Annotated in this window: 46 protein-coding genes and 1 pseudogene (1 of these 47 running past the window's edge); 26 read left to right on the forward strand and 21 right to left on the reverse strand. The window is 59.6% G+C overall.

Annotation, left to right across the window (positions count from 1 at the left end; translation table 11 throughout):
* The first annotated feature begins 98 nt into the window (after window positions 1-98).
* On the forward strand, window positions 99-1,301 hold the full coding sequence (locus AB5Y97_RS03690; RefSeq protein WP_368157222.1) for an ISL3-like element ISAeme19 family transposase: 1,203 nt from the start codon (window positions 99-101) through the stop codon (window positions 1,299-1,301).
* A 76-nt stretch (window positions 1,302-1,377) separates the two neighbouring features.
* On the opposite strand, the gene AB5Y97_RS03695 is transcribed toward AB5Y97_RS03690, so the two are convergent.
* On the reverse strand, window positions 1,378-2,115 hold the full coding sequence (locus AB5Y97_RS03695; RefSeq protein WP_005352619.1) for a TerC family protein: 738 nt from the start codon (window positions 2,113-2,115) through the stop codon (window positions 1,378-1,380).
* A gap of 120 nt (window positions 2,116-2,235) precedes the next feature.
* Here AB5Y97_RS03695 and AB5Y97_RS03700 point away from each other — a divergent pair, with 120 nt between their 5' ends.
* From AB5Y97_RS03700 to AB5Y97_RS03710, 3 genes are all read left to right on the forward strand, one after another.
* Window positions 2,236-3,351 carry an ATP-NAD kinase family protein gene (locus AB5Y97_RS03700; protein WP_201947938.1) on the forward strand — a complete coding sequence of 372 codons (1,116 nt, stop codon included), beginning with the start codon at window positions 2,236-2,238 and terminating at the stop codon, window positions 3,349-3,351.
* Window positions 3,352-3,450: 99 nt separating this feature from the next.
* Window positions 3,451-3,729 carry a YfcL family protein gene (locus AB5Y97_RS03705; RefSeq protein WP_005333639.1) on the forward strand — a complete coding sequence of 93 codons (279 nt, stop codon included), beginning with the start codon at window positions 3,451-3,453 and terminating at the stop codon, window positions 3,727-3,729.
* A 98-nt stretch (window positions 3,730-3,827) separates the two neighbouring features.
* Window positions 3,828-5,492, forward strand: coding sequence for an AMP-binding protein (locus tag AB5Y97_RS03710; protein WP_042052884.1), 1,665 nt, complete (start codon window positions 3,828-3,830; stop codon window positions 5,490-5,492).
* 112 nt (window positions 5,493-5,604) lie between these two features.
* Here the strand turns inward: AB5Y97_RS03710 and AB5Y97_RS03715 are convergent, their stop codons facing one another.
* The 3 genes from AB5Y97_RS03715 to AB5Y97_RS03725 all read right to left on the reverse strand — a co-directional run bounded on the left by AB5Y97_RS03715 (window position 5,605) and on the right by AB5Y97_RS03725 (window position 9,024).
* Window positions 5,605-6,768: a PLP-dependent aspartate aminotransferase family protein gene (locus AB5Y97_RS03715; RefSeq protein WP_201947939.1), complete on the reverse strand. Its 1,164-nt coding sequence runs from the start codon at window positions 6,766-6,768 to the stop codon at window positions 5,605-5,607.
* Window positions 6,769-6,901: 133 nt separating this feature from the next.
* Window positions 6,902-7,939, reverse strand: coding sequence for an isopenicillin N synthase family oxygenase (locus AB5Y97_RS03720; protein WP_201947941.1), 1,038 nt, complete (start codon window positions 7,937-7,939; stop codon window positions 6,902-6,904).
* Between the two features lie 446 nt (window positions 7,940-8,385).
* Window positions 8,386-9,024, reverse strand: a complete 639-nt coding sequence (locus AB5Y97_RS03725; protein WP_021231373.1) for an NAD(P)-dependent oxidoreductase — start codon at window positions 9,022-9,024, stop codon at window positions 8,386-8,388.
* 101 nt (window positions 9,025-9,125) lie between these two features.
* On the opposite strand from AB5Y97_RS03725, the gene AB5Y97_RS03730 reads away from it, so the two are divergent.
* Window positions 9,126-10,016 carry a LysR family transcriptional regulator gene (locus tag AB5Y97_RS03730; protein WP_201947942.1) on the forward strand — a complete coding sequence of 297 codons (891 nt, stop codon included), beginning with the start codon at window positions 9,126-9,128 and terminating at the stop codon, window positions 10,014-10,016.
* A 124-nt stretch (window positions 10,017-10,140) separates the two neighbouring features.
* On the opposite strand, the gene AB5Y97_RS03735 is transcribed toward AB5Y97_RS03730, so the two are convergent.
* The 4 genes from AB5Y97_RS03735 to AB5Y97_RS03750 all read right to left on the reverse strand — a co-directional run bounded on the left by AB5Y97_RS03735 (window position 10,141) and on the right by AB5Y97_RS03750 (window position 14,096).
* Window positions 10,141-11,043, reverse strand: a complete 903-nt coding sequence (locus AB5Y97_RS03735; protein ID WP_013723653.1) for a LysR family transcriptional regulator — start codon at window positions 11,041-11,043, stop codon at window positions 10,141-10,143.
* A gap of 100 nt (window positions 11,044-11,143) precedes the next feature.
* Window positions 11,144-12,403, reverse strand: coding sequence for a CynX/NimT family MFS transporter (locus AB5Y97_RS03740; protein WP_201947944.1), 1,260 nt, complete (start codon window positions 12,401-12,403; stop codon window positions 11,144-11,146).
* The gene (locus tag AB5Y97_RS03745; RefSeq protein WP_368157255.1) at window positions 12,400-13,299 is read right to left on the reverse strand and encodes a pirin family protein; all 900 of its coding nucleotides are present in this window, start codon (window positions 13,297-13,299) and stop codon (window positions 12,400-12,402) included. The genes AB5Y97_RS03740 and AB5Y97_RS03745 overlap by 4 nt, the downstream gene beginning before the upstream one ends.
* Window positions 13,300-13,358: 59 nt before the next feature.
* Window positions 13,359-14,096: an isochorismatase family protein gene (locus AB5Y97_RS03750; protein WP_201947947.1), complete on the reverse strand. Its 738-nt coding sequence runs from the start codon at window positions 14,094-14,096 to the stop codon at window positions 13,359-13,361.
* 192 nt (window positions 14,097-14,288) lie between these two features.
* On the opposite strand from AB5Y97_RS03750, the gene AB5Y97_RS03755 reads away from it, so the two are divergent.
* Window positions 14,289-15,224 (forward strand): LysR substrate-binding domain-containing protein, encoded by a 936-nt coding sequence (locus AB5Y97_RS03755; protein WP_201947949.1) that lies wholly within the window; start codon window positions 14,289-14,291, stop codon window positions 15,222-15,224.
* 6 nt (window positions 15,225-15,230) lie between these two features.
* Here AB5Y97_RS03755 and AB5Y97_RS03760 read toward each other — a convergent pair whose 3' ends face one another.
* Window positions 15,231-16,139, reverse strand: coding sequence for a LysR substrate-binding domain-containing protein (locus AB5Y97_RS03760; protein ID WP_201947951.1), 909 nt, complete (start codon window positions 16,137-16,139; stop codon window positions 15,231-15,233).
* Between the two features lie 276 nt (window positions 16,140-16,415).
* On the opposite strand from AB5Y97_RS03760, the gene metE reads away from it, so the two are divergent.
* Both metE and AB5Y97_RS03770 read left to right on the forward strand, forming a co-directional pair.
* A complete protein-coding gene (gene metE, locus AB5Y97_RS03765; RefSeq protein ID WP_115521840.1) occupies window positions 16,416-18,680 on the forward strand; it encodes a 5-methyltetrahydropteroyltriglutamate--homocysteine S-methyltransferase in 2,265 nt (754 codons plus the stop codon).
* A 174-nt stretch (window positions 18,681-18,854) separates the two neighbouring features.
* On the forward strand, window positions 18,855-19,604 hold the full coding sequence (locus AB5Y97_RS03770; RefSeq protein ID WP_201947952.1) for an ABC transporter substrate-binding protein: 750 nt from the start codon (window positions 18,855-18,857) through the stop codon (window positions 19,602-19,604).
* Between the two features lie 36 nt (window positions 19,605-19,640).
* Here the strand turns inward: AB5Y97_RS03770 and AB5Y97_RS03775 are convergent, their stop codons facing one another.
* Complete coding sequence (locus AB5Y97_RS03775; protein WP_021231364.1) at window positions 19,641-20,504, reverse strand: LysR family transcriptional regulator; 864 nt, start codon at window positions 20,502-20,504, stop codon at window positions 19,641-19,643.
* 167 nt (window positions 20,505-20,671) lie between these two features.
* Here AB5Y97_RS03775 and AB5Y97_RS03780 point away from each other — a divergent pair, with 167 nt between their 5' ends.
* The 5 genes from AB5Y97_RS03780 to AB5Y97_RS03800 all read left to right on the forward strand — a co-directional run bounded on the left by AB5Y97_RS03780 (window position 20,672) and on the right by AB5Y97_RS03800 (window position 28,209).
* Window positions 20,672-22,105, forward strand: coding sequence for a glycoside hydrolase family 1 protein (locus tag AB5Y97_RS03780; protein ID WP_100653913.1), 1,434 nt, complete (start codon window positions 20,672-20,674; stop codon window positions 22,103-22,105).
* 193 nt (window positions 22,106-22,298) lie between these two features.
* Window positions 22,299-24,059 carry a 30S ribosomal protein S12 methylthiotransferase accessory factor YcaO gene (ycaO, locus tag AB5Y97_RS03785; protein ID WP_368157256.1) on the forward strand — a complete coding sequence of 587 codons (1,761 nt, stop codon included), beginning with the start codon at window positions 22,299-22,301 and terminating at the stop codon, window positions 24,057-24,059.
* Between the two features lie 381 nt (window positions 24,060-24,440).
* Entirely contained in the window at window positions 24,441-25,289 is an 849-nt protein-coding gene (gene focA / locus AB5Y97_RS03790) for a formate transporter FocA (protein ID WP_201948316.1), read from the forward strand.
* A 46-nt stretch (window positions 25,290-25,335) separates the two neighbouring features.
* On the forward strand, window positions 25,336-27,618 hold the full coding sequence (pflB, locus tag AB5Y97_RS03795) for a formate C-acetyltransferase (protein ID WP_005333618.1): 2,283 nt from the start codon (window positions 25,336-25,338) through the stop codon (window positions 27,616-27,618).
* Between the two features lie 156 nt (window positions 27,619-27,774).
* Window positions 27,775-28,209: a YcgN family cysteine cluster protein gene (locus AB5Y97_RS03800; RefSeq protein WP_075112995.1), complete on the forward strand. Its 435-nt coding sequence runs from the start codon at window positions 27,775-27,777 to the stop codon at window positions 28,207-28,209.
* Window positions 28,210-28,456: 247 nt separating this feature from the next.
* Here AB5Y97_RS03800 and AB5Y97_RS03805 read toward each other — a convergent pair whose 3' ends face one another.
* Window positions 28,457-30,073: a peptide ABC transporter substrate-binding protein gene (locus AB5Y97_RS03805; protein WP_201948318.1), complete on the reverse strand. Its 1,617-nt coding sequence runs from the start codon at window positions 30,071-30,073 to the stop codon at window positions 28,457-28,459.
* 382 nt (window positions 30,074-30,455) lie between these two features.
* On the opposite strand from AB5Y97_RS03805, the gene fbp reads away from it, so the two are divergent.
* Window positions 30,456-31,490 carry a class 1 fructose-bisphosphatase gene (gene fbp / locus AB5Y97_RS03810; RefSeq protein ID WP_005336993.1) on the forward strand — a complete coding sequence of 345 codons (1,035 nt, stop codon included), beginning with the start codon at window positions 30,456-30,458 and terminating at the stop codon, window positions 31,488-31,490.
* 246 nt (window positions 31,491-31,736) lie between these two features.
* Here the strand turns inward: fbp and mfd are convergent, their stop codons facing one another.
* Window positions 31,737-35,216 carry a transcription-repair coupling factor gene (gene mfd, locus AB5Y97_RS03815; RefSeq protein ID WP_368157261.1) on the reverse strand — a complete coding sequence of 1,160 codons (3,480 nt, stop codon included), beginning with the start codon at window positions 35,214-35,216 and terminating at the stop codon, window positions 31,737-31,739.
* 56 nt (window positions 35,217-35,272) lie between these two features.
* The gene (locus tag AB5Y97_RS03820) at window positions 35,273-35,848 is read right to left on the reverse strand and encodes a hypothetical protein (RefSeq protein WP_005351323.1); all 576 of its coding nucleotides are present in this window, start codon (window positions 35,846-35,848) and stop codon (window positions 35,273-35,275) included.
* A gap of 76 nt (window positions 35,849-35,924) precedes the next feature.
* On the opposite strand from AB5Y97_RS03820, the gene AB5Y97_RS03825 reads away from it, so the two are divergent.
* The 3 genes from AB5Y97_RS03825 (at window position 35,925) to lolE (ending at window position 39,197) form a co-directional block, all read left to right on the forward strand.
* Window positions 35,925-37,160: a lipoprotein-releasing ABC transporter permease subunit gene (locus tag AB5Y97_RS03825; RefSeq protein WP_005345085.1), complete on the forward strand. Its 1,236-nt coding sequence runs from the start codon at window positions 35,925-35,927 to the stop codon at window positions 37,158-37,160.
* 97 nt (window positions 37,161-37,257) lie between these two features.
* On the forward strand, window positions 37,258-37,956 hold the full coding sequence (gene lolD, locus AB5Y97_RS03830) for a lipoprotein-releasing ABC transporter ATP-binding protein LolD (protein WP_005336988.1): 699 nt from the start codon (window positions 37,258-37,260) through the stop codon (window positions 37,954-37,956).
* Window positions 37,956-39,197, forward strand: coding sequence for a lipoprotein-releasing ABC transporter permease subunit LolE (gene lolE, locus AB5Y97_RS03835; RefSeq protein ID WP_274160946.1), 1,242 nt, complete (start codon window positions 37,956-37,958; stop codon window positions 39,195-39,197). Before lolD ends, lolE begins: the two co-directional genes overlap by 1 nt.
* A gap of 87 nt (window positions 39,198-39,284) precedes the next feature.
* Here the strand turns inward: lolE and yfbR are convergent, their stop codons facing one another.
* A complete protein-coding gene (gene yfbR, locus AB5Y97_RS03840) occupies window positions 39,285-39,875 on the reverse strand; it encodes a 5'-deoxynucleotidase (protein WP_103251200.1) in 591 nt (196 codons plus the stop codon).
* A 92-nt stretch (window positions 39,876-39,967) separates the two neighbouring features.
* Window positions 39,968-40,402 (reverse strand): YccF domain-containing protein, encoded by a 435-nt coding sequence (locus tag AB5Y97_RS03845; protein WP_201948325.1) that lies wholly within the window; start codon window positions 40,400-40,402, stop codon window positions 39,968-39,970.
* A 441-nt stretch (window positions 40,403-40,843) separates the two neighbouring features.
* On the opposite strand from AB5Y97_RS03845, the gene tig reads away from it, so the two are divergent.
* The 6 genes from tig to ppiD all read left to right on the forward strand — a co-directional run bounded on the left by tig (window position 40,844) and on the right by ppiD (window position 49,282).
* Window positions 40,844-42,154, forward strand: a complete 1,311-nt coding sequence (gene tig, locus AB5Y97_RS03850) for a trigger factor (protein ID WP_005345092.1) — start codon at window positions 40,844-40,846, stop codon at window positions 42,152-42,154.
* Window positions 42,155-42,240: 86 nt separating this feature from the next.
* Window positions 42,241-42,864, forward strand: a complete 624-nt coding sequence (gene clpP / locus AB5Y97_RS03855; protein WP_005336979.1) for an ATP-dependent Clp endopeptidase proteolytic subunit ClpP — start codon at window positions 42,241-42,243, stop codon at window positions 42,862-42,864.
* Between the two features lie 70 nt (window positions 42,865-42,934).
* Window positions 42,935-44,209 carry an ATP-dependent protease ATP-binding subunit ClpX gene (gene clpX, locus AB5Y97_RS03860; RefSeq protein WP_368157257.1) on the forward strand — a complete coding sequence of 425 codons (1,275 nt, stop codon included), beginning with the start codon at window positions 42,935-42,937 and terminating at the stop codon, window positions 44,207-44,209.
* Between the two features lie 141 nt (window positions 44,210-44,350).
* Window positions 44,351-46,705, forward strand: coding sequence for an endopeptidase La (gene lon, locus AB5Y97_RS03865; RefSeq protein ID WP_201948327.1), 2,355 nt, complete (start codon window positions 44,351-44,353; stop codon window positions 46,703-46,705).
* Window positions 46,706-46,945: 240 nt separating this feature from the next.
* Window positions 46,946-47,218: a nucleoid-associated protein HU-beta gene (gene hupB / locus AB5Y97_RS03870; protein WP_005315375.1), complete on the forward strand. Its 273-nt coding sequence runs from the start codon at window positions 46,946-46,948 to the stop codon at window positions 47,216-47,218.
* A 150-nt stretch (window positions 47,219-47,368) separates the two neighbouring features.
* A complete protein-coding gene (gene ppiD / locus AB5Y97_RS03875; protein WP_368157258.1) occupies window positions 47,369-49,282 on the forward strand; it encodes a peptidylprolyl isomerase in 1,914 nt (637 codons plus the stop codon).
* Between the two features lie 251 nt (window positions 49,283-49,533).
* Here the strand turns inward: ppiD and AB5Y97_RS03880 are convergent, their stop codons facing one another.
* From AB5Y97_RS03880 to AB5Y97_RS03900, 5 genes are all read right to left on the reverse strand, one after another.
* Entirely contained in the window at window positions 49,534-51,126 is a 1,593-nt protein-coding gene (locus AB5Y97_RS03880; RefSeq protein WP_139474278.1) for an ABC-F family ATPase, read from the reverse strand.
* Window positions 51,127-51,292: 166 nt separating this feature from the next.
* Window positions 51,293-52,945, reverse strand: a complete 1,653-nt coding sequence (locus AB5Y97_RS03885) for a cation acetate symporter (RefSeq protein WP_026035062.1) — start codon at window positions 52,943-52,945, stop codon at window positions 51,293-51,295.
* Window positions 52,946-52,956: 11 nt separating this feature from the next.
* Window positions 52,957-53,268, reverse strand: a complete 312-nt coding sequence (locus tag AB5Y97_RS03890) for a DUF485 domain-containing protein (protein WP_005336970.1) — start codon at window positions 53,266-53,268, stop codon at window positions 52,957-52,959.
* Between the two features lie 105 nt (window positions 53,269-53,373).
* Window positions 53,374-54,000: a 3'-5' exonuclease gene (locus AB5Y97_RS03895; protein WP_201948329.1), complete on the reverse strand. Its 627-nt coding sequence runs from the start codon at window positions 53,998-54,000 to the stop codon at window positions 53,374-53,376.
* A 2-nt stretch (window positions 54,001-54,002) separates the two neighbouring features.
* On the reverse strand, window positions 54,003-55,790 hold the full coding sequence (locus AB5Y97_RS03900) for a putative nucleotidyltransferase substrate binding domain-containing protein (protein ID WP_368157259.1): 1,788 nt from the start codon (window positions 55,788-55,790) through the stop codon (window positions 54,003-54,005).
* Between the two features lie 168 nt (window positions 55,791-55,958).
* Between AB5Y97_RS03900 and AB5Y97_RS03905 the strand changes: the two genes are divergently transcribed.
* From AB5Y97_RS03905 to AB5Y97_RS03915, 3 genes and pseudogenes are all read left to right on the forward strand, one after another.
* On the forward strand, window positions 55,959-56,765 hold the full coding sequence (locus AB5Y97_RS03905; RefSeq protein ID WP_201948332.1) for a crotonase/enoyl-CoA hydratase family protein: 807 nt from the start codon (window positions 55,959-55,961) through the stop codon (window positions 56,763-56,765).
* 18 nt (window positions 56,766-56,783) lie between these two features.
* Window positions 56,784-57,311, forward strand: a pseudogene (locus AB5Y97_RS03910) (phage portal protein); the annotation flags it as partial.
* A 58-nt stretch (window positions 57,312-57,369) separates the two neighbouring features.
* Window positions 57,370-57,618, forward strand: a complete 249-nt coding sequence (locus AB5Y97_RS03915) for an ogr/Delta-like zinc finger family protein (RefSeq protein ID WP_368157260.1) — start codon at window positions 57,370-57,372, stop codon at window positions 57,616-57,618.
* Window positions 57,619-57,638: 20 nt separating this feature from the next.
* On the opposite strand, the gene AB5Y97_RS03920 is transcribed toward AB5Y97_RS03915, so the two are convergent.
* Window positions 57,639-57,671, reverse strand: partial view of a retron system putative HNH endonuclease gene (locus AB5Y97_RS03920; protein WP_201948362.1) — the final stretch only. It continues 774 nt past the right edge of the window; only the last 33 of its 807 coding nucleotides appear in the window; its start codon lies beyond the right edge, outside the window — the gene reads right to left on this strand; the stop codon is at window positions 57,639-57,641.

A 57,671-nucleotide genomic window follows, 5' to 3' on the forward strand; every position in this document is an offset into this window, starting at 1 on the left:
GGTTCTTCGCGGGATCTTGGGGAAGTGGAAGTTGACAGACAGGGTGCTGGTAAACTGGCTGTCTCCAAACACACCACCACCATCACCCTGCTGTCGCCGTGCATCATATTGATATTGCCTCCTTCTGGCCAGGTTATACCGTCATCGCCCAAGCGCTTTCTGCCAACCATCACACCCTGTTTACCCTTGAGCCTCGCGCCGACCTGTTGCCCCGTTGTCGCCGATGCCTGCAACCCACGCCATTGATCCACGACCAACGTATCCGCCGGGTGCGTGAGCGAGACCTATTTGACCGACAAGTCTGGTTACAACTGCCTGTTCGCCGCGTCGACTGTCTGCGCTGTGGTCGCGTCAGTGAACATATCGACTGGCTCCCCTCTGGCTCCCGCCTCACCCGGCGCATGCAGTGCTGGATTGAAGCGCTCGTTCAGTACCTCCCCATCCGCCATGTCAGCCAGCTCACCGGGGTCGGTTGGCACACCATCAAGGAGATCGACAAGCGCCGTTTGCAGACCAGTGTGGGCACCATCGAACTTGGGGAGGTGCGGCGGCTGGTGATGGATGAGTTTGCCCTGCACAAGGGACACCGCTATGCCACCGTGATCATGGATGCCGAGCGAATCCGCGTCCTGTGGGTGGGGCACGGCAACAGCCGGGCCGCTATCCGTCCCTTCTTCGAGCAGCTCGGCGAGCGATGCCAGCAGATTGAAGCGGTGGCGATGGACATGAACACGGCGTTCGACCTGGAGGTGAAGCAACACTGCCCGCAGGCGGAGGTGGTCTACGACCTGTTCCACGTGGTGGCTCGCTATGGCCGAGAGGTGGTGGACCGGGTGCGAGTGGAGCAGGCGAATGCACTGAAAAGCGATAAACCGGCGCGAAAAGTGGTCAAAAGTGCGCGTTGGTTGCTGCTACGTAATCGGGCGAAGTTGAGTGAAAAACAGGATGTGAAGTTGCAGGAGCTGTTGGCGGCGAATCAACCGCTGGCGATGGTGTACGTGCTGAAAGAGGGGTTGAAGGGCATCTGGTATGCGCCGAGCGTGTGGGAAGGATGGCGACGATGGCGGAGCTGGATGCGGCAGGTGAAGGAAAGCGGGCTAGCGCCGCTGCAACGATTTGGTCGAAATTTATCGAAATATATGCGGGGGATCCTGGCGAGTGCAAACTACCCGATGCACACGAGTGTGCTGGAAGGGGTGAACAACAAGATCAAAGTGATAAAGCGCATGGCATATGGATTTAGGGACTCAGAATACTTTTTTCTGAAAATCAAGGCGGCCTTCCCCGGAAAGCCGCGATGAACCTAAAAAAAGAGCGCCCGACCGGCGCTCTTTTTGATCGCGACAGCTGGGGTCGCGAGGGCATGTGCGGGCGGGGTTACTGCGCGCTATTTTGCCCGTTATTGTCGTGATGGCTGCGCAGGCGGATGTTGATCATCTCCACCACCAGCGAGAAGGCCATGGCGAAGTAGATGTAGCCCTTCGGAATATGCAGGTCCATCCCCTCGGCCATCAGGGCGAAACCGACCAGGGTGAGGAAGGAGAGGGCCAGCATCTTGATGGTGGGGTGGGCATCGACGAAATCACCGATGGATTTGGCGGCAAACATCATGATGAAGACGGCAATCATGATCGCCAGCACCATCACCGGCACGTGATCGGCCATACCGACCGCGGTGATCACCGAGTCGAGGCTGAACACGATATCGAGGATGGCGATCTGGATCAGGGTGCTGATAAAGCCAGAGGCCGCTTTGCTGACGCTCTCCGGCTCGGCCGCCCCTTCCAGGGTGACGTGGATCTCGTGGGCACTCTTGCCGATGAGGAACAGGCCCCCCAGCAGCAGGATCAGATCGCGGCCGGAGATGGCTTCACCCAGCACGGTGAAGAGCGGATCGGTGAGGCGCATCACCCAGGCCAGCGAGAGCAGCAGCAGGATCCGGGTACCCATGGCGAGCCCCAGACCCAGAATACGCGCTTTTTGACGCTGCGCCTCCGGCAGGCGACCTACCAGGATGGAGATAAAGATGATGTTGTCGATGCCCAGCACGATCTCGAGCAGGGTAAGGGTGGCGAGTGCGACCCAGGCAGAGGGATCAAGAACCCATTCCAGCATGATTGAACCTTGGTTGAACATTGGTTGGAAAATTGAAGCAGCGCATTCTAGCAGGGGCGCCACTGCTTGTCCCAGAGGGGGGAAAAGATAAAAATGGTGGCCATCGCAAGGGAGGCAGGCATGTTTCGATTAGGGGTCATTATTAATCCGGTCGCCGGGATTGGCGGCGCAGTGGGGCTCAAGGGCAGTGACGGTGTGGTTGCCGAGGCGCTGGCCCGTGGCGCTGTGCCCAAGGCGCAGGAACGGGCGCGGCAAGCCTTGTTGCCACTGTGCGAGCTGAATGTCCCGTTTGAACTGCTGACGGTAGCGGGAGAGATGGGGGAGGCGTTGGCCCGCGAGCTGGGGTTGCCCTGTCGGGTCATCTATCAACCGGCCGGGGAGAGCACCTCGGCCGATGATACCCGCCACGCCGCCGGGCTGATGCGCGAAGCCGGGGTCGATCTGCTGCTGTTTACCGGTGGCGATGGCACGGCGCGGGATATCTGCGCCGCGGTGGGGGAGTCTTGCCATGTGCTCGGCATTCCGGCGGGGTGCAAGATCCACTCCGGCGTCTACGGGGTGACCCCCGCCGCCAGCGGGCGGGTGGTGGCGCGGATGATCGCAGGGGAACTGCTCAGCCTGATCGATGCCGAGGTGCGCGACATCGACGAGGAGGCGTTTCGCGCGGGCAAGGTGCGGGCCCGCCACTACGGCCAGCTGAAGGTGCCCGGCGATCTGCGTTACGTACAGGCGGTAAAACAGGGGGGCAAGGAGTCCGAAGAGCTGGTGTTGGCGGATCTCGCAGCCGGTGTGGTGGAGCAGATGGAGCCCGATACCCTCTATCTGATGGGCTCCGGCAGCACGGTGGCAGCCTGTATGGCTGAGCTCAGTCTGGAAAATACTTTGCTCGGTGTGGATCTGGTGGAAAATGGCCGACTTATCGGGCAGGATCTCAGCGCCGCCGAGATCCTGACCCGGATCCGCGGTCGTCGCTGCCGACTGATCATTACCCTGATAGGCGGACAGGGACATCTGTTCGGGCGCGGAAATCAGCAATTGAGTCCTGAGGTGATTCGGTGTGTCGGGCTGGACAATATCCAGGTGCTGGCAACCAAAGCCAAGCTTGCCGCCCTTGCGGGCAGGCCGCTGCTGGTGGATACCGACGATCCCGAATTAAACCGGGCGTTGCGTGGTTATCTGCGAATAACCACGGGATACAAGGATCAGGTCATCTACCCGGTGGCCAACCCGGAATAGGACGCCAAGGACGCTGCTGGCCTGGCGCCAGAGAGCTGCAATCAACCGGATTGCGGTTCCATACCCCCGAATTTTTTGCCGCAAATGAGGCTGCGTTACATGACGATTCACGATTTTGAGCACAAGTTGTTGGGACTGATCGACAGCATGGTTGCTACCGCGACCGACGATGAGCTGTTTGCGGGGGGTTACCTGCGAGGTCATATCTCATTGGCCGTTGCCCGGGCCGAGCTGGAAGGCAAGACCCTGGTGCGGGACGTCAAGAGCTATGTGCTGCGCAGCCTCAACGAGGCGATCTTGCAAGGTGAGCTTTCTGAAGAGGATGAAAAACTGGTGCAGGCGATGTGGAGTCGTTTGCAACAAGACGCAGAAGCTTGATCGGATACACAATTCAAACTGAAGTTTGAGTTTATCCTTCCCCTGAAGTTAGTGAAAGGTTAATAATAAGTTTCGCCTTTTGTTTCAGGGATTAAACTATGGCCTCCTCCTCACGCATTGCCAATAAACTGCCGCTCGAGATGCTCTATCACTGGGAGCGGCAGTGTCCTGATCGAACCTACCTGCGTCAAACCATCAACCGCGAATATGTCGATTTCACCTGGGGTGAAGTGGCCGATGAAGCGCGGCGGATGGTGACGGCCTTGCGTCACCTCGGTCTGGTGGCCGGTGACAAGGTGGCGCTGCTCTCCAAGAACTGTGCCCAGTGGTTTATCGCCGATCTGGCGATGCAGATGGGGCAGTATGTGAGCGTGCCCATCTACCCGACTGCCAACGTCGACACCATCGAATATGTGCTGCGCCACAGCGAGGCCAAGGCGATCTTCGTCGGCAAGCTGGATGACTGGAAGAGTCAGGAGGCGGGCGTACCCGCCGATCTGCTGCGCATCGCCTTCCCCTATGACACCATGCCGGCCAGCCACCAGTGGGACGATCTGCTGGAGGCGCATGAGCCGATCCCTGACAGCCCGGTGCAGGCCCCTGATTCCCTGCTGAGTCTGGTCTACACCTCCGGCAGTACCGGCAAGCCGAAAGGGGCCATGCTGAGCGTCGAGCGTTACGCCTGGTCGTGCGAGAAGCTGGTTGAGACGGTGAGCCTGAGCCAGGCCGATCGGGGCTTCTCCTACCTGCCGCTGGCCCATATTACCGAGCGGGTCTACATCTACGGCGGTAGTCTCTATGGCGGCGCTACCATCGCCTTTCCCGAATCTCTCGACACCTTTATCGAAGATGTCAAACGCTGCCGTCCCACCGTCTTTATCTCGGTGCCGCGGCTGTGGGCCATGTTCCGCATCAAGATCCACGAGAAGCTGCCCCAGAAGAAACTCGAACTGCTGCTCAAGATCCCGCTTATCTCCGGCCTTATCAAACGCAAGCTGCAAAAGGGGTTGGGACTGGATCAGGCCCGGGTACTCGGCTGCGGCTCCGCGCCTGTCTCCCCTGCGCTGCTTGAGTGGTATCTGAGCATCGGTCTCAAGGTGACGGAAGCCTGGGGCATGACCGAGAACCACGCCTACTCCACCATCAACTACCCGTTCCGCGCCGACAAGATCGGCACCGTCGGCAAGGCGGGGATCGGGGTGACCATCAAGATCTCCGACGAGGGGGAGATCCTCTGCCGCTGCGAAGGGATGATGCTGGGTTACTACAAGGATCCCGAGCACAGCGCCGAGGCCATCGATGCCGAGGGGTGGCTCCACACCGGCGACATGGGCAAGCTGGACAAGGAGGGTTATCTCACCATCACCGGCCGGATGAAGGATGTGTTCAAGACCGCCAAGGGCAAGTATGTGGCGCCGGTACCCATCGAGGGACTGCTGGGGCAGGAGCCCATTATCGAACAGCTCTGCGTGATTGGTTACGGCATGCCCCAGCCCATTGCGCTGGTGCAGCTGGCCGAGAGTGCCATGAAGGGCAATCGGGAGGAGGTCAACGCCAGACTGGAAGCGGCCCGGGTTCGGGTCAACGATCAGCTGGAATCTCATGCCAAAATTCGCGGCATTCTGGTAGTGAAGACTCCCTGGAATATCGAGAACGGCGTGCTGACCCCCACCATGAAGATCAAGCGTCACCTGCTGGAGCAAAAGTACGCCCAGGTCGGGGATCGCTGGCCCTCATCCCAGGTGGTGGTGTGGGAGGAGTAAATTCCGTCTTTCCATAGCGCAACAAACAACAACGGCCCTTGATGGGCCGTTGTTGTGTTTGGGGCATCTCACTCGCCGCCATTTGGTGGGCAAGTGAGATGTGTGCTCCCGGTTAGATCTGCGCCAGCGCGGCAGCCAGATCGGCGATCAGATCGTCGGCATCTTCCACCCCGATGCTGAAGCGGATGAGGTCGTCATTGACCCCGGCGGCGAGGCGGCTCGCCTCGTCCATGGCGGCGTGGGTGGTACTGGCCGGATGGCAGGCAAGACTCTCCAAATCGCCCAGACTCACCGCCTGCAGGAACAGTTGCAGGTTATCGAGCAGGGTGGCGCAGCGTTCAAACCCGCCTTCAAGTTCGATGCTCACCATGCCGCCAAAGCCGCTGGCGAAGGCGCCGAGAGCATCGTGACCCGGATGGTTGGCAAGGCCCGGGTAGATCACCTTCTTCACCGCCGGGTGGGCGGCCAGAAACTCGGCCACTTTCTGCGCATTGTGCAGGTGGGCATCCATCCGCAGCGGCAGGGTCTTGACCCCGCGCTGCAGCAGGTAGGCCTCCTGCGGGCCGATGGGGGAGCCGATATGCTTGAGGGCCACGGTGCGGATCGACTTCATCAGGGCGTGAGAGCCCGCCACCACCCCGGCGATGATGTCGCCGTGGCCGCCCAGATATTTGGTGCCGCTGTGCATCACTACATCGACCCCGAGCTCCAGCGGGCGCAGCAGGTAGGGGGTAAGGAAGGTGTTGTCACACACCGTGATGGCGCCCACCTTGCGGGCCGCTTCCACCACCAGCCGCGGATCCACCACCTTGAGGGTGGGGTTGGTCAGGGTTTCGAACAGTACCACCTTGGTGGCGGGGCGGATGTTGGCCAGCAGATCCCGGTTACTCTCGTAGGCGGTGACCTTGATGCCGGCTCGGCTGAAGGTTTGCTTGAGGAAGGCATCGGTGCCGCCGTAGAGCGGGCCGATATAGGCCACCTCATCGCCGCTGTCGGCCAGCGCATACATGATGGCGCTCACCGCTGCCATGCCGCTCGCCACCACCAGCGCTTCATCGGCACCTTCAAGCGCCGCGAGTTTTTGCTCCAGCTCGGCGGTGGTGGGGTTGCCAAAGCGGCTGTAGATAAAGCCGGGGGCCTGACCTGCAAAGCGCTCCTTGCCCGCCTGGGCGTTGAAGTAGCTGAAGGTGCTGCTCTGGTAGAGCGGGGTGGTGAGGGCGCCGGTCTGTGGGTCGATCCGCTGGCCGCTGTGTACGCTCATGGTCTTGAATTTCATCGTGTTGCTCCGTGATGGCCAGGCTCTGGCCATGACTTGTTTTGTTGTTCGTTGCTTGTTGTTTTTGTCAGCGCGGGTATGTGCATGCGGCTTGTGGCTTATGCATATACCCGCCGGCGGATCTCTGTGCTGCTCAGGTCGGTATCGCTTCACTCTCTGTGCGCGGGAAGCGAGCGGGTTCCCCATAGTGACGGGCCGCCACATCCGGGTGGGAGCGCAGCCGCCCTTTCAGCACGTTCTTCCCCACCTGATTAAAGAGCGGGTTGGTCGGGTCACTCTCCGGCCCTTGCGCCTGCGCTGCCAGCTCGGGGGAGAGGGTGAGCAGTGGCACGGTGGCATCGAGCCGCGCCGCCATAAAGAAGGCGCAGGAGAGGCGTGAGACGCCGGGCGGCGGGCTCACCACCCGATGCAGGGTCGCCTTGAGATAGCCGTTGGAGGCCAGCTCCAGCAGCTCGCCGATATTGACCACCAGCGCTCCCGGCAGGGGTGGTGCGGAGATCCAGCCGTCGGCCGTCTCGACCTCAAGCCCCGAGTGATTGTCCTGCATCACCAGCGTCAGGTAGCCGGGATCCTTGTGGGCGCCGACCCCCTGACTGCTGCCACCCGCCTCTTGCCCCGGGTAGTGAATGAGCTTCATGTGTTGGTAGGGGGCGCCGCGAATACTGTCGTCAAACACGTTGGCCGGTTGCTCCAGCACCTCGGCGAAGGCAGCGAGCAGGGTGAGGGTGATGTCGCTCAGCCGATCCTGCCACGCCAGCAGATGGCCTTTCATCTCGGGAAAGGTAGCCGGCCACTGGTTGGGGCCGATCAGCCGCTGCCAGGGTTCACGGATCAGGGCCGCAGGCAGGGCTTGCGCCTCATTCATGATATCGAACTGCTCTCGCAGATCCGGCCGCTGGCGGGTCAGCTCGGCACCGACCCGGTTGTAGCCGCGAAAGTGGGGGCTGTTGACCATCTGCACCGCCAGTTTCTCCTGCTCCGGCAGAGCAAAGAAGCGCTCTGCCAGCGCCAGGGTCTCTAGCATCTCAACCTTGCTCAAGCCGTGGCCGATCAGATAGAAAAAGCCCACATCGCGGGCGGCTGCGGCCAGCCTGGCCAGCATAGGGCGACGTACCTCGGGCGCCCCGTTGAGGGCAGCCAGATCGATGATCGGCAGTGGTGAATGTTCCATGTGCACCTCCTCACTCTTTCGTTATCTCTGGCGCCATCTCTTGCACTGCCTCCGCTGTTGGCAGACCTGATAAGCGGCAAACGGGATGGCGCGACAGTGTGTCGGTATGCGCTGCGGTGTGGCGCCATCTGGAATAAGGGGGGATGCTACTGTTCGGTGTTACAAGACGGAAACAACAAATTATTCTTAGTTATATACAAAATTCGAAATGGAATTCGGCGTCTGATGGGCTGAAGGTTTTTTGCGCAGCCATTGTGGGGTAAAGGGGCAACGATGAGGGGGAGAGTGATAACCAGAGGCAAGCTGCCAGTGGCAAAAATGACCAAAACAGAAAATGGCCAAAACAGAAGGAAGGCGGATGCCTCCCTTCTGGTTGAGCGGGTGTTCACCTGACCGAAAGCACAGGTGAGTGACCGCGCATTCTGGCCTTAACCGATTGATGGCTCTCAGTAACCCAGGGTAAAGCGCTGGCGCTGGTGAGCCGGTTTTTCCACCTCGTTCAGCACACCGTCAGCCAGATCACCGGCGGTGATCCCGGCAGGCTGTTCGCCGCTGAACAGCACCTGATCGCCACCAATCCGATAGCCGCCGCGCTTCTCGCCCGGTTCGAGGAACACCGGGGGAGAGACAAAGCGCCAGTCGAGGGTGGTTTCACGACGCAGGGCGGTGAGACCGTCGCGGGCCGCCAGCGCCCCCTGTTTCCACTCGGCCGGAAACTCAGGGGTATCCACCAGTTGCACGCCGGGGGCAACCTCCAGACTGCCGGCTCCACCTACTACCAGCAGCCAGCTGTTGGCCGCTTTGGCTGCTGCGACGATCGCGTTGGCGCCCTTGAGGTACTGGTCGTAGATATCCGGTGTGGTCCAGCCCGGGTTGTAGGCGCTGATCACCCGATCGTGCCCCTTGAGCACCTCTGCCAATGCCTGCGGGTTTTGGGCATCTACCGCCACGGCGGTGACCTGCGGATGGGCGGCCACCTTGCTGACATCGCGGACGATGGCGGTGACGTGATGGCCGCGGCTGATGGCCTCGTTCAGGATGGCTGAACCGACAAAACCGCTGGCACCGATCAGGGCAATCTTCATGGGGAACTCTCCTTCACTGTTGGAATGGGGTTATCCTACGCCGCCATTTATGATTTAATAATTACCTCAAAAATGCACTCACTTGTAAGCTGGATTTAATAATGGAACAGCTCAGACGTTACGCCATCTTCGCCGCCGTGGTGGAAGCGGGCAGCATGACAGGGGCGGCCAAATCCCTTGGCATGACCCCCTCCGCCGTCAGTCAGCATATCAGCCAGCTCGAAAGCCTGCTCGGACTGCCCCTGCTCCATCGCTCCACCCGTCGTCTCAGTCTGACCGAGGCGGGAGAGGTGGTGTGGCAAGGGTGCCGGGCGTTGCAGCAGACCCTCAGCGAGACCGAGCTGCGCCTCTCGGAGGTGCGCGACGCCCTGCTCGGGGAAGTGCGGATCACTGCCCCGGTGGGGATGGCGGGCCAGCCGCTGGCTCTGGCCCTCTCGCCGCTGTTGCAGGCCCATCCCGGCCTCACCATCCAGATCATCGCCGACGACGAGAAGCGGGATCTGATTGCCGAGCGGATCGACGTGGCGCTGCGGGTCGGCACCTTGCCTGATTCGACCCTGGTTGCCCGCAAACTGGGGCAGACCCGGATGCTGCTCTGCGCCGCCCCCGCCTATCTGGCGCGCAAGGGGACGCCGCGCACGCCCGCCGATCTGGCCGCCCACGACTGGCTCTGTGGCGACATGTTGGGCAACGGTTTGCTGCTGCAGGATGAAAAGGGGGGCGAGCACAGGGTGAGGTTCAAGGCCAAGGTGCTCTGCAATAACGTGTTGCCCCTGCGCCAGTTTGCGCTGGCGGGGCAGGGGATCTCGCTGCAACCGGAGGGAGAAATTGGCGAGGATCTGGCGCAGGGGCGTCTGCTCGAACTGCTGCCCGGTTTTCGGGTGCAGCCGATGGAGATCCACGCCATCACACCGCAACGGGAGATCCCGGAGAAGGTGCGGCGGGTGGTGGAGGCGCTGCGCAGCTACTTCGGCACGACGATGTCGTCATGAGCTGCGCCTTAATGGTTGAGAAAAGGCCCCCGATTATCCTGAAGGCGGATTATCCATAAGGCGGTTTGTCGAGAAGAGCGATAGCCAGGATTAGGAGATGGGCATGCTTGACTGTTAAGCATACTTAAAACGAACTGACGGCCCGCACCTGATCTTTGAGCCAATTAAGCCCGGTATCCTGACCGGAGCTCTTGTGCCAACTCATGTAGACGGGGCAATCCTCCGAGAGCCAGGGGAGGGGATAGCTGGCCAGATCCAGCGCCTGCCCCAGCTTCTCCATGTGCCACTGGCTGGCGACGCAGAGCCAGTCGGTACGACTCACCAGATGAAGAGCGGTGAGCAGGGAGTCGCTCTCGTAGGCAATCTGGCGCGGCGGCAGCGGCGCCTTGGTCAGGGTGTTGAGCAGCAAGCTGTCGAGCCGCCTGGTTTGCAATACCACGTGCTTTTCGTTGAAGAAGGTGGCCATGTCGGGGGCCTGGCGGATCCTGGGGTGATCCTTGCGGCAGGCGATGCGCAGGGCCTGGGACATGATCTGCTCGTTTTCGATCCCCTGCTCCGCCATCGGCTTGGTGGCCAGCACCAGATCCACGCTGTGCAGATAGAGGCTGTTCTGGCGCAGGGCTTCGTCCTGCACCTGGGTGTTCCACTCCAGCTGACAGTTGGGGGCTTGGGTCTGCAGCAGGTTGTTGAGCTCCGGCAGGAAGAAGATATCGATATCGGGCACCCCCGCGATGCGAAAGGTGCGCCGACTGGTCTGGGGATCAAAGAGATCGGTGCGCTGCAGGCTGCGCTCCATGTCGTGCAGCGGCACCATGATCTCGTGGTGCAGACTGAGCGCTCGCGCCGTGGGGGTGATGCCGCGTCCCTGGCGGACAAACAGCGGCTCGCCCACCAGGCTGGTCAGGCGGCTGATGGCCTGGCTGATGGCCGAGGGGGTCATCTCCATCATCTCGGCGGCCGTGGTGACACCACCATAGCGGATCACCGCATCGAGGACGCGAAAGAGATTGAGATCGACTTGAGACATGGTGGCTACCGTTAAGCATGATTAAACAGTTAACATACTGAACAGCCTCTTGTCCGGCCAGCATTCCCTGCGATAACTGTGATGTTTCCCTCTCTATTCGTCATCTTCCATCTTGCCGCGAATGCGATCGAGCCTGTTTCGCAGCCATGCTTGAGTCCGGCAGGTGGCCCGCGGCATAGAGCAGCGCGACCAGCAGCAAGCCGCCCAGAAAGAGCCAGCGAGCGCTCCCCCAATGGCCGCTGTCCGTCATCAGGGCCGCCAGCAGCAAGGGCCCCAGCAGCTGACCGAGGTTGGCGAGCTGGACAAAAAAGCCCTGCACGATGGCCAGTTGCACCGGCCCCTGACTCACTCCCTGCGCAGACGAGAGGATCGCTGGCGGCGCCATGCCACCCGAAAGGGAGAGGACGAGGCACAATCCATAGGCCCACCACGGCGACAGGCCGGGCCAGAAGGCGAGCATGCCGCACAGCGCCATCAGGCCCAGTGCCCAGCTGATGAGCCGATCTCGTGCCACGCCCCGGCGCAGCAGCCATGCCCCCATCAGGTTGCCGGGAATATTGGCGACCACCGCCAGCGCTGAAAGCAGGGCGATCTGGCTTTGGCCAATCCCGGGGCTGCCTTGCAACATGGTTGGCAGCCAGACAAAGAGCGCCCAGAGCATCAGGCTGTAGAGCGTGAACGCCAACCCGTAGCGCCAGAGTGCCTTCTGCCGGAGCACCGTGAGCTGGCGCAGCGGGTGGCCCGAGTTGATCGAGTTTTGGGGTGCCCAGACCCGCAGTTTATCTGCCGAACGACTGGCGAGCAGAAGCAGCAGGGCAGAGAGTTGCGGGAACATCAGGATCAGCCAGGCCAGTCGCCAGCCACCTTGCGCCGTGAGCCAGGGGGTGAGCAGCATGCCGGCCGCCGCACCAAGGGGCAGGTTGACCGCCCACAGGCTCAAGGCCAGCCGTTTGTCCTCCTCCCGGGTCACCGCCACGATAAAGGCGGGCATGGCCACCGAGACCAGCAAAAAGCCAATCCCCTCGACAATGCGCGACAGCAGCATCATGGCCAGCCCGGTGGCGGGCAGTGCCAACGCCCCGCCTGTGACGATAATCAAAAGCCCCACAACCGCGGTTTGCCGCCCACTCCAGCGAGTCAGCAGCAGGCCGAGAAAGAGGCTGAAGAGGATCGCCAGCGTATTGAAAGCCGAGGCGAGATAGCTGGCTTCGACCAGTGTCAGCCCCAGCTCGCTGCGCAGTATGCCGAGTACGGCGGGCACTTTGCCAAGGCAGAGGGCGCCGCTGGCACCGGCAAAAATGGCGAGGAAGACCAGAGGCCAGCGCGTGCTTTGTGGCTGGTGGCCAGCGAGCGTGCTCATGGCCGATATTGGCCGTTGCGCAGCCACTCATCGCTGAGCTGGCCAAATTCGCCGCGCTGATAGGCATGCAGCCGATCTGCAATGGCGTCGTGGCTGTTCATGACGAAGGGGCCATGTTTGACCAGGGGTTCATTGAGCGCCTGGCCTGAGAGCAGCACGAAGTGGCAGGGCTCGGTGGCCTCCAGTTGCAGAGCCACCGCCTCGCCGCCATCGGCAGAGAGGCTGACACCCATCCCGTGACCTGCCGGGATGAGGTGCCGCTCTCCCTCCGCCTGAAGGGTCAGCGATCCGGTCAGGGGATAGATCATGGCATTCCAGCCTGCCGCCAGCAGATGGGTGAAGCGGCTGCCGGGCGCGCAATGGCCATCGAGCAGGGTAAAGGGTTGGGGCAGTGCTCCCGAGTGTGGTGCCGTTATCCCGTTACTGTGGCCTGCGACCACCCGTACTCGCACCCCTTCGCCATGAAACTCGGGGATGGTGGCTGCGGCTGCGTGGACGGTAAAAGGCGACGCCATCTTTTGACGGGCAGGCAGGTTGACGAAGATTTGCAGGGCGTGGACATAGGGGGATGCCCCTTCCGGCTGCTCGGTATGTACGGCCCCGCGCCCGGCCGCCAGCCAGTGGAGCGCGCCCGGTTCGATGGGGCCCTGATTGCCGAGGGTGTCGTAGTTGACGTGGGGGCTCGTCGAATCCTCGAACAGATAGGTGACGGCAGAGATCCCGGCGTGGGGATGGGGCTCGAAGGTGGGGGCGGTCATCTGGAAGTGATCCACCATCACCACGGGGTCTATCAGACCGTTGAAAAAGTGTTCGCCAAAATGGCTGGCTGCAAAGCCGCTGCCAATGCGCAGCGGTTGGTCCTTGACGGGGGCGGAGAGAGTCAGGCGTCTGGTCATCGATATAACCTCTTGAAGACAAAAGAAGCCTTCGGTCATCTGACCGAAGGCGGGGCGAGTTACGACTTCTTGGCACCTTCTTGCATCTGCCACACCAGGGTGGCGAAAGGCATGTCGAGGGCGCTGTAGACATCGTGCGCCTTGGGGTCGACGTTGCTGCGCAGCATCTCGACCGCGGCAGAGGCGTAGTCGGTGACCGGGATACCGGCCCCCAGCAAGCGTTGCAGACCCGTGGTGCGCTTGGCTTCGTTGAAGGTGCCGGAGGCATCGAGCACCACCCGGGCATCATAGCCGGCAGCCTTGGCAGAGAGGGCCGGGAAGCTGGCGCAGATCTCGAGGGATACCCCGGCGATGATCAGTTGTTTGCGGCCGGTCTTCTCAATGGCGGCGCGCACGGCAGGATCGTCCCAAGCGTTGATGACGGTGCGGCTGATCACTTTCACATCCGGCAGGGCACTGGTCAGTTCAGGCATGGTGGGGCCCCACATGCCATCGGGCATGGTAGCGGTCACGATCACCGGCACGCCGAGGGCGCGGGCGGCGTTGGCCAGCGCCACCACGTTGTGCTTGAGCTCGCCCACCGTGGTGTCGCGCACGCCGCTCAGCAAGCCGACCTGATGGTCGACCAGCAGCAGTACCGCATTGTCTCGGGAGAGCATCTCCAGATAGCGGTTGGGTGATACGGTCGGATGGCTGGCAGCCTCGGCGGCCATGGCCGGTGTCGCTGTGGTGGTCAGCGTGGCGGTCAGGGTCGCCAGACCGAGCAGGGTGGCAGAGCAGATTTGTCGCAGTTTCATGGTGAACTCCTTGTGATATCGGAACAGTCAAACGGCCCTTGCTGGTGGGGCGGATTGCCCGAGCAGCAACCGTCTGATGGGGACAGGGCCATTATGATGGCTGCAAAAATGGCGACAATCTGGTGAAATAGGTTCTTATCGTTCTATTGGTGGAACGATGTGAATGCACCTCACCCTGACCAAGGCAGCCCGATGACACCACTGGAACTTGATTTGAATGATCTCTATCTCTTCACCCATGTGGTGCAGCGACAGGGATTCACTGCCGCCGCGCGGGCGCTTGGCGTACCCAAGTCGCGGATCTCGCGCCGGATCCGGCTGCTGGAGGAGCGGCTGGATACCCGGCTGCTGCAACGTACCTCACGCCAGCTCAGCCTGACCGATGCCGGTGAGGTGCTCTATCGCCACTGTCAGGCGATGCTGGCCGAGGCGCAGGCCGGAGAGGCGGCTGTGCGGCAACGGCAGCAGGAGCCGAGCGGTCTGGTGCGGATCAGCGTGCCCATTACCATTGCCGATGCGCTGCTTGCCAGTTTGCTGCCCGCGTTTATGGTGCAATACCCCAAGGTGAAGCTCGCCGTGCAAGCCAGCAATCGGCAGGTGGATCTGCTGGAGGAGGGGCTGGATGTAGTGATCCGCGGGGTGGCCTTCGAGCAGTCCCCCTCCAGTCTGGTGCAGGTACCGCTCTGTACGGTGCAATGGGGCGTGCTGGCGACCCCGGCGTGGCTCTCCCGCCACAATGCGCTGGCGCATCCACGCCAGCTGGAAGGAGAGGATGCCCTGCTTTTCAGCTCGCTGGAGCGTCAGGCCGATTTGCTGCGGCTGCGGCACGACAGTGGGGAGAGTGAGGAGGTGGCGGTCAATGTGCTGCTGCGCAGCGACAATGTGCAAACCCTCAAACAGGCAGCGCTGGCGGGGCTCGGGATGGTGGGCTTGCCACTTTACGCCTGCGTGAATGAGCTGGCGGATGGGCGGCTGCAACAACTGTTGCCCGAGTGGCGTCCCAAAGATGGCAAGCTGGTGATGCTCTATCCCGCGCGGCGCGGTCTGTCACCGGCGGTCAGGGCCCTCATCGACTTTATCAAGGCGCAGTTGCCTGCACTGCTGGCAGAGGTCGGTCAGCCACGCTGAGGAGGGCTATCCCTCCATCTTGCGGCGAATGCGCTCGAACAGGCTCTGCAGGCAGGCTTGATCCCGATCGGCGGCCCGCACCGCGCCGTACATATGGCGACGAATACCGCTGCCGAGGGGGCGGGCGCAGAGCATCCCCTGTCTGACAAACTCGTCGCTGGCCCAGCGCGGCAAGGCGGCAACCCCGAGGCCGGCGGCGGCCATCTGCAGCATCACCGAGGTGTTGTCCACCGGCTTGCAGCGGGCGGGCTCCACCCCGGCGGGTTGCAAAAAGCGGCTGAAGATATCCATGCGGCTGCGCTCCACCGGATAGACCAGCAGCACCTCCGGCCCCAGATCGCCCGGCTCGATGTGGCTCTGGTGGCAGAGGGGATGATCCGGCGCCATCACCAGAGTCAGATCGAAGGCAAACAGCGGCTCGAAGTGGAGATCGCCGCGGGCCTGCACATCGGAGGTGAGCAGCAGATCGAGCTGGCCGCCTAGCAGGGCATTGATGGCATCAAAGCCCGGCACTGACTCCACCTCCAGATCCACCCCAGGCCACTGGCGGCGAAAATCGGGCAACAGCGGCAGCAGCCACTGGATGCAGCTGTGGCAATCGAGCGCCAGATGCAGCCTGCCCGCATCGCCGCTCTGCAAGGCCTGCAACTGCTTCTCGGTCTGGGCCAGGGCGGGCAGTACCTGACGGGCGAGGGCGAGCAGCTGGCCGCCTGCCGCGGTCAGCACCAGCGGGCGGCTTTTGCGCAGGTAGAGCTCCAGATTGAGGCGGGTCTCCAGCTCTTTGAGCTGGTGGGAGAGGGCGGACTGGGTGAGGTTGAGGGTCAGCGCCGCACCGGCCAGCGAGCCCTGCTCGGCCAGCGCGGTCAATGTTTTCAAGTGTTTGATCTCTATCCCTGCATTGCTTGGCACTGCCATAAGATGGCTCCTTGTGAGATTGCGTATGGCGCTGAGGTTGCGGTCGGCGGTGGCCTGCTGCACTTCTTGACTGCGGCACCTCTTGCACCTGTAAAAATCGGCCTCTGTATCCTCGCGGTGAACCTGATTGGCGGTCAGTTGAGGATTATTTGAGAGCCACTTGAAGAGGATTCAATAGCCAGCGTCACCTTATCTTGTCATTTTGGATGTGTAAACATCTGGATGGCTAAATCATCCAGTTTCCCATCAGATGAATGAGCATAAGGAAATGAACCTATGACACGAGCACACACCCTGGGCTTCCCCCGTATCGGCGCCAAGCGCGAGCTGAAATTTGCCCTCGAATCCTACTGGCGTGGCGAGACCACTCAGGCCGAACTCGTTGCCGTGGGCAAGACGCTGCGTGAGCGCCACTGGCAGGCCCAGCACGGCGCCGGGGTCAATCTGCTGCCGGTGGGCGACTTTGCCTGGTACGATCAGGTGCTCGGTACCAGCCTGCTGGTGGATGCGGTGCCTGCCCGTCACCGTCATGGCGAGACCGATCTCGACACCCTGTTCCGGGTGGCCCGCGGCCGTGCGCCGACCGGCCCGGCGGCCGCCGCCGCCGAGATGACCAAATGGTTCAACACCAACTATCACTATCTGGTGCCGGAATTCAGCCGTGATCAGCGCTTCAAACTGGGCTGGAGCCAGCTGTTTGACGAGGTCGAAGAGGCCAAAGCGCTGGGGCTGCCGGTCAAGGCGGTGCTGCTGGGGCCGGTCTCTTATCTGTGGCTCGGCAAGGAGAAAGAGAGCGGCTTCTCCCGCCTTGAACTGCTCGATCGCCTGCTGATTGTCTATCAGGAGATTCTGGCCAAGTTGGCCGCCCAGGGAGTGGAGTGGGTGCAGATCGACGAACCGGCGCTGACGCTGGACCTGCCGGACGAGTGGCGACTGGCCTACCTCAACGCCTACGAGCGCCTGAGCGGCCCCTGCAAGCTGCTGCTCACCACCTATTTCGGCTCGGTGGCCCATCAGCGCGACATCATCACCAGCCTCAAGGTAGATGGCCTGCATCTGGATCTGGTGGCCGCCCCCGAGCAACTGGAGACCCTGGTGCCGCATCTGCCCGCCCAGTGGGTCATCTCCGCCGGGGTGATCAACGGCCGCAACGTCTGGCGTGCCAATCTGGCCAAGCTGGCGCCGACTCTGAAGGCACTTAAAGCCAAACTCGGTGAGCGGCTCTGGGTGGCCTCCTCCTGCTCATTGCTGCACAGCCCGGTGGATTTGACCCTGGAGCAGGAGCTGGATCCCCAGACCCGCAGCTGGTTCGCCTTCGCCTTGCAAAAATGTTTCGAGCTGGGACTGCTCAGAGAGTATCTGGATGGGGGCGAACTCGACAAAATCACCGCCTACAGCCAGCCCATCGTGGATCGGGAGTCCGACAGCCGGGTGCACAAAAAAGCGGTGCAGTCACGGCTCGCCAGCCTCACCAACAGCGATTTTGATCGCCACAGCCCCTATCCGGTCAGGGCCGAGCTGCAGCGCTCGGATCTCAAGCTGCCGCTGCTGCCCACCACCACCATAGGCTCCTTCCCGCAGACCTCGCAGATCCGGGTATTGCGGCAGGATTGGCGCGCCGGTCGCATCGATGACAGTGCCTACGAGGCGGGCATTAAGGCCGAGATCCGCGATGCCATCGCGCGTCAGGAGGCCATCGGGCTGGACGTGCTGGTACATGGCGAGGCCGAGCGCAATGACATGGTGGAGTATTTCGGTGAGCTGCTGGATGGCTTTGCCATCACCCGCTTCGGCTGGGTACAGAGCTATGGCTCACGCTGCGTCAAGCCGCCGGTGATCACCCGTGACATCGACCGCCCGACCCCAATGACGCTCGAATGGACCCGATTTGCCCAGAGCCTGACCGACAAGCCGGTCAAGGGGATGCTGACTGGCCCTGTGACCATCCTCTGCTGGTCCTTCCCGCGCGAAGATGTGAGCCGCGAGCAATCTGCCCTGCAAATCGGGCTGGCCATTCGTGACGAGGTGGCAGATCTGGAAGCCGCCGGCATCAAGATCATCCAGATCGACGAACCGGCGATCCGCGAAGGTTTGCCCCTGCGCAAGCAGGATCACCAGGCCTATCTCGATTGGGCTGTGCGCGCCTTCCGTCTGAGCGCAAGCCCGGTGGCGGACAGCACCCAGATCCACACCCACATGTGCTACAGCGACTTCAACCTCATCATCGAGGCGGTAGCGGCGCTGGATGCGGATGTGATCACCATCGAGACCAGCCGCAGCCAGATGCAGCTGCTCGAAGCGTTCGAACGCTTCAACTACCCCAACGAGATTGGCCCGGGCGTCTACGACATCCACTCGCCGAACGTGCCGAGCCAGAGCTGGATTGAGGGGTTGCTGCGCAAGGCGGCCAAACAGATCCCGGCCGAGCGGCTCTGGGTCAACCCGGATTGCGGCCTCAAGACCCGCGGCTGGGAAGAGACTGAGGCCGCCCTCAAGGTGATGGTTGATGCCACCAAGGCGCTGCGGGCCGAGCTGGCGTAACCGGCAAGCCGTGACCGCCATCGGTAAGGTGGCGTGCTGACAAACGAACGAGAGAGGGGAAGCCACTGCTTCCCCTCTCTTTTTGCTGGCCACTTGTTTCACTGGTTTCTGATCCTTGCCGCAGCCCGCTTTGCACTAGGCTCAGAGGTGGCAGAAGTGGATGGAGTCGCGGCCATGAGAGTCAGTCTGGGGAGCGCAATCCTGTGGGGATTGCTGATGTGGCAGAGTGTCTGGGCGGCGCCGGCGGCCGAGTTGAAGATGGTCTATTTTGACGACTTTGCCCCATATTCGTGGCGTGACGAACAGGGCAAGATGCGCGGGCTGATGATCGACGTGATGGATCGGGTGGTTGCGCAGATGGGGCTGCGGGTGCGCCATGAAGGTTATCCGTGGCAACGGGCGCAAAAACTGGTGCGGATGGCGCAGGCCGATGGCTTTGTCACCATCGCTACCCGGGAGCGGCGCAGCTATACCCTGGTTGTGGAAGAGCCGGTCACCACCACTGTGCTAACCATTTTTACCCAGCGTGCCCATCCCCGCATGGCGGAATTTCAGCGTGCCAACCGCTTGAGCGACTTCAAATCGCTTACCTTTCTCGACTATTTCGGTAACGGCTGGGGCAAGGAGAACCTGGCGGGCTTCACCGTTCATCACACCATCAATGTTGATAATGTCTTCAAAATGCTGGCGGCGGGTCGGGGGGATCTGATGGTGACCGACCCACTGGTGGCTCGTTTCAAACTCAACCAGCTGGGATTGTCCGGGCAGGTGGTCGAGGTGCCGCTGCAGCTTGCCTCTACCCCGTTCAATCTCTGCATCGGCAAGCACTCCCGCTTCAATACCCGGATCACCGAATTCAACAGTGCCCTGCAACAGCTGCGACAAAGCGGCGAGTTGGCGCGTATCGTCGAACGCTATCGTTGATGCGTTGCAGCCATCTGCTGTTTGCCAACGGCGTGTCTATCTTGGCGTCATATCGGCGATGGTTGCCCAGAAGGCATCGATCAAGGGCCCCTTACTGTGGGGCGGACGGATAAGGCCAATGGTCCAGCAGGCTTCCCCGTCTCTCAGGGGCAGGGTGAGTACATCCGGGTGCTCTATGGTGGTGGAGGAGGGCACCAGGGTCCAGGCGATCTCTGCCGCCGCGGTGGCGACGCCAGCGGCGAAGTCGTTGACGTACTGGATATCGCGAAAACGCAGCCCGCTCTGGGCCAGATAGTTCATCAGGTGATCGTAAAAGGACGGGGCCTTGTCCCGACGCAGGATCGCCAGCGGTTTGTCCACCAGATCCGCCAACTCCCTCACATCTCGGTAGCTGGCGGGCAGTACGGCGACAAAGTGGGCTTCGACCACCGGCAGGGCGTGCCACCCCTTGGGGGCGGGCAGGCGGCAAAAACCGAGATCCAGCTTGCCTTCACTCAGCGCCAGCAACTGGTGGTGGGTGGAGAGATCGTTGAGCTCGATGGTCACTTGCGGCCGCTCGGCGCGAAAACGGGCGATGGCGGCGGGCACCAGGATCTTGGTGGCCACGCCAAAGCCGATGCGCAGGGTGCCGACATTGCCCGCCAGCACGTCGCGGGCGGTGCGCGAGAGCTGCTCGCTCTGGATGACCACAGCGCGGGCATCCTCATATAGCGCCCTGCCCAGTCCGGTGAGGCGAGTGGTACTGGCGTTGCGCTCGAACAGCTCGCCGCCCAGCTCCTCCTCCAGCCGCCTGATCTGTTTGCTCAGGGCCGACTGGGTAACGTGTTGACGTACCGCCGCTTGGCCGAAGTGCAGCACCTCCCCCAGAGTGACGAAGGCTTTCAGATCCCGTAGCTCCATCAGGGCTCCTTTCATTCCTGTTGGGAATGTTGAGTGGTCAAATTTGTCATTGGACGGAATTTTAGAAGTGATGGATGCTTATGCCAATTCATTTCGGATGCCCCGGCATGGGGGCGCCGAGTTATCAGAGATGGCTGACACCATCAGCGCAGAAGGAGCAACACCAGATGCATCACCACAAGTTCAACGACTTCCCGAGCGATTTTCTGTGGGGCGCCGCCTCCGCCGCCTATCAGGTGGAGGGGGGCTGGAATGCCGATGGCAAGGGGCCCTCGGTGTGGGATCTCTTCACCAAGCTGCCGGGCAAGACCTTTGAGGGGAGCAACGGCGATGTGGCGGTGGATCACTACCACCGCATGGAAGAGGACGTGGCGCTGATGGCCGAGATGGGGCTCAAGGCTTACCGCTTCTCGGTGAGCTGGCCGCGCATCTATCCCACCGGTCGGGGGGAGGTGAACGAGGCGGGGCTGGCCTTCTACGAGAAGCTGATCGACACCCTCTTGGCCCACAAGATCGAGCCGGTACTGACCCTTTATCACTGGGATCTGCCGCAGGCGCTGCAGGATGAGTACGGCGGCTGGGAAGACCGACGCATTATCGAGGATTTCGAGCGCTACTGCGTGACCCTCTATCAGCGTTTTGCCGGCAAGGTGAAGTACTGGGTCTCTCTCAACGAGCAGAACTACAACCTGACCAACGCCTATCAGCTCGGTACCCATCCGCCCGCAGTGCAGGATCGCAAGCGCTTCTTTGCCGCCAACCATATCGCCTTTCTGGCCAATGCCCGGGTGATCAAGGCGTTTCGCCAGCATGTGCCAAATGGCCTCATCGGCCCGAGCTTTGCCTACTCCCCTGCCTATCCGGCGTCGTGCGACCCGAAAGATATGCTGGCCTATGAGAACGCCGAGGAGTTCAACAACCTCTGGTGGCTGGATGCTTACTGCTTTGGCCGCTATCCGCAGGCGGCGCTCGCTTACTTGCGAGAAAACGGCGAGGCGCCGGAGATCCTGCCGGGCGATATGGAGTTGCTGCGCGAGGGGACGCCCGACTACATCGGCGTCAACTACTACTACACCCTGACCTACACCGATAACCCCTTGGGTGGTCAGACCTTGCAGCGGATCAACACCACCGGCAAGAAGGGTACTACGCCATCGAGCGGCATCCCCGGCCTCTACAAGACAGCGCCCAATCCGCACCTTGAGACCAGTAACTGGGACTGGGCCATCGATCCGACCGGGATGCGTATCGCCCTGCGTCGCCTCTCTTCCCGCTATGGTCTGCCGCTGATGATCACCGAGAACGGTCTTGGCGAGTTCGACAAGCTGGAGGCGGGCGACAAGGTGAACGATGAGTACCGCATCGATTACCTGCGCAGCCACGTCAAGGCGTGCCAGGAGGCGATGCAGGATGGGGTGGAACTGCTCGGCTACTGCGCCTGGTCGTTCACCGACATCCTGAGCTGGCTCAACGGCTATCAGAAGCGCTACGGCTTCGTCTATGTGGAGCGTGACGAGCAGGGGGGCTCCCTTCGCCGGATCAAGAAGGCGAGCTTCCACTGGTATAGCCAGGTGATTGCGAGCCAGGGCAAGCAGCTCTGACGGTTTATCACGTCGCGTAACCAGCTGGCCCGGGCAATCCCCGGGCCCGCGCTGTTTGTGGCGGGGGAGCGGGGATAAGCCGGTTTCTCAACGTGCGACTCATCCCTGTTTGCTGATTTTTGTCCTGCCAAAGCCGCCGACCCCTGCTATTATCTGCGGCCGAACATGAGCCAATAAAAATCAGGATATCGTGATGACTGACCACACTTTTATTCCCGGCAAGGACGCGGCGCTGGAAGACTCCATCGAACGCTTCCAGACCAAGCTGCAAGCCTTGGGCTTTGATATTGAAGAGGCCTCCTGGCTCAACCCCGTGCCGAACGTCTGGTCGGTGCATATTCGCGACAAAGAGTGCGCCCTCTGCTTCACCAACGGCAAGGGTGCCAGCAAGAAGGCGGCCCTCGCGTCTGCCCTTGGCGAATATTTCGAGCGTCTCTCCACCAACTACTTCTTCGCCGACTTCTATCTTGGCGAGCAGGTCGCCAACGGCGATTTCGTTCACTACCCGAACGAGAAGTGGTTCCCCATCGAGGGTGACCAGTTCCCGGCCGGTCTGCTCGACAGCTTCACCCGCAAGTTCTACAACCCGGACGGTGAAGTGACCGCCGACATGCTGGTGGATCTGCAGTCAAACAACGAGGAGCGCGGTATCGTCGCGCTGCCGTTCGAGCGCCAGTCCGATCACGAGACCGTCTACATCCCGATGAACATCATCGGTAACCTCTATGTCTCCAACGGCATGAGCGCTGGCAACACCAAGACTGAAGCGCGCACCCAGGCGCTCTCCGAGGTGTTCGAGCGCCACGTGAAGAACAAGATCATCGCCGAGGCCATCAGCTTGCCGCTGATCCCGGACGAGGTCATGGCCCGTTATCCGGGGATTGCCGCCTCCATCGCGGCGCTCGAAGCGGAAGGCTTCCCCATTTACAGCTTCGATGCCTCTCTGGGTGGCCGCTATCCGGTCATCTGTGTGGTGCTGCTCAACCCGAGCAATGGCACCTGCTTTGCCTCCTTCGGTGCCCACCCGCGCTTCGAAGTGGCCTTCGAGCGTACTGTCACCGAGCTGCTGCAGGGCCGCGGTCTCAAGGATCTCGACGTGTTTGTGCCGCCGTCATTCGACAACGAGCAGGTGGCGGATCACCACAACCTCGAGACCCACTTCATCGACTCCTCGGGCCTTATCAGCTGGGACCTGTTCAAGCAGGATGCGGACTTCGAGTTTGCCGACTGGGATTTCCGTGGCACCTCGCAGGAGGAGCTCGATCACCTGATCGGCATCTTCCATGAGCTGGAGCAGCCGGTCTATATCGCCGACTACGAGCATCTGGGTGTCTACGCCTGCCGCATTCTGGTGCCGGGCATGTCCGACATCTATCCGGCCGAAGATCTGCTGCTGGCCAACAACAACATGGGCGCCAACCTGCGCGAAGTGATCCTGGCACTGCCATCACTTGATTGGGATGCCGAGCAGTACATGGCGTTGTTTGATCAACTGGATGAAGAGGGGCACGACGAGCGCACCCGTGTACGCGAGCTGCTGGGCATCGCCGCTGCCAAGGGGACCGCGCTGCACACCCTGCGCGTTGGCGAGCTGAAAGCCATGCTGGCGCTGGCCGCCGGTGAGCTGGAGACCGCACTGGATCTCATCGACTGGACCATGGAGTTCAACCAGTCAGTGTTCACTGCCGAGCGTGCCAGCTACTACCGCGCCCTGCGTGCCTGCGTCGAGTTGTTCCTCGACGAGGAGCGGGATCCGGAGCAGTATCGCGCCGTCTTCACCCGCATGTATGGCGAAGAGACGCTGGCACAGGCATGGGCCAACGCCAGTGGCGAAGCACGCTTCCACGGGCTGGAGGCGGCCGACCTGTCGCTCTCCCAGTTCCCGCTGCACCAGAAGCTGCTGGCGGCTTACGAGAAGCTGCAGAAGGCCAAGCGAGCCCATCACTGGGCGTGATTGTTGCTGTAAAGGAAGGGGCCGTGTGGCCCCTTCTGTTTATGGTGCGGCAAGGCAAGGGATTGTTATTCAAAGATGAAATAAAAAACAAAAAATACCCCTAAGGGGGTTGATGGCAGGGCAGGGGATGTGCTGTTGAACTGCAAAGATATCTTGCCAATACCATATTTCCATGCTCTGGAATAAATTCTTTAAAATCATTGCATTAAAAATGTGATATTTCTGTTTCAGCTGATACCTGGTGTAAAGTGGCGTAGCCATCGCACTAAAATATTTGTAGTAAAATTACATTCGCACTCTGATAAACTTGATCAATGTCAATTTTGGCTATTTGGCCCTTTGTTATGATTTCAACAGGCAAAACATTCAGGTAGAAAATAATTGAAAGCTGAATCTCCATTCGATTGTCTCAAGCCCGAAGCCATCGCTGCACTGGCTGAAGACATCACCTATGCCAAGGCTACCAAGCCGGCATACAAGGTCATTCCACTGGCCATCACCGCAGGCGCTTTCATCGCCATCGCATTTATCTTCTACATCACAGTGACGACCGGAACCGGCTCCATGCCTTGGGGTATGGCCAAGCTGGTGGGCGGTCTCTGCTTCTCTCTCGGACTTATTCTCTGTGTGCTGCTCGGTGCCGAGCTGTTCACCTCCACCACCCTGACACTGGTGGCCAAGGCTGCCAATCGCATCAGCTGGGCTCAGCTACTCAGGAACTGGGGTCTGGTCTACTTCGGTAACCTGATTGGCGGTCTGCTGATGGTGGCGCTGATCATCGTTTCTGCAGAGTACACGGCAGCAGACGGTCAGTGGGGCCTTAACGCCCTCAAAGTGGCCCAACACAAAATTCACCACACCTTCTTCGAAGCAGTGGCGCTGGGTATCCTCTGTAACCTGATGGTATGTCTTGCTGCCTGGATGGCCTTTGGTGCCCGCAGCGCGACTGACAAGGTAGTGGTTATGCTGCTGCCGGTTGCCATGTTCGTTGCCTCAGGTTTCGAGCACAGCATCGCAAACATGTTTATGATTCCGGTTGGTATCGCTATCCACAGCGTGGCTAGTCCGGAATTTTGGCAGGCCATCGGCCAGGATCCGGCAACCTTTGCTGACCTGACCGTATCCAACTTCGTCCTACACAACCTCATCCCCGTGACCATCGGCAATATCATCGGTGGTGGCGTGATGGTTGGTCTGACTTACTGGTTTATCTTCCGTCGTCATCATTAAGGATGATTGCGGGATACTACATCAATACCGTGTGAGGTAATGAAAAATGGCAGAACTTAACGAACAGTTCCAAAAAGCATGGGAAGGCTTCGCGGCCGGTGAATGGCAGACCTCTGTCAACACCCGTGACTTCATCCAGAAGAACTACACCCCGTATGAAGGTGACGAGTCCTTCCTGGCTGGCGCGACCGAAGCGACCACCAAGCTGTGGGACAAGGTCATGGAAGGGATCAAAATCGAGAACCGCACTCATGCGCCGGTTGATTTTGATACTGACCTGCCCTCCACCATTACCGCACACGATGCCGGTTATATCGATCAGAGCCTGGAGCAGATCGTTGGTCTGCAGACTGACAAGCCGCTGAAGCGCGCCATCATCGCCAACGGCGGTATCAAGATGGTTAAAACTTCTTGCGAAGTGTACGGTCGTCAACTGGACCCGATGGTCGAGAAGATCTTCACCGAGTACCGCAAGACTCACAACCAGGGCGTGTTTGACGTTTACACCAAAGACATCCTGAACTGCCGTAAGTCTGGTGTTATCACCGGCCTGCCGGATGCCTACGGCCGTGGCCGTATCATCGGTGACTACCGTCGTGTTGCTCTGTACGGTGTTGACTTCCTGATGGCCGACAAACTGGCCCAGTTCAAGTCCCTGCAAGCTGACCTGGAAAACGGCGTCAACCTGGAAGCCACCATCCGTCTGCGCGAAGAGATCTCCGAGCAGCACCGTGCCCTGGCACAGATGAAGGTGATGGCTGCCAAGTACGGTTGCGATATCTCCGTACCGGCCAAGAACGCTAAAGAAGCCGTACAGTGGACCTACTTCGCCTACCTGGCGGCAGTCAAGTCCCAGAACGGTGCAGCCATGTCCTTCGGTCGTACCTCCAGCTTCCTGGATATCTACATCGAGCGTGACCTGCAAAAAGGCCTGATCACCGAGCAAGAAGCACAGGAGCTGATGGACCACATGGTCATGAAGCTGCGTATGGTTCGCTTCCTGCGTACTCCGGAATACGATTCACTGTTCTCCGGCGACCCGATGTGGGCGACCGAGACCCTGGCTGGTATGGGCGTTGATGGCCGTACTCTGGTCACCAAGAACAGCTTCCGTATGCTGAACACCCTGTACACCATGGGCCCGTCCCCTGAGCCGAACCTGACCATCCTGTGGTCCGAGAAGCTGCCGGTCGGTTTCAAAAAGTACTGTGCCAAGGTATCCATCGAGACCTCTTCCGTTCAGTACGAGAACGACGATCTGATGCGTCCGGATTTCAACAACGATGACTACGCCATCGCTTGCTGTGTATCCCCGATGATCGTTGGTAAGCAGATGCAGTTCTTCGGTGCTCGTGCCAACCTGGCCAAAACCATGCTGTATGCAATCAATGGTGGTATGGACGAGAAGCTCAAGATCCAGGTCGGTCCGAAAACCGAGATGGTCAAGTCCGAGTACCTCGACTACAACGATGTAATGGATCGTCTGGACCACTTCATGGATTGGCTGGCCAAGCAATACGTTGCTGCGCTGAACATCATCCACTACATGCACGACAAGTACAGCTACGAAGCCTCTCTGATGGCGCTGCACGACCGTGACGTATATCGCACCATGGCGTGTGGTATCGCTGGTCTGTCCGTAGCCGCTGACTCCCTGTCTGCCATCAAGTACGCCAAGGTCAAGCCGATTCGTGACGAAGATGGCGTTGCCATCGACTTCGAAATCGAAGGCGAATACCCGCAGTTCGGTAACAACGACGCTCGCGTCGATGATATCGCCTGTGACCTGGTTGAGCGCTTCATGAAGAAGATTCAGAAGCTGAACACCTACCGTGGTGCTGTTGCTACCCAGTCTGTTCTGACCATCACCTCCAACGTGGTATATGGCAAGAAGACCGGTAACACCCCGGATGGCCGTCGTGCTGGTGCTCCGTTCGGCCCGGGTGCAAACCCGATGCACGGTCGTGACCAGAAAGGTGCTGTTGCTTCCCTGACTTCCGTAGCCAAGCTGCCGTTCGCTTACGCTAAAGATGGTATCTCCTATACCTTCTCCATCGTACCGAATGCACTGGGTAAAGATATGGAAGCCCAGAAAGCCAACCTGGCTGGCCTGATGGACGGTTACTTCCACCACGAAGCCAACGTAGAGGGTGGTCAGCACCTGAACGTGAACGTGATGAACCGTGAAATGCTGCTGGACGCCATGGAAAACCCGGAGAAATATCCGCAGTTGACCATCCGCGTATCCGGTTATGCCGTTCGCTTCAACTCTTTGACCAAAGAGCAACAGCAAGACGTCATCACCCGTACCTTCACTGCTTCTCTGTAATCGAGACATAGTGAGCAAAAACCGGCGCCAAGGCGCCGGTTTTTTTATGTTTGGTTTTTATTGCTAAATAACTCAGTGGGCCATGCCAACCTTGAAATTCAGGGTAACAATAGGTATAACCACGCGTTTGAGAAGGCATATTAAGTGAGCGGTATGATGCAATCCTCCTTTTGGCAGACCAAGAGTCTGCAGCAGATGACTGAATCCGAGTGGGAATCCCTCTGCGATGGTTGCGGTAAATGTTGCCTTAACAAGCTCATTGATGAAGATACAGATGAGCTTGTATTCACCAATGTGGCTTGTAACCTGCTCAATACCAAGACCTGCCAGTGTTCCGATTATCTTAATCGCTTCAAAAAAGAGCCTGACTGTCTGCAGATAACTCACGACAAGATTGCCGAATATGATTGGCTCCCCTCTACTTGTGCCTATCGTTTACTGGCTGACGGGGATACTCTGCCAGAGTGGCATCCGCTGCTGACCGGCAGTCGCTCTGCCATGCATCAGGCGGGTCAATCTGTACGTGGCAAAGTGGTTCACGAGGAGCAGGCTGGTGAGTGGATTGATCACATAATCACTTGGGCCAGCTGAGCCAAGCGACCAAGTGCAATGTGGCCTGATCTAGAAGCTGAAAACGTCACCCATTTTTAGCTTGTGTTTTCTACCTCAAAACCCCCGATATAGCGTATCGGGGGTTTTGTCGTTCAGAAGGCGGTTCTGGCGTTCGCTTGTTGTAGATATCAGCGGTCCCACTCAGATGACCTGTGCTTGAAGCGGCCTCTCTTGACCATCACTACAACAAAGGTCAGCAAGTCTGGTTGATCTGTTCAGTCAGTGTCTATTGGGCAACCAGATAGAGCTCCTTGCTGTAGACCACATCCTGCGGGTTAAGGTGGGGGTAGCCTTTCACGAAAGGCTTGAGCAACCTGGATTTGACCGAGAAATAGATGGGGGCGATGGGGGCATCCGCATCAATGAGTGCCTCTGCCTGTTGATACAGGGCATTGCGTTCAGCGGGATCCAGCGAGTCGTGGGCCTTGGCCAGCAGGGCGTCGTACTCCTTGTTGAACCACTTGCCGCTGTTGGCACTGCTGCTGGAGGTCATGATGTCGAGGAAGGTGGAGGCATCGTTATAATCCCCGTTCCAGCCATAGCGGCTAACCCCGAAATCCCCCTCGTTCAGTGCCGAGACCATGGTCTTCCACTCCATGTTGTTGAGGGTGGCAGTGACCCCCAGGTTGTGTTTCCACATGGAGGAGACGGCCAGCGCAATCTTTTTGTGGCTCTCGTTGGTGTTGTAGAGAATGTCCACTGTGAGTGGCTTGTCCGGGCCATATCCCGCTTCGGCCAACAGGGCTTTGGCTTGCTTGATCCGCTCCTCTTTGCTCTGCAGCTGGCTGGCCGGTTTTTTCAATTCAAAACCGTCCACAATGGGGGGCGTGAAGCTATATGCGGCAATTTGTCCCTGTCCCAGGATCTTGTCGGTGATGGTCTCCCGGTCGATGGCGAGCGAGAGCGCCTTGCGTACTTTCGGGTCATCGAACGGTTTGCGCTGGGTATTGAAGACATAGTAATAGCTGGCCAGCGTGGGGACGCTGACCAGTTCTTCCGGGTTCTTGCTCTTGAGCTGTTTGTACTGCTCCAGCGGATAAGTGGTGTAGTGCAGTTCACCGGTGCGATAGCGGTTGTAGGCGGCGGTTTCCGAGACGATCTCCAGATAGATCACCTTGTTCAGGACGGTTTGCTGGTTGTTCCAGTAGTGGGTATTGCGCTCGGCACTCAGCCGTTCGTTGGGAGTCCACTCCTTGAGTACAAAGGCACCGTTGGAGACGATATTGCCCGGTTTGACCCAATCCTTGCCGTATTTTTCAATGGTGGCCTTGGGGGCCGGGAACGTGGTGTAGTGGGCCAGCGTCTTCAGGAAAAAGGGAACCGGATTTTTCAGGGTGACCTGCAGGGTGTGGTCATCGAGCGCCTTGATCCCGAGCTCTGACGGGCTCTTCTTGCCCTGGGTCACCTCGCTTGCATTGACCACTCCGGTCAACTCGATAAACCAGGCGTAGTTGGAGGCCGTCTTGGGATCGGCCGCCCGTTGCCAGCCGTAGACATAATCGGCGGCGGTGACAGGTTCACCGTTTGACCACTTGGCCTCGGGCCTCAGCTTGAAGGTGTAGACGGTACCTGTCTTGTCGACCTCGTAGCTGACGGCGCCTGCTGGTTTGATCTTGCCGGTATTATCCAGCTCATAGAGCCCTTCAAACAGATCGTTGACGATGGCACTACCGGCGGTCTCTTCTACCAGCTGGGGGTCGATGGTGGTGGGTTCAGTGCCGATATTGGTCACGTAGATTTGTTGGGCATCCGGCAGCAGCTTGGTACCGGCAGGCACTTGGGCAGCCCAGGCGGGAAGGGCAAACAGTCCGGCTACCATGCCGGCAATGAGAGTCTTGTTCATTGATAATCCTTGAGTTTTATTTGCTTCCAAAGCGAAATCAGTGTGCTGGATTGGCGATCGGATCTCAAGAGGCAATGGCTGAGAGAACGGCAGGCCCATCAGACTCCATTTTTAATGGCTCAAGGCCAGTCAACTCATGGCTTGCAGCAGGTTATTGCCACGAATTAAGGGGCTGAAAGTTATCGATTGAAACCGAATAAAACGCGTCTTTTACCATAACGTTAGACGAAATAGCCTATTTAATAGGCCGCTTAATTCGCTGCAAAAACAAAAAACAGACGTTACATTAGGTTACAAATCAAGGCCGCCGGTGATCGGCATTTTTTTTGCCGATGCCTGCAAACGTTTTCAATGCCAACGGATGCGATCTAAAGGAACAAAAATGCGAAACATGATCACCATGGGTGAGTTCATCGTCAAAAAGCAGGCGGATTATCCTACCGCGACCGGCGAGCTGACCTCGTTGCTCAGCTCGATCCGCCTTGCTGCCAAGGTGGTGAACCGGGAGATCAACAAGGCGGGACTGGCGGATATCATCGGTTCCATGGGCGCTGAAAACGTACAGGGCGAGGTGCAGCAGAAGCTGGATGTCTACGCCAACGAACGCTTCAAGGCTGCGCTGGAAGCGCGCGGCGAGGTGTGTGGCATGGCCTCGGAAGAGGAAGAGGACTTCGTCGCCTTTGACTCGCCACTCTCCAAAAACTCCAAGTATGTGGTGCTGATCGACCCGCTCGATGGCTCCTCCAATATCGACGTCAACGTCTCGGTCGGGACCATCTTCTCCATCTACCGCCGTTTGAGCCCGCAGGGTTCGCCGGTGACGCTGGAGGACTTCCTGCAACCGGGCAACCGTCAGGTCGCCGCCGGTTATGTGGTCTACGGCTCCTCCACCATGCTGGTCTACACCACCGGTTTTGGCGTCAACGGCTTTACCTACGATCCCTCTATCGGCTGCTTCTGCCTCTCCCACGAGAACATCCGCATTCCGGAAGAGGGCAAGATCTACTCCATCAACGAGGGTAACTACATCAAGTTCCCGGATGGGGTGAAGAAGTACCTCAAATATTGCCAGGAGCGCGACGAGGCGACCCACAGACCCTACACCTCCCGCTATATCGGATCCCTGGTCTCCGATTTCCATCGCAACCTGCTCAAGGGCGGCATCTACATCTATCCGTCCGGTACCAACTCGCCGAACGGCAAGCTGCGCCTGCTCTATGAGTGCAACCCGATGGCGTTTTTGGTTGAGCAGGCCGGTGGCAAGGCCTCCGATGGCTTTGGCCGCATCATGGATATCCAGCCCACTGCGCTGCACCAGCGTACCCCTTACTTTGTTGGCTCGACCAAGATGGTGGAGCGGGCCGAGGCCTTTATGCGCGAGTTCTCCGCCCATGAGGACCCAGCCAACCAGGGCTGATCGTCAGAGGTGTAGGTTGGTGCTGAGCGCAGCGAAGCCCAACATTTACTGGCGCGATTCCCTCTCCCCCTGGGATAGGGCAGGGTGAGAGGAATGGTTTTCACTGCCCCCCTCATCCCCGCCCCTTCTCCCACAAGGGGAGAAGAGAGACGCTAGTCACCAGCCAACATAAACAAAACGGGAGCCAATTTGGCTCCCGTTTTAGTTGGCATTATCTCTCTGGCTCGCCGCCAGCGTTGCAGATATTCACAGGCTGTTGTTGGCCAGATCAGCCAGCAAACCATCTACCAGTTTCAGGCGCATGGCTCTGTCCTGAGTCGGCACTTGGAAGCGCAGCCGGGTCGGCCCGTCCATCTTGTAGACCCGTGGCTGGCTGGAGAGCAGTTTGACCAGATAGGCCGGATTGACCTTGGTCTCCTGGGTGAAGTCGAGATAGCCGCCGCGCTCGCTCATCTCCACCCGGCGAATGCCAAGGGCGGTGGCACTCTGGCGGAAGGCGGCCAGCTCCAGCAGGGTTTTGGTTGCCTCCGGCAAGAGGCCGAAGCGGTCGATCAGCTCCACTTTCAGCTCGCGCAGCTCCTGCTCGTCCGCCGCACTGGCGATCCGCTTGTACATGGAGAGGCGCATGTTGACGTCCGGGATGTAGTCATCCGGCAGCAGTGCAGGCAGGCGCAGTTCCACCTCGGTGTGCTGGCTCATCAGCTGCTCCAGCGACGGCTCCTTGCCATTTTTCAGCGCCTCGACCGCCTGCTCCAGCATCTCCATATAGAGGGTGAAGCCGACCGATTCGATCTGGCCGCTCTGATCGTCGCCGAGCAGTTCGCCTGCGCCACGGATCTCCAGATCGTGGGTCGCCAGCGCAAATCCGGCGCCGAGATCTTCCAGCGAGGCGATCGCCTCCAGCCGCTTGGCCGCATCCTTGGTCATCAGCTTGGGATGGGGGGTGAGCAGGTAGGCGTAGGCCTGATGGTGGGAGCGGCCAACCCGGCCCCGCAGCTGGTGCAACTGGGCCAGACCGAGATGATCCGCCCGATCCATGATGATGGTGTTGGCGCTCGGTACGTCGATACCGGTCTCGATAATGGTGGTGCAGACCAGCAGGTTGAAGCGCTGGTGGTAGAAGTCGGACATGATCCGTTCTAGATCGCGCTCGCGCATCTGGCCGTGGGCGATGCCGATGCGCGCCTCCGGCACCAATTCGGCAAGATCGGCGGCGCACTTCTCGATGCTCTCGACATCGTTGTGCAGGTAGTAAACCTGACCACCACGCTTCAATTCCCGCAGCACCGCCTCGCGCACCACCGCCGGTTCGTGCTGGCGCACGAAGGTCTTGATGGCGAGTCGCTTGGCGGGCGGGGTGGCGATGATGGAGAGATCCCGCATGCCGGACATCGCCATATTGAGTGTGCGCGGAATAGGGGTGGCGGTGAGGGTGAGGATATCCACATCGGCCCGCAGTGCCTTGATCTTTTCCTTCTGGCGCACCCCGAATCTGTGCTCCTCATCGACGATGAGCAGTCCCAGATCCTTGAAAGTGAGCTCGGAGCCGAGCAGCTTGTGGGTGCCGATGATGATATCCACCTTGCCTTCGGCCAATTCCTTTATCACAGCGCTCTGCTCTTTGGCGGAGCGGAAGCGGCTCAGCACCTCGACCCGCACCGGCCAGTTGGCGAAGCGGTCGCGGAAGTTGTCGTAGTGCTGTTGCGCCAGCAGGGTGGTGGGCACCAGCACGGCAACCTGCTTGCCGCCGTGCACCGCCACAAATGCCGCCCGCATCGCCACTTCGGTCTTGCCGAAACCGACATCGCCGCACACCAGTCGGTCCATGCTCTTGGCCTGACACATGTCCCCCAGCACCGCATTGATGGCGTTGAGCTGATCGTCGGTCTCCTCGAATGGGAAGCTTGCGGCAAACTGGCGATAGGCCTCTTTGTCGTGCTTGAAGGCAAAACCGGCGCGGGCGGCGCGATGAGCGTAGACATCCAGCAATTCGGCTGCCACGTCGCGCACCTTCTCCGCCGCCTTGCGCCGCGCCTTGCTCCAGGCCTCGCCGCCGAGCTTGTGGCTGGGCGGGTTATCCGACCCGGTGTAGCGGCTGATAAGGTGCAAACTGGTGACCGGCACGAACAGCTTGTCGCCGCCGGCATATTCAAGGGTCAAAAACTCGGTGGGCAGGCCACCGGCGTCGATGGTTTCCAGTCCCAGATAGCGGCCGACCCCGTGATCCAGATGGACCACTGGCTGACCCTGGGTCAGCTCGCCCAGGTTTCTGATCACCGCATCGGAGCTTAAGTTTTTGCTCTTCTCCCGAGCCCGTTTGCTGCGCACCTTGCCGCCCAGCAGCTCGGTCTCGGTGATCAGGGCCAGTGGCTGATTACTGGCATCAGCTCCGGCTTCTTGCCACAGAAAGCCACGCTCAAGGGGGGCCACCAGCAGGCCGTGTCGATCCGGGCTCGCCATAAAGGCGTCGAGAGAGGGGAATTCCTTGGGTTGCAGCGAGATACGCGCCAGCAGATCGCCGAGCACCTCCCGCCGTCCTTCGGACTCCACCGCAAACAGGGTGCGCCCGGCAAAACCTTGGAGGAACTGGTTGAGCGCCAGCAGGGGTTGCTCCTTGCTGTGATCGAGTTGCAGATCCGGCAGCGCCTCGATGGGCAGATCGTGCTGACCGGCATCGCCCGCGGTGGCGGCCTCTTGCAGCCGCACCGCGCCATATTGGCCCAGAGAGGCAAAGAGCTGCTCCACCGGCAGATAGAGCTGGGCCGGGGGTAGCAGGGGGCGAGTGTTGTCCCAGCGTCTGTCTTCATAGCGCTGGCCGATATCGTTCCAGAAACGCTGGGCGGCGGGGTAGATATCCCCCACAGTGAGCAGCAGGGTCTCTTCCGGCAGGTAGTCAAACAGGCTGGCGGTCTGGTTGAAGAAGAGCGGCAGATAATACTCGATGCCAGCGGGCCAGCGCCCCTTGCTCACCTCCTGATAGACGGAGCCCTCGGCCCGCGACAGCTCGAACTGCTCGCGGAACTGGCCGCGAAACAGTTCGATGGCCGCCTCGTCGGTAGGGTATTCCCTGGCGGGCAGCAGGCTGACCGTCTTGACCGGTTCGCTGGAGCGCTGGGTTTCGGGATCGAATGGGCGGATGGAGTCCACTTCATCGTCGAAGAAGTCGATGCGATAGGGGCTGCTACTGCCCATGGGGAAGAGATCGAGCAGGGAGCCGCGAGCGGCAAATTCGCCATGTTCCAGCACCTGATCCACTGCCACGTAACCCGCCTCGGCGAGGCGCCCGCGCAGCTGTTGCAGGTTGAGGCGCTGACCGGCCTTCACCATCAGGCTGTATTTGTCGAGATAGACCCGGGGGGCGCAGCGCAACATCAGGGTGGAGATGGGGACAATCAATACCCCCTTGCTCATTTGCGGCAGCTTGTAGAGGGTCTCGAGCCTTTGGGAGATGATGTCCTGATGGGGAGAGAAGGTGTCGTAGGGCAGGGTCTCCCAATCGGGGAACAGCAATACGGGGGCGGGCTGATCGGCTAGCTGCTTGTCTGCCAGCAAATACTGAAGCTCCTGCTCCAGGCGCAGGGCGCTCGGGGTATCGGCGGTGATAAGCAGTACCGGCCCCTTGGCTTCATTGGTGAGGCGGGCTGCAATCAGCGAGAGGCTGCTGCCGACCAGCTGGCCGAGCGTGATCTTTTGGCCCGCTTTGGCGGGCAAGGCGGGGAGTGTCATTGGCATGGTTCGATTCTTTTAACGTTGACGTTATCTATCGCTGACGTTCGCTCTGGTTAGCGCTGACGTTCTTGGGCGCGCAGCTTGAGCTGCTTCGATTGCACGTGGAGGCTGGCACGAACCAGCAGTTCACGGTCATCTTCGCGGATCCGCACATAGTCGAGCTGCACATGGGTGCCATGTTCACCGCCGTCGAGCTGTTTGACCTGGCCATAGCAGTAGATGGCGGCCGCCTCTTCCCGCAGGAAAATCTTGAGGCGGACGATCTGGTGCAGGTGCGGCGCATCCCCGTGATCATGATAGGGGTGCAGGTAGGTGAGCTGGCCAGCCCCGAAGCGCAGGGTGTGAAAGCGCTGCTCCGGATGGTCCTGCAGGGAGAGCACATAGCCCATGATCATGTCGATCTTGCGGGACTGCTGATTGACGATCTCGATCAGATCGTGCATCGACTCGTTCTGGTTGCGCAGCAGTCGAGTGGTCACCAGATCGATGGAGGTAATGGCCGAAGAGATCCGAAAGGGCTCCGGCAGCTCAGCGTCCAGCTCCTCCAGCGAGGGGAGGTGGAAGTCGGCCGGCATGGGGATCACATTGACCGGCGTGGCATGAGTGACGCTGAAGAACTGTTCCTGCATGGAGGCTATCCCTTGTTGTCATGGACGGTTTCCCTTTATTATCCGGTATCTTATTTTGTTGGCAACGTACATATCCTTGAAGACCGGACTTTTTCAGCCCCTTTCGCTGGCCATCGGCCTGCGTTATGCAGGCTCGAAGCGCAGCAATCGCTTCGTCTCATTTATCTCCCTGTTCTCTACCTTTGGCATCGCCATCGGGGTCGCCGCCCTGATGGTGGTCATTTCGGTGATGAACGGTTTCGAAGGGCAGCTCAAAGGGCGCATCCTCGGGGTGATCCCCCATGTGGTGGTGACCAACCAGGCTGGCCGTATTGATGCCGACCCGCAAGGTTTGCCGGATCTGGCCAAATTACCCCATGTGGTCGCCTCGGCCCCCATGCTCGACAGCGAAGGGATGCTGCAAAGCCCCGGCCAGCTGACCGGGGTGAGCGTGCAGGGGATCGACCCTGCGAAGTGGCCCAAGGATGACATCCTCCATAGCCAGATGTTGGGGGGACGCCTCGATACCCTGCAGGCGGGTCACTACCGCATCGTGCTGGGGCAGGGGGTGGCACGCCGCCTCAATGTCTCCATCGGCGATCAGGTTCGCCTGATCCTGACCGAGGGGACCCGCTTCACCCCGTTTGGTCGGGTACCGGCCCAGCGCCTCTTTACCGTCTCCGGTATCTTCGGGGTCGGCGCCGATGTGGATAACCAGATTGCGCTGATCGCGCTGGGGGATGCCCAGCGACTGCTGCGCCTGCCGCCAGAAACCGTCGGTGGCATTCGCCTTTGGCTCGATGATCCCTTTGCCGCTGACGAGGTGATCAAGACACCGTTGCCGGATGGGCTGCTGTGGCAGGATTGGCGCCGCGAGCGGGGCGAGCTGTTCCAGGCGGTCGCCATGGAAAAACGGATGATGGGGCTGATGCTGGTGCTGATTATCGCCGTCGCCACCTTCAACATCCTCTCTGCGCTGGTGATGGTGGTGACGGACAAGGAGGGCGAAGTGGCCATCCTGCGCACCATGGGCATGAGTGAATCAGGGATCGTCAAAATCTTCATGGTGCTTGGTGCCTCCAGCGGGGTGATTGGTGCCCTGTTTGGCGGGCTGGCTGGCCTTGCGCTCTCTTTGGGTCTCAACCCTCTGCTCAATGCGGTGGGGCTCAACCTCTATATGGCGGCGGGCGGCAGTGGCCTGCCGGTCATCGTCGAACCGGCTCAGGTCATCACCATCTTGCTGGGCGCCGTGCTGCTGAGCTTCAGTGCCACCCTCTATCCGGCGGCCCGCGCCGCACGGGTGAAACCGGCCGAGGCGCTGCGTTATGAGTAATGCCGTGAATAATACATCTTCTGTTGTTACCTCCGGTGCGAGTACCGGCGTTGTTACTGGTGCCTCTGTGGTCACTGGCGTAAGTGGAGCCCCTGTTATGAATGAAGCCGTATCTCGTGAACCTCTGCTGCGCTGCCAGGCGCTCAATCATGTCTATAAAGAGGGGGAGCTGGAGACTCAGGTGCTTAAGGGGATCGATCTCTGCGTCGCGCCCGGTGAAATGCTGGCGGTGGTGGGGAGCTCCGGCTCCGGCAAGACCACTCTGCTGCACCTGATGGGGGCGCTGGACAACCCTTCCAGTGGCGCTGTGTTGTTCAAGGGGGAGGATATCCACCACTGGGACAGCCGCACCCAGGCCCGTTTTCGCAACCGAGAGCTGGGCTTTGTCTATCAGTTCCACCACCTGCTCTCCGAGTTCAGTGCGCTGGAAAATGCGGCCATGCCGCTGCTGATCGCCGGTGAGTCGGTGGCGGTTGCCACCGAAAAGGCGACCAAAATGTTGGGTAGAGTGGGGCTCTCCCATCGCTTGAACCACCGCCCCTCCGAGCTCTCCGGTGGCGAACGTCAGCGGGTGGCGATCGCCCGGGCGCTGGTCAACGAACCGAGTCTGGTGCTGGCGGATGAACCTACCGGCAATCTGGATCACGCCAGTGCCACCGCGGTGTACGAACTGCTGTGTGAACTGAACCGTGAGCTGGGCACTGCGTTTGTGGTGGTGACCCACGACCTGAGCTTGGCGGCCAAGCTTCATCGCCGGGTGACCCTGGTGAGCGGCGTGATGGCGGAGGTTGCCTGATGTTCAAACCGCTGCCCCTCTTTCTGGGCCTGCGTTACAGCCGCTCTCGCCGTCGCAACGGGTTTATCGCCTTTATCTCTGCCTCTTCCCTGATCGGTATTGCCCTCGGGGTGATGGCGCTGATCCTGGGCCTCTCCGCCATGAACGGTTTCGAGCGGGAGCTTAAAGATCGGGTGCTCTCGGTCGTGCCGCAAGGTGAGCTGGACGCCGTCGAGCGGCCGCTGCCGGATTGGCCACGTCTGCGCGACTACCTGCTGGCTCAGCCGGGCGTTGAGGCGGCAGCGCCGGTCATTCGCCTCAATGGCCTGCTGGAGCACGGCTCCGCCCTCAAGGGGGTGCAACTGCGCGCCGTGCTGCCCGACCTGGAAGCCAATCTGTCGGATGCCGGCAAATACATGACGGGCCGTGGTCTGCGTGAGCTGCAACCGGGTGAACGTGGGGTGATCCTTGGCAAGACCATCGCCGACAAGCTGGGCGTCAAGGTAGGGGACTCGGTCGCCCTGCTGCTGCCGCAAGGGGGTGATCAGGCGGGGATCAAGAATCCCCGCCGCGAAGCACTGACCGTGGTGGGGCTGCTGGAGATCGGTGGTCAGCTCGACGGTCTGCTCGGCTTTATGCATCTGGCCGATGCGCAAGCGATCACCGGCATGGGCAGCGGCGTGGAGGGCTTCAGCCTGCGGGTGAACGATGTGCTCAAGGCGCAATCCATCACCGTAGCCGCCGCGCAGCAGTTCCCTCATCACGTCTATATCCGCAGCTGGATGAACAGCCAGGGCTACCTCTATCAGGACATCCAGATGGTGCGTACCGTCATGTATGTGGTAATGCTGATGGTGGTGGCTGTCGCCTGCTTCAACATCGTCTCCACCCTGGTGATGGCGGTGAACGAGAAGCGCAGCGAGATCGCCATCCTGAAAACCATGGGGGCGAGCCCCGGCCAGATCCGGCTCACCTTCGTCATTCAGGGGATGGTTAACGGCGTGGCCGGTGCCCTGCTCGGCGCCCTGCTGGGCGGGCTGCTTTCGAGCAAGCTGACCCAGATCCTGGGTGTCATCGAGAAGCTTATTGGCCACCGCTTCCTCAATCCGGATATCTACTTCATCGACTTCTTGCCGACCGAGTTGCATATGCAGGATCTGCTTATCGTGACGGGCGCTGCCATCCTGATGAGCTTGGTGGCGACCCTCTATCCCGCTTGGCGGGCGAGCGGTCTGGTGCCATCTCGCGAGCTGGGTCACTGATGCGTTGCATCTAATGCGCAATAAAGAACGAAGGGCCCGCTGGTGCAAACCGGCGGGCCCTTCTGTTTTCAGGTCATGTAGACTGGCTTAGTGAGCGTTAAGCTCATCGAGTGGCAGGGAGAAGCTGGCTACGAAGGTGTCGATAAAGTAGCGCATCTCATCGCTCATCCGGGCTGCCAGCATGGCTTCAAGGCGCTTGCGAGCCGGTTCGAACTCCCGGTTGCCCGCGTTGATCTCCTCCAGACACTTGGTATAGGCGCAGAGGGTGTCGGCATCCTTGACCAGCCTGGCCAGCTCGTCATCCTGGGCTGCCGAATCGAGCAGGGGGCGAAAGTCATCGATCAGTTCTGGCGGCAGCATGCCAAGGAGGCGCTGCTCGGCTGCCAGCTCAATCTTCTTGTACTCGCGGGCAATCTCGGGGTTGAAGTATTTGACCGGGGTGGGCAGATCGCCGGTCAGCACCTCGCTGCTATCGTGGTAGAGGGCCATCACGGCGGCGCGGTCGGCATTCACGCTGCCGCCAAACAGTCGATTTTTGATGATGCCGAGGGCATGGGCCACCATGGCCACCTGCAGGCTGTGCTCGGCGATGTTTTCCGGCTGGATGTTGCGCATCAGGGGCCAGCGGTAGATGAGTTTCATGCGGGCGAGATTGGCAAAAAAATGGCTGGGTAACATGATGGCCTCAACAAAAGAGAATAGAAAAGGGCAGACCCTAGTCTGCCCTTTTTTTCGTTGCAGGGCAGCGTCTGCCCGCGTATTTCCTGCTGTTAGCGGATATAGCGGCCCGATTCCGCCTCCTGGTTGGTCACAATCATCTGGCCAATGGGCGCCAGGCTGATCAGCGCCAGCTTGAGGTGCTGGATACCGAACGGGATACCGATAATGGTCACGAAGCAGGCCAGCGCGGAAGCGATGTGGCCGATGGCCAGCCAGACACCGATCAGCACGAACCAGAGGATGTTGCCAATCAGCCCCAGCGTGCCGGTGCCGATATCGCTCTGGCCGGTCATGGTTTTGCGATTGACCGCCTGCTTGCCAAACGGGAAGAAGGTAAAGGTGCCGATCACGAAGCAGGCGCGGCACCAGGGGATGCCGACCAGCGAGATAAAGCAGACAAGACCGGCCAGCCACCAGGCCAAGCCCATAAAGACACCTCCCAGTACAAACCAGAGCAGATTGAACAAGAAGCGGAAAAAGGCCATGTGAGTGACTCCAGATCATCAATTTGGTTGCCACCATAACGAGGGAGGGGTAGGGACGCAATGGTTGATTGGTTCAATCGCCATTTGGCTGGTCAAATTGAGTCGCCGCCCGCAACGGTGGGCTGTTTTTCGGCGAAAGATGGGCAATAAAGCGGCGTTCGGATGAAAAAAGGTGAGCAAACGCAAAATTATTGCCATCGGATAGTTGAAGTCGGGCACCTCTCTCCCCATATAAAGGGCAGTTTTGCACGAATTGTGCTTGCACGCCGCTCAATGTGGGGGATGTGTGGCTCGACTCGACCAAAGTGCGCCGCTATAATGCCGCGTCATATTTTCTCATCACAAAGACATATCGTTGTCTTTATAAACAGGAAGACTCCGGGCTTTGCCCAGGGGCAATAAAGGGTCAGCACACAGTGCTGAGTTGAACGAGGTAGAAGAATGCAAGTTTCTGTAGAGACAACCCAGGGTCTGGAACGCCGTCTTACCATCACTGTACCGGCCGCTACCGTAGACGCCGCTGTGCGTAAAGAATTGAATGGCCTGGCCAAAACTCGTCGCATCGACGGTTTCCGTCCTGGCAAGGCTCCGGTTGCCATCATCAAGAAGATGTTCGGCGCCATGGCTCACGCCCGCGTTGCTGATGAAATGATGCAGAGCAACTTCATCAAAGCCATCATCGAAAACAAACTGAGCCCGGCCGGTGCCCCGACCATGGATCCGAAAGAGATCAAAGAAGGTCAGGATTTCGAATTCACCGCCACTTTCGAAGTGTATCCGGAGTTCGAAGTTGCAGGTCTCGAGACCATCAAGGTCGAGAAGCCGGTTGCGACCGTGAAGGATGAAGATCTGGCCAACATGATCGACACCCTGCGCAAGCAGCACGCTACCTGGGCTGATGCCGATGTTGCCGCTGCCAATGGTATGCGTGTGACCATGGACTTCGTCGGTTCCATCGACGGTGAAGAGTTCGACGGCGGCAAAGCTGAAGGCTTCAACCTGGTGCTGGGCGCTGGCCGCATGATCCCGGGCTTCGAAGACGCCATCCTGGGCAAGAAAGCGGGCGACGAGTTCACCATCGAAGTGACCTTCCCGGCTGACTACCACGCTGAAAACCTGAAAGGCAAAGAAGCCAAGTTCGCTTCCAAGCTGATCAAGGTTGAAGAGCAGATCCTGCCTGAGCTGACCGAAGAGTTCGTGAAGCGTTTCGGTATCGAGAGCGGTTCTGTTGAAGAGCTGAAAGCCGAAGTGCGCAAGAACATGGAGCGCGAACTGGCTCAAGCCCTGAAAAACAGCGTGAAAGAGCAGGTTCTGAACGGTCTGGTTGAAGCCAACCAAATCGACCTGCCGAAAGCTGCCGTTGCTCAAGAGATCGACGCACTGCGTCAGCAGGCTCTGCAGCGCTTCGGTGGCTTCCAGGGCGGCAACGCTCCCGAGCTGCCGGCTGAACTGTTCCAGGCTCAAGCCGAGCGTCGTGTACGCGTAGGCCTGCTGCTGGGTGACGTGATCCGCACCAACGAGATCAAGGCTGACGATGCCCGTGTAAACAGCATCATCGAGTCCATGGCGACTGCCTACGAAGATCCGAAGGAAGTGATCGAGTACTATCAGAAGAACGAACAGATGCTGAACGGCGTTCGTAACCTGGCAGTAGAAGATCAAGCCATCGACCTGATCCTGTCCAAAGCGCAAGTGACCGAAAAAGAAGTTGCCTTTGACGAAGTGATCAACAAGTCTGGCGCCGCTGCCTAAGAACATTTGACTTAAGGTCAAGACTGTTAAGTATAATGGCTCGTGTGATCTCCACTCGGGCCATTTTATTTTAGGGACAATGCCTTATGTACAAGAACTATAACGATATGACCGATTCTCCCAGCAATGCGCTGGTCCCCATCGTGGTCGAACAGACTGCCAAGGGTGAACGTTCCTACGATATTTACTCCCGTCTGCTGAAAGAGCGGGTGATCTTCCTGACTGGTCAGGTTGAAGATCACATGGCCAATCTGGTGGTTGCCCAGCTGCTGTTCCTCGAGTCCGAGAATCCGGACAAGGACATCTATATCTACATCAACTCGCCGGGTGGTTCGGTGACTGCGGGCATGTCTATCTATGACACCATGCAGTTCATCAAGCCGGATGTCAGCACTGTGTGCATGGGGCAGGCCTGCTCCATGGGTGCCTTCCTGCTGGCCGGTGGCGCCAAGGGTAAGCGTTTCTGCCTGCCTAACGCCCGCGTGATGATCCACCAGCCGCTGGGTGGCTTCCAGGGTCAGGCATCTGATATCCAGATCCACGCCCAGGAGATCCTGAAGATCAAAAATACCCTGAACGAGCGTTTGGCTTTCCATACCGGTCAGGACATGGCTACCATCGAGCGTGACACCGATCGTGACAACTTCATGTCCGCCGAGCAGGCCGTGGCCTATGGTCTGGTCGACGGTGTCCTGAGCCAGCGTAGCTGAGCAGGGTGTCCCGGTCTGTTGTAAACTCAACAGGCCGATCCATCCTCTATTGATAAAACGAGGTTGCTGAATGACAGAGAAACGCAAGGGTGAGGGTGATAAGCTGCTCTACTGCTCTTTTTGCGGCAAAAGCCAGCATGAAGTGCGCAAGCTGATCGCTGGCCCTTCCGTCTACATATGTGATGAGTGCGTCGAGCTGTGCAACGACATCATCCGCGAAGAGATCCGCGAGATCTCTCCCAAGCGCGATGGTAACGAGCTGCCGACCCCTCATCAGATCCGCGCTCATCTCGATGACTATGTGATCGGGCAGGAGTACGCCAAGAAGGTGTTGGCCGTTGCCGTCTACAACCACTACAAGCGTCTGCGCAACAGCGGCGAAAACAGTGGTGTGGAGCTCGGCAAATCCAACATCCTGCTGATTGGCCCGACCGGTAGCGGTAAAACCTTGCTGGCCGAGACTCTGGCTCGTCTGCTGGATGTGCCGTTCACCATGGCCGATGCGACCACCCTGACCGAAGCCGGTTATGTGGGCGAGGACGTGGAGAACATCATCCAGAAGCTGCTGCAAAAGTGCGACTACGACGTAGAGAAGGCCCAGCGTGGCATCGTCTATATCGACGAGATCGACAAGATCTCCCGCAAGTCGGACAACCCCTCCATCACCCGCGATGTCTCCGGAGAAGGGGTACAGCAGGCACTGCTCAAGCTGATCGAAGGGACCATCGCTTCCGTGCCGCCGCAAGGTGGTCGCAAGCATCCGCAGCAGGAGTTCTTGCAGGTTGATACCTCCAAGATCCTCTTCATCTGTGGCGGTGCTTTTGCCGGTCTGGACAAGGTGATCGAGCAGCGTTCCGTGAAGGGAACCGGTATCGGTTTTGGCGCCGAGGTCAAGTCCAAGAGCGCCAAGGCGACCTTGAGCGAGAGCTTTGCCAAGGTGGAGCCGGAAGATCTGATCAAATATGGTCTGATCCCCGAGTTCATCGGCCGTCTGCCGGTGGTCGCGACTCTGACCGAGCTGGACGAGTCTGCCCTTATCCAGATCCTGAAAGAGCCGAAAAACGCGCTGACCAAACAGTACGCGGCGTTGTTCGATCTGGAAGGGGTCGAGCTGGAGTTCCGTGACGACGCACTCAACGCCATTGCCTGCAAGGCGATGGAGCGTAAAACCGGTGCTCGTGGTCTGCGTTCCATCGTGGAAGCTGTGCTGCTGGATACCATGTATGATCTGCCTTCTCTGGAAGGGGTCAGCAAGGTGGTGATCGACGAAACCGTGATCAAAGGGGACTCTGCGCCCTTGATGATCTACGAAAATCCCGAAACCCAGGCTGCTGCATCAGAGTAAATGTCTGATTTTTAATCAAATGGAAGGGGCTTTTTGCCCCTTTCATGCTTTTTACGGTTTCGGCGATTGAATCTCATCTTAGCGCCCCCATATACTCAGCCAAGCGCTTTGCCAACGGTATAACAAGCCGAGAGGACATATATGAACCTAGAGCGTTCAGAACGCATCGAGATTCCCGTCCTGCCTCTTCGTGACGTGGTGGTTTATCCCCACATGGTCATTCCACTCTTTGTGGGGCGGGAAAAATCCATTCGCTGTCTGGAAGCGGCCATGGAGCAGGACAAGAAAGTTCTGCTGGTGGCCCAGAAGGATGCGTCAACCGATGAGCCAACGGTGGAGGAGATCTTCACCGTCGGGACAGTGGCCAATATTCTGCAGATGCTCAAGCTGCCGGACGGCACCGTCAAGGTGCTGGTAGAGGGTGGGCAGCGTGCCCGCCTGGAGCGGATGATCGACGACAAGGATTTCTTTGTCTGCGAGGCTCAGTACATTCCCTCCCAAGCCATTGGGGAGAAGGATCAGGAAGTGCTGGTTCGCTCCGCCATCGGCCAGTTTGAAGGCTATATCAAGCTCAACAAGAAGATCCCGCCCGAGGTGCTCACCTCGATCTCTGCGATCGACGATGCTGCGCGTCTGGCCGATACCATGGCGGCCCACATGCCGCTCAAGCTGGAAGACAAGCAGAAGGTGCTGGAGATCGTCTCGGTCTCCGAGCGCATCGAGTTCCTGATGGCGATGATGGAGTCGGAAATTGACCTGCTGCAGGTCGAGAAGCGCATCCGTACTCGCGTCAAGAAGCAGATGGAAAAGAGCCAGCGCGAGTATTACCTCAACGAGCAGATGAAGGCCATCCAGAAAGAGCTGGGTGAGCTGGAAGATAGCCCGGATGAGTTTGAAGCCCTCAATCGCAAGATTGAAGAGGCTGGCATGCCGGAAGATGCCCGTGAAAAGGCCCAGGCCGAGCTTGCCAAGCTGAAGATGATGTCTCCCATGTCCGCCGAGGCTACCGTGGTTCGCAGCTATGTGGACTGGATGGTACAGGTGCCGTGGAAGGCGCGATCCAAGGTCAAAAAAGACCTTGGCAAGGCGCAAGAGGTGCTGGATGCCGATCACTATGGCCTCGAGAAGGTCAAGGATCGCATCCTCGAATATCTGGCGGTACAGGCACGGGTGAACAAGCTCAAGGGCCCCATCCTCTGTCTGGTTGGGCCCCCAGGTGTGGGCAAGACCTCGCTGGGCCAATCCATTGCCAAGGCGACGGGTCGCAAATATGTGCGGATGGCCCTCGGTGGGGTGCGTGACGAAGCGGAGATCCGCGGTCACCGCCGTACCTATATCGGTTCCATGCCCGGCAAGCTCATCCAGAAGATGGCGAAAGTCGGCGTCAAGAACCCGCTGTTCCTGCTCGACGAGATCGACAAGATGAGCTCGGACATGCGTGGCGATCCCGCATCCGCCTTGCTGGAAGTGCTGGATCCGGAACAGAACAACAGCTTCAACGATCACTATCTGGAAGTGGATTATGACCTGTCGGACGTCATGTTCGTGGCCACCTCCAACTCCATGAACATTCCGGGTCCGTTGCTGGACCGGATGGAAGTGATCCGTCTCTCCGGTTACACCGAAGATGAGAAGCTCAACATTGCCAAGCAGCATCTGGTTGCCAAGCAGATCCAGCGCAACGGCCTGAAAGAGTCCGAGATCACCATCGAAGATTCTGCCCTGGTCGGAGTGATCCGCTACTACACCCGCGAGGCGGGGGTGCGGAGTCTGGAGCGCGAGATCTCCAAGATTTGTCGCAAGGCGGTCAAGCGCATCCTGCTGGACAAGAGCATCAAGCACGTTCAGGTTAATCAGGAGAACCTCAAGGAGTTCCTCGGGGTGCAGCGTTTCGATTACGGCAAGGCCACCGACCAGAATCAAGTGGGTCAGGTGTGTGGTCTGGCGTGGACCGAAGTGGGGGGCGATCTGCTCACCATCGAGACCACCAACATGCCGGGCAAGGGCAAGCTCACTTATACCGGTTCCCTCGGTGACGTGATGCAGGAGTCCATCCAGGCGGCCATGACGGTCGTAAGAGCCCGTGCCGAGAAGCTGCGCATCAATGCCGACTTCTACGAGAAGCGCGATATCCACGTGCACGTACCGGAAGGGGCTACCCCGAAAGATGGTCCGAGCGCCGGTATCGCCATGTGTACTGCCCTGGTCTCCAGCTTGACCGGTAATCCGGTTCGTGCTGATGTGGCGATGACAGGGGAGATCACCTTGCGCGGCGAAGTGCTGCCTATCGGTGGTCTCAAGGAGAAGTTGCTGGCAGCCCATCGTGGCGGCATCAAGCGAGTGCTTATTCCGAAAGAGAACGAGCGTGACCTTGAGGAGATCCCGGCAAACGTCAAACAAGACCTTGAAATTTATCCGGTTCGCTGGATTGACGAGGTGCTGGAATTGGCGTTGCAGGACAATCCACAGGGGTTTGAGCGCGTTTCTGTCGTGTAAATGTTGATGCGCCGCAAATTTGGCGCATTCGGCGGGTGGTTAAGGCTTGCATGCGCCCGATAACGGAAGTAGCCTTGACCACCGATCGGGTACTCGTGATGAGTCGCAATGCGTTGTGTGGCGCGGGTTTGCGCCAGATTGTCACTTGCAACTGATCAGGAGGCTTGCTATAAAACCTCCACTTGTTGTGGCCAGGGAAATCAGCGCCGCAGCGGTGTTTGATAAAAGGGGAATATAAGAGTGAATAAATCTCAACTGATTGACAAGATTGCAGACGGTGCCGATATCTCCAAAGCTGCCGCTGGCCGTGCGTTGGATGCCTTCATTGATGCTGTTGGTGAAGCGCTGAAAGAGGGTGACCAGGTTGCTCTGGTTGGTTTCGGTACTTTCGCTGTACGCGAGCGTGCTGCCCGTTCAGGCCGTAACCCGCAGACTGGCGCGACCATCGAAATCGCTGCTGGTAAAGTTCCTGCCTTCAAAGCCGGTAAGGCCCTGAAAGACGCTGTTAACTAAGTCGGTCGCTGATATCCGTCGGCTACCGTCCTTGGTCGCAGACCAGACAAGTTAGAGAGTCTTCTCTCATACTGATTGACCAAGGCGCATCGCAATCGGTGCGCCTTTTTATTGTTTACGCCCATCGAGTTCGGGAGCATAAGTACAAACATGATGTTGGATAAACTACGCGAAGGGGCGCAGGGCAAGGTAGCCAAGGTTATCTTGGGCCTGATCATCCTCTCCTTTGCCTTGGCTGGTGTAGGTAGTTACCTGAACGGCCCGGCCCGTACCGCCCCCGCCACCGTCAATGGCACCGAGATCAGTGCTGCGGCACTGGAAAATGCCTACCGTAACGAGCGCGCCCGCATGGAATCCCAGATGGGAGAGGCATTCAGCCAGCTGGCCGCGAACCCCGATTACATGAAACAGTTCCGTCGCGGTGTGCTGGATCGCCTGATCGATCAGGCGCTGCTGGACAGCAAGGCCCGTGAACTGGGTCTGCGTATCAGTGACGAACAGATCAAGCAAGCCATCGTGGCCATGCCGGAGTTTGCCGAGAACGGCAAGTTCAACAATGACCGCTATCTGCAACTGATCCGTCGTGCCGGCATGACTCCTGAAATGTTCCGTGACTCCCTGCGTCAGGACATGGTACGTCAACAGTTGATGAGCGCTCTGCTGGGCACCGAATTCTCCCTCAAGGGTGAAGCGGAGCAGCTCGACAAGCTCTACAACCAGACTCGCGATCTGCGTCTGGTGCGTCTGGCTGCTGCCAACTACATGGCTGACGTTCAGGTCTCCGACAACGAGCTGGAGCAGTACTACAAGACCAATGGCGCCCGTTTCATGAACGACGAACAGGTCAAGGTCGACTATCTGCTGCTGGACGCTGCCAACCTCGCCAAAGATATCAAGGTCACCGAGCAGGATGCCCAGGATTACTACGATCAGCACCAGGATCTGTTCCAGCGTGCCGAGCGTCGCCACGTGGCTCACATCCTGATCCCGTTTGGCAAGGACGAGAAAGCGGCCGAGCAGAAAGCAGAAGCCGTGCTGGCCAAAGCCAAGGCGGGTGATGATTTCGCTGCGCTGGCCAAGGCTGACTCTTCCGATACCTTCTCTGCCAAAAAAGGCGGCGAGCTGGACTGGTTCGAGAAAGGGGTGATGGATCCGGCCTTCGAGAAAGCCGCGTTCGCCCTGAACAAGGCTGGCGATCTCTCCACCGTGGTGAAGAGCCCGTTCGGTTTCCACATCATCAAGCTGCTGGGGGTTGAATCAGCCCAGACCAAGCCGTTTGCCGATGTGAAAGAAGAGACCATCACTCGTCTGCAATCTGAGAAGGCCAAGGAGAAGTTCTTCGCCGATCAGCAGAAGATGGCTGACAACAGCTTCGAAAACCCGGACTCGCTGGATCTGACCGCTGATGCCATGGGGATGAAGGTTCAATCTTCCGATTTCTTCACCCAGGCGACTGCTCCGGCTCCGCTGAACGATCCCAAGGTGCTCTCCGTGGCGTTCTCCGAACAGCTGCGCGATGACAACACCAACTCCGACGTGATCGAGCTGGCTGACGGCAAGGCGCTGGTGCTGCACATAACTGGTCACAAGCCCAAAGCGGTCAAGCCGCTGGCCGAGGTGAAAGAGCAGGTGATTGCCGCCATCAAGCATGACAAGGCCAGTGAAGTGGCCCGTGGCAAGGCCCAGGGCCTGCTAGACAAGCTGAAGGTCGGTGAGAGCATCACCGCCGATCTGACTGCACTGGGTCTGAAAGTGGAGACCCACAAAGGGGTTGCCCGCTTCGATCGCGAGCTGGATCAGAACCTGATTGCCCAGGCGTTCACACTGCCCCATCCGATCGACGGCAAGCCGAGCGTGGCTCTGGTTGCCGAGACCAATGGTGACCGCGTTGTGGTTGCTCTGGACAAGGTCAACGTCCCTGCCGCCGCATCCGGCATGGCCGCCATGCTGCAAGCTCAGCTGGGTCAGGGCAAAGCCCAGGTGGATTACAAGTCTCTGATCGACGAGCTGCGCAAAGCGGCCAAGATCGAGTACTTCACCAGTGTGGAAGCGACCGTCGAGTAATCGGCACTACGCAACCCATTGAAAACGGCTCCTTGATGGAGCCGTTTTTTTTATCTGTGGGCAAGAGGAGGAGACTCAAGTTCTGTGCTCTGTGCTCTGTGCTCTGTGCTCTGTGCTCTGTGCTCTGTGCTCTGTTCTGTGGCGTGTAGTCACACCGCGGTTATACGCCATCTCAGTCGTCTAAAAACGGGATATAAAAAAACCGGCACCTGAGTGCCGGTTTTTCATTGCGAACTTACGCAGGAGCGGGGTTATACCACGCCCTGGGTGCGCAGGTAATCCTCGTACGTGCCGCCGAAGTCGCGGATGCCATCTTCGGTCAGTTCCAGGATACGGGTCGCCAGGGAGGAGACGAACTCGCGGTCGTGGGAGACGAAGATCAGGGTCCCCTGGTAGAGCTCCAGCGCCATGTTCAAGGATTCGATGGATTCCATGTCCAGGTGGTTGGTCGGCTCATCCATGATCAGGATGTTGGGGCGCTGCATCATCAGCTTGCCGAACAGCATGCGACCCTGCTCACCACCGGAGAGCACCTTGACCGGCTTCTTGATGTCGTCCTGAGAGAAGAGCAGACGGCCCAGTATGGAGCGTACAGCCTGCTCGTCTTCGTTCTCCTGTTTCCACTGGGCCATCCAGTCGAACACGTTGAGATCAGTGTCGAAGTCTTCGGCGTGATCCTGAGCGTAGTAACCGATCTGGGCGTTCTCGGACCACTTGATGGTGCCGGTATCCGGTGCCAGTGCGCCGACAAGAGTCTTGATCAGGGTCGATTTACCGATACCGTTGGTACCCAGAATGGCGACCTTCTCGCCCACTTCCATCATCATGTTGAGGCCCTTGAACAGGGGACCGTCGCCATAACCCTTGGATACACCTTCCACTTCCAGGATGTTGCGATAGAGCTTTTTGTCCTGCTCGAAGCGGATGAAGGGGTTCTGGCGGCTGGAGACCTTGACGTCCTCAATCTTGATCTTGTCGATCTGCTTGAGACGGGAGGTCGCCTGACGGGACTTGGAGGCGTTGGCGCTGAAACGGGAGACGAAGGATTGCAGATCGGCGATCTGGGCCTTCTTCTTGGCGTTGTCGGCCAGCAGACGCTCGCGCGCCTGGGTGGCGGCCAGCATGTAGTCGTCGTAGTTGCCCGGGTAGACGCGCAGCTCGCCGTAGTCCAGATCCGCCATGTGGGTACAGACGGAGTTCAGGAAGTGACGGTCGTGAGAGATGATGATCATGGTGCTTTCACGTTCGTTGAGCACCTGCTCCAGCCAGCGAATGGTGTTGATATCCAGGTTGTTGGTCGGTTCGTCCAGCAACAGGATATCGGGGTTGGAGAACAGCGCCTGTGCCAGCAGCACCCGCAGTTTCCAGCCCGGCGCCACTTCGCTCATCGGGCCGCTGTGCTGCTCAAGGGGAATGCCGACACCCAGCAGCAGCTCGCCTGCGCGCGCTTCGGCTGTGTAGCCGTCATATTCGGCGACTAGACCTTCCAGCTCGGCGGCCTTCATATAGTCTTCGTCGGTGGCTTCGAGGTTGGCGTAGATGGCATCGCGCTCGGCGATGGCTGCCCACAGCTCGGTGTGGCCCATCATGACCACGTCCAGTACGCGCATATCTTCGTAGGCGAACTGATCCTGACGCAGCTTACCGATGCGCTCGTTGACGTCCAGGCTCACATTACCGCCAGTGGGCTCCAGATCACCGCCGAGGATCTTCATAAAGGTGGACTTGCCACAGCCGTTGGCGCCGATAAGGCCATAGCGGTTGCCGCCGCCAAACTTGACGTTGATGTTCTCAAACAGCGGCTTGGCGCCGAACTGCATGGTGATGTTGTTGCTGCTTAACAAGGTATGTGTCCCGATTGGTCTGTCAAATGGCGCGCATTATGGCACAGATCCCCCGAAAGTTTTAGCGAGAAGTGTGATCTTGATCGGGGCAAGCGGGGCGTGCAGCCGATTGATGGGCAATAAAAAAGCCGGCGCGAAGCCGGCTTGGAAGGATGAACTTGATCTGTTAGTGGGAGGTGGCGCCAGAGGCCCCCAGCCCGGTTTGGGAGCGAACGAACTGCGGCAGGAACTTGGCATGCTCGTCGGCGGCGTTCTGGGAGCTGTCGGTGATGGAGAAGAACCAGATCCCGACGAAGGCCAACCCCATGGAGAAGAGGGCAGGGTATTCGTAGGGGAAGATGGCCTGGGCATGGCCCAGCACTTTCACCCACACGGTCGGACCCAGGATCATCAGGGTCACGGCGCTCACCAGTCCCAGCCAGCCACCGTAGACGGCGCCACGGGTTGTCAGGCGTGACCAGAACATGGAGAGGAACAGTACCGGGAAGTTGCAGCTGGCGGCGATGGAGAAGGCCAGACCGACCATGAAGGCGATGTTCTGCTTCTCGAACAGGATCCCCAGACCAATGGCAACTACGCCCAGCACCAGAGTCGTCATTTTGGAAACGCGCAGTTCATCGGTCTCGTTGGCCTTGCCCTTCTTCAACACGCTGGCATAGAGGTCATGGGAGACCGCAGAGGCACCGGCCAGGGTCAATCCGGCAACTACCGCCAGAATGGTGGCAAATGCCACGGCGGATATGAAGCCGAGGAACAGGCTGCCACCGACCGCATTGGCCAGATGGACGGCCGCCATGTTGGTGCCGCCCAGCAGGGCGCCGGTGGCGTCCTTGAAGGCCGGGTTGGTGCTCACCAGCAAGATGGCGCCAAAGCCGATGATGAAGGTGAGGATGTAGAAGTAGCCGATAAAGCCGGTGGCGTAGAACACCGATTTACGCGCCTCTTTGGCATCGCTTACGGTGAAGAAACGCATCAGGATATGGGGCAGACCGGCGGTACCGAACATCAATGCTAGACCGAGCGAGATGGCGGAGATGGGGTCAGCAACCAGGCCTCCCGGGCTCATGATGGCAATCCCTTTTTCGTGCACCTTGACCGCTTCGCTAAACAGGGCACCGATATCGAAGTTGACCGATTTCATGACCATGATGGCCATGAAGCTGGCACCGGAGAGCAGCATCACAGCCTTGATGATCTGCACCCAGGTAGTGGCCAGCATGCCGCCAAACAGCACGTAGAGCACCATCAGGATACCGACCAGCACCACGGCCACATGGTATTGCAGGCCAAACAGCAGCTCGATCAGTTTGCCGGCACCGACCATCTGGGCGATCAGGTAGAGGGCGACCACCACCAGCGAACCACAGGCGGAGAGGGTACGCACTTCAGTCTGCTTGAGACGATAGGAGGCGACATCGGCAAAGGTATATTTGCCGAGGTTGCGCAGCCGCTCGGCGATCAGGAACAGAATGATGGGCCAGCCCACCAGAAAGCCGATGGAGTAAATCAGGCCATCGTAGCCGGAGGTGTAGACCAGCGCGGAGATCCCGAGGAAGGAGGCGGCGGACATATAGTCACCGGCGATGGCCAGACCGTTCTGGAAGCCGGTGATACGGCCACCGGCCGCATAGTAGTCAGAAGCCGAGCGGTTGCGCTTGGAGGCCCAGTAGGTGATGAACAGGGTGGCGGCCACAAAGACTACGAACATCACGATGGCCGATACATTGAGGGGTTGGCGTTGTACCTCGCCGGTCAGCGCATCCGCTGCCAGCAGGGGGGAGGAGGCCAGTGAGGCCAACAGCAGCCACTTGCCTTTCATGCTTTTTGCGCTCATGACTGCACTCCCTTGAGGATTTTCTGATTCAGCTCGTCAAACTCGCCGTTGGCCCGAAACACATAGATGCCGGTCAACACGAAGGAGGAGAGGATCAGTCCCACCCCGACCGGAATGCCACGGGTGACGGTGGTACTGTCGCTGAGCGGGGTGCCCAGCCAACCGGGGGCAAAGGCGATGAGCAGAATAAACGCCAGGTAGAGTCCCAGCATCAGAGCCGAGAGGGCCCAGGCAAAACGCTGGCGCTTGGCGACCAGCTCCTGGAAGTTGGGATCTTGCTGGATCCTCAGATAGCTTTGCTGTTCCATTGCAGTTCTCCATGACATGAGTGTCAGCGGTGGATGGGGTAACCCCGACGAGCAGGCAATCTGCTCATGTAAGCAAAATGTGAATTAAATGTTATTTGTCGACAATTAGACTTTGGGATAAGCCAGCGGCGAGCCGCAGATCAGGCGCAGGTAGATAAGCGCGGCCGTGGTGGCATCGGCAAGGGCATCGTGGGCGGGCAGGGATGGCAGTTCAAGGTGGCTGCAGATGGCGTTCAAGTGGAGGTCAATGGCCGCATCGGGATAGCGGCGATAGAGGTGGTCGTGATAGAGCTGGCTCACCTCGATCCCTCGCTGGGGCAGGGTCAATCCCCACAATTTCTGGCAGGCGAGATTGAGAATGCGCAGGTCATAGGCGATGTGATAGCCCACCAGTTCACGGGGGCCGATAAAGTCGAGCAGCAAGCGCAGCGCGGCTTCCAGCTCCATTCCCTGTTGCAGATCCTGATGGCGCAGACCGTGGATCACCACTGATTGGCCGGTCAGGCTGGCCGGTGGCTGCACCTTGATGGCGAGGGCCTCGCCGGTCAGCAGCCGGTTACCCTGAATGCGCACCGCCCCGATGGAGACGATCTCTGCCTGCTCGGGATCGAGACTGGTGGTCTCGAAATCGAGGGCGACCCGTTCATCTTTCGGTGGGGTGGCAAAGAGCGGCGCGAACTCGCCCGTTCGGAACGCGCGGCCATACAAGTAGCGTCGAGCGCGGCTCAACATGGCTATTGTCTCAGACGAAAGTGCAAGGTGAGCCACTGCTGGAACTTCTTCACCTGATGCAGCGCCTGGCGCAGCAGATCCCGCTCGCTGTGGCTGAGCTCGCTTGTCTGCACCCGACTATTGCCCCCCTTGAGCTGGCTGCGCAGCCTAAGCCGGATAAAGAGCCGGAACGCCTCCGCCAGATTGCTACCATAGTCGGCACTGAGCCGATCGGCGGCCACCAGCGCATCGATACGCCCCAGGGTTGAGGTCTCCAGAATGCCTGCCTCAAGGGCCAACATGCGGATGCCGTGTACCAGCGGGAACAGGCCGCCCCGCTTCAGATCCAGCCCTTCCGGTGGCTGCTCCAGCCTGCCAAACAGGGTGAGCGGGGCATGGAAGGCCACTGCCGGTCGCACCATCTCCGCCAGCAGATCCCGTCTGTCCGCCAACTGCTCGCGCAGCGCTCTGGCAACCGGCAGATGCAGTTGGCGATCTCCCGCGATGGGGTGGGCGTCAGCAAGGGTGGCGAGCCAGAGCAGCTCCTCCTCACTGGCCGTGGTGCAGGCGCTGGCAATGGCGCTTTGCCACTCATCGCCTGTTTTTACCCAGGCCGGATTGTTCACCATCACCTGCCCGGGGCAGAGGGGGTAGCCGAGTCGCTCCAGCAGGGCGCTGAATTCGGCCAGATCGGCAGCCTGGGTGGGCCATGCCAGCCCCTCTGGCAGGATCAGGGCGTTGTCCTGATCGGTTTTGAGGATCTGCTCGCCGCGCCCCTCCGAGCCCAGCATCAGCAGACAGACCTTATCCTGCACCTCGGGGGGGATCACCAGCGCAAAGGCTTTGGCGATCAGCTGTTCGTTGATCGTGGCGATGAGCTTCATCAAAAAGGCGGTGTGGATCCCCTGGGCAAACAGCGAGCGGGTCAATTGCTGCTGCTCGCGGGCCACCGCCTCCAGTGCGGGCAGGCTGTCGGCGCGGGCGATACGCAACGTCAGCACGTGGGAGTGGGTCGAGAAGAGCCCCAGCACCTGAGTCAGTTGCAGGATCCCCGCCACCTCGTTGCCACGCCACACCACCAGTCGCTTGATGCGATGGCGGGTCATCAGCAGCAGGGCATCAAACAGATAGCTCTCCAGCGGCAGACCAATCAGCGGCGTGGGGGTCAGCACCGAGAGGGGCGCCGTCAGCGGCAATCCCTTGAGGGTCAGGGCGTGGAGCAAGGTCTTGCGGGTTGCCAGCGTGAGGGAGCCGTCGTGGGCGGGGTAGAGCAGGCAATCGGTCCCCTTGCTCACCATGGCTTCGGTGGCCGCCAGCAGTGATAGCTTGCTGTCGACGATAAGCGGTGCCTGCAGGTGGCCGGGTTCGATGCGGGTCAGGATAAACTCCGCCAGATTCTTCTGCCCCAGTTGTTCGCGTTGCTCCTGTTGGCGCTGGCGCTCGGCCAGATTGGCGGTGAAGTAGCTGGCAAACTGCGGATCCTGCTCACAGAGCGTCAGAAAGGTGTGGCGAGGGATGAGCTGGCAGAGGCTGTCTTCCAGTGCGGTGAAGCGGTGGCGGCAGCGGCCGTCAAACTGGGCGCGCACATCGAACAGGTCATCGACCCCGTAATCACCAAACTGGTGGTGAGGGGCAGACTCTTCCACCGCCCCCTTGATGATGAGATAGAGGCCGGGAGGCTCGTCCCCCTCTTTTAGCAGCAGATCCCCGGCCCGAAAATAGCAGAGCGAGAGGTGACGGGAGAGTCGCTCGCGGGCCTCCTCGCCCAGTCGGTCGAACGGTGGTCTGGCAAAATTGAACAGGGTTGACATGACAGCGTCCTCTGCTGGCTTGCGGCACTCATGCAGCTCTCAGTGTGACAAAGGGAGGGGGAGGCGACCAGCCGACTTTAGTCTCAGCTGTACCACCTGTTCACACTCTGATAACGTGGTGGTATGACCAGTGAGTCAGTTTCAGGGATCAAGGAGAGGACAAGGGAGATGGAAAAACCAAGGATCAAGTGCGAGATCCACGACGGGATTGCCGAAGTGATGTTGACTCGGGGGGATAAACTCAATGCGCTGGATCGCGCCATGTTCAGTGCCATCGACGAGACGCTGACGCAGCTCGCCCGGCACAAGGGGCTGCGGGCGGTGATCCTGCATGGCGAGGGGCGGGCCTTCTGCGCCGGGCTGGATGTGAAGTCCATGCTCAAGCAGCCAGTGGCGGCGCTCGATATTCTCAAGCGCGAGGCGGACGAGGCGACCAATCTGGCCCAGCGGGTTGCTTATGGCTGGCACCAGCTGCCGGTGCCGGTGATTGCGGTGACCCAGGGAGTCTGTTTTGGCGGTGGCTTGCAGATTGCGCTCGGCGCCGATTTTCGCTTCAGCACCCCCGATTGCCGCTTCTCGGTGATGGAGATCAAGTGGGGCATCATCCCCGATATGAGCGGCAGCGTTACCATGCGCAACTTGATGGGGCTGGATACCGCCATGGAGCTGGCCATGAGCGGGCGCGAGCTGGATGCCGTCGAGGCCAAATCCCTCGGGATGGTGAGCCGGGTCTGCGCCGATCCGCTGGTGGAGGCGCGCGAGTTTGCCCGCACCCTTATCACCAAATCGCCCGATGCACTGGCGGGGATCAAGCAGCTCTACAGCCAGGCCTGGGCCCGCAGCGATGAGGCGATGCTCAAAGAGGAGACCCGCCTGCAAAAGCAGATCCTGGGGCGACCCAATCAGTGGCGGGCCACCCTTAACAGCCTGTTTCGCTGGCGGCTGCCCTTCGGGCCGCGCCGCAATCCGCTCTGACTGCGAGCTGCACGAGCGATCTATGGTATGCCCGATTACCTGGGCGGCCTGCAGTCGGCTCTGCTTAACCAGGATGCCACCCTGTTTCGGCGCAAATACTTCCTCAACGGCGCCCACATGGGCTTCATCTTCTACGCCACCGACCCGAACATGGACGACGACACCGAGGAGGAGATGAAGGAGATGATCGCGAGCAGCAAGGGGGTGGGGAACTTCCGCTCCATGTTTGTGAACATCCCGGACGGCAAGCCAGATGGCATCAAGCTGATACCAGTGGGGGATATTGCCACCAAGGATGAGTTTGCGGCCATCAAGGGGATCACCGCCCAGGATGTACTGACCAGCCACCGCTTCCCAGCGGCGCTGGCCGGCATTATTCCGACCAATGGCGGGGGAGGGCTCGGGGATCCCGAGAAGTACGATGCCACCTATGCCCGCAACGAGGTGCTGCCGCTGTGCGAGCTTATCCAGGATGCCATTAACAGCGCGGGACTCCCTCGCTCCCTCTGGGTCGATTTTCGGGAGAATATCGGTTCAACTGTATAAACAAACAGTGTCTGCTGTGGCAAGATAGGCTGTTGATTTGGATAGAAAAGGGGGCGTAATGCGGGTTTATTGCAAAGTGTGTGGCCAGCGGGGCCGCATTACCAAGACCAACCGACTGAGCGATGATGTCACGGATCTCTATTGCCAGTGCACCGATGCCGAGTGTGGCCACAGCTGGGTGGCCACCCTGTCGTTCGCCCACACCCTAAGCCCCTCAGCCAAGACCATCAACCAACTGGTGCTGAGCTTAATGGGGTCGCTGACGCCAGAGGGGCGGCAGTTGGTATTGAAAGAATTGAGGGGGTGATAACCCCCTAATAATATTAATTAACCATTGAAATTAAGTGCCGCTAATTTTTT

It is taken from the genome of Aeromonas sp. R10-2 (assembly GCF_040908445.1).
In the GTDB taxonomy this organism is placed as follows: Bacteria; Pseudomonadota; Gammaproteobacteria; order Enterobacterales; family Aeromonadaceae; genus Aeromonas; species Aeromonas veronii.

Excerpts from the sequence above, each read along its gene's own strand:
- AB5Y97_RS03845 (WP_201948325.1), bottom strand. The coding sequence starts at position 40,402 with ATGGCCTTTTTCCGCTTCTTGTTCAATCTGCTCTGGTTTGTACTGGGA.
- AB5Y97_RS03890 (WP_005336970.1), bottom strand. The coding sequence starts at position 53,268 with ATGGAACAGCAAAGCTATCTGAGGATCCAGCAAGATCCCAACTTCCAG.
- AB5Y97_RS03905 (WP_201948332.1), top strand. The coding sequence starts at position 55,959 with ATGGAAAAACCAAGGATCAAGTGCGAGATCCACGACGGGATTGCCGAA.
- clpP (WP_005336979.1), top strand. The coding sequence starts at position 42,241 with ATGTACAAGAACTATAACGATATGACCGATTCTCCCAGCAATGCGCTG.
- lolE (WP_274160946.1), top strand. The coding sequence starts at position 37,956 with ATGTTCAAACCGCTGCCCCTCTTTCTGGGCCTGCGTTACAGCCGCTCT.
- AB5Y97_RS03740 (WP_201947944.1), bottom strand. The coding sequence starts at position 12,403 with ATGAGCACGCTCGCTGGCCACCAGCCACAAAGCACGCGCTGGCCTCTG.
- mfd (WP_368157261.1), bottom strand. The coding sequence starts at position 35,216 with ATGACACTCCCCGCCTTGCCCGCCAAAGCGGGCCAAAAGATCACGCTC.
- fbp (WP_005336993.1), top strand. The coding sequence starts at position 30,456 with ATGCGAAACATGATCACCATGGGTGAGTTCATCGTCAAAAAGCAGGCG.
- AB5Y97_RS03745 (WP_368157255.1), bottom strand. The coding sequence starts at position 13,299 with ATGACCAGACGCCTGACTCTCTCCGCCCCCGTCAAGGACCAACCGCTG.
- AB5Y97_RS03720 (WP_201947941.1), bottom strand. The coding sequence starts at position 7,939 with ATGGAACATTCACCACTGCCGATCATCGATCTGGCTGCCCTCAACGGG.
- metE (WP_115521840.1), top strand. The coding sequence starts at position 16,416 with ATGACACGAGCACACACCCTGGGCTTCCCCCGTATCGGCGCCAAGCGC.
- AB5Y97_RS03780 (WP_100653913.1), top strand. The coding sequence starts at position 20,672 with ATGCATCACCACAAGTTCAACGACTTCCCGAGCGATTTTCTGTGGGGC.
- ppiD (WP_368157258.1), top strand. The coding sequence starts at position 47,369 with ATGATGTTGGATAAACTACGCGAAGGGGCGCAGGGCAAGGTAGCCAAG.
- AB5Y97_RS03760 (WP_201947951.1), bottom strand. The coding sequence starts at position 16,139 with ATGGCAGTGCCAAGCAATGCAGGGATAGAGATCAAACACTTGAAAACA.
- ycaO (WP_368157256.1), top strand. The coding sequence starts at position 22,299 with ATGACTGACCACACTTTTATTCCCGGCAAGGACGCGGCGCTGGAAGAC.
- AB5Y97_RS03735 (WP_013723653.1), bottom strand. The coding sequence starts at position 11,043 with ATGTCTCAAGTCGATCTCAATCTCTTTCGCGTCCTCGATGCGGTGATC.
- AB5Y97_RS03750 (WP_201947947.1), bottom strand. The coding sequence starts at position 14,096 with ATGAAACTGCGACAAATCTGCTCTGCCACCCTGCTCGGTCTGGCGACC.
- AB5Y97_RS03820 (WP_005351323.1), bottom strand. The coding sequence starts at position 35,848 with ATGCAGGAACAGTTCTTCAGCGTCACTCATGCCACGCCGGTCAATGTG.
- AB5Y97_RS03725 (WP_021231373.1), bottom strand. The coding sequence starts at position 9,024 with ATGAAGATTGCCCTGATCGGTGCCAGCGGTTTTGTCGGTTCAGCCATC.
- AB5Y97_RS03775 (WP_021231364.1), bottom strand. The coding sequence starts at position 20,504 with ATGGAGCTACGGGATCTGAAAGCCTTCGTCACTCTGGGGGAGGTGCTG.
- AB5Y97_RS03695 (WP_005352619.1), bottom strand. The coding sequence starts at position 2,115 with ATGCTGGAATGGGTTCTTGATCCCTCTGCCTGGGTCGCACTCGCCACC.
- AB5Y97_RS03755 (WP_201947949.1), top strand. The coding sequence starts at position 14,289 with ATGACACCACTGGAACTTGATTTGAATGATCTCTATCTCTTCACCCAT.
- AB5Y97_RS03770 (WP_201947952.1), top strand. The coding sequence starts at position 18,855 with ATGAGAGTCAGTCTGGGGAGCGCAATCCTGTGGGGATTGCTGATGTGG.
- pflB (WP_005333618.1), top strand. The coding sequence starts at position 25,336 with ATGGCAGAACTTAACGAACAGTTCCAAAAAGCATGGGAAGGCTTCGCG.
- AB5Y97_RS03885 (WP_026035062.1), bottom strand. The coding sequence starts at position 52,945 with ATGAAAGGCAAGTGGCTGCTGTTGGCCTCACTGGCCTCCTCCCCCCTG.
- AB5Y97_RS03900 (WP_368157259.1), bottom strand. The coding sequence starts at position 55,790 with ATGTCAACCCTGTTCAATTTTGCCAGACCACCGTTCGACCGACTGGGC.
- yfbR (WP_103251200.1), bottom strand. The coding sequence starts at position 39,875 with ATGTTACCCAGCCATTTTTTTGCCAATCTCGCCCGCATGAAACTCATC.
- tig (WP_005345092.1), top strand. The coding sequence starts at position 40,844 with ATGCAAGTTTCTGTAGAGACAACCCAGGGTCTGGAACGCCGTCTTACC.
- AB5Y97_RS03730 (WP_201947942.1), top strand. The coding sequence starts at position 9,126 with ATGGAACAGCTCAGACGTTACGCCATCTTCGCCGCCGTGGTGGAAGCG.
- AB5Y97_RS03895 (WP_201948329.1), bottom strand. The coding sequence starts at position 54,000 with ATGTTGAGCCGCGCTCGACGCTACTTGTATGGCCGCGCGTTCCGAACG.
- AB5Y97_RS03800 (WP_075112995.1), top strand. The coding sequence starts at position 27,775 with ATGCAATCCTCCTTTTGGCAGACCAAGAGTCTGCAGCAGATGACTGAA.
- AB5Y97_RS03710 (WP_042052884.1), top strand. The coding sequence starts at position 3,828 with ATGGCCTCCTCCTCACGCATTGCCAATAAACTGCCGCTCGAGATGCTC.
- AB5Y97_RS03915 (WP_368157260.1), top strand. The coding sequence starts at position 57,370 with ATGCGGGTTTATTGCAAAGTGTGTGGCCAGCGGGGCCGCATTACCAAG.
- clpX (WP_368157257.1), top strand. The coding sequence starts at position 42,935 with ATGACAGAGAAACGCAAGGGTGAGGGTGATAAGCTGCTCTACTGCTCT.
- AB5Y97_RS03700 (WP_201947938.1), top strand. The coding sequence starts at position 2,236 with ATGTTTCGATTAGGGGTCATTATTAATCCGGTCGCCGGGATTGGCGGC.
- AB5Y97_RS03715 (WP_201947939.1), bottom strand. The coding sequence starts at position 6,768 with ATGAAATTCAAGACCATGAGCGTACACAGCGGCCAGCGGATCGACCCA.
- AB5Y97_RS03705 (WP_005333639.1), top strand. The coding sequence starts at position 3,451 with ATGACGATTCACGATTTTGAGCACAAGTTGTTGGGACTGATCGACAGC.
- lon (WP_201948327.1), top strand. The coding sequence starts at position 44,351 with ATGAACCTAGAGCGTTCAGAACGCATCGAGATTCCCGTCCTGCCTCTT.
- lolD (WP_005336988.1), top strand. The coding sequence starts at position 37,258 with ATGAATGAAGCCGTATCTCGTGAACCTCTGCTGCGCTGCCAGGCGCTC.
- AB5Y97_RS03805 (WP_201948318.1), bottom strand. The coding sequence starts at position 30,073 with ATGAACAAGACTCTCATTGCCGGCATGGTAGCCGGACTGTTTGCCCTT.